This window comes from Pseudomonas defluvii (genome assembly GCF_001695625.1).
Classification (GTDB): domain Bacteria; phylum Pseudomonadota; class Gammaproteobacteria; order Pseudomonadales; family Pseudomonadaceae; genus Aquipseudomonas; species Aquipseudomonas defluvii.
Genome location: NZ_MBPN01000037.1, coordinates 1 through 45,300, shown reverse-complemented (window position 1 = coordinate 45,300; position 45,300 = coordinate 1). Strand labels below are relative to the sequence as shown.

General features: G+C 58.2%; 40 protein-coding genes. 11 read left to right on the top strand and 29 right to left on the bottom strand.

What is annotated here, in order from left to right; translation table 11 throughout:
• Nucleotides 1–76: 76 nt before the first annotated feature.
• From EKA13_RS12640 to flgB, 21 genes are all read right to left on the bottom strand, one after another.
• On the bottom strand, nucleotides 77–3,007 hold the full coding sequence (locus EKA13_RS12640) for a TIGR00180 family glycosyltransferase (protein ID WP_065759733.1): 2,931 nt from the start codon (nucleotides 3,005–3,007) through the stop codon (nucleotides 77–79).
• A gap of 49 nt (nucleotides 3,008–3,056) precedes the next feature.
• Nucleotides 3,057–3,794, bottom strand: coding sequence for a cephalosporin hydroxylase family protein (locus EKA13_RS12635; protein WP_065759732.1), 738 nt, complete (start codon nucleotides 3,792–3,794; stop codon nucleotides 3,057–3,059).
• 18 nt (nucleotides 3,795–3,812) lie between these two features.
• Nucleotides 3,813–4,880 carry a class I SAM-dependent methyltransferase gene (locus EKA13_RS12630; RefSeq protein WP_065759731.1) on the bottom strand — a complete coding sequence of 356 codons (1,068 nt, stop codon included), beginning with the start codon at nucleotides 4,878–4,880 and terminating at the stop codon, nucleotides 3,813–3,815.
• Entirely contained in the window at nucleotides 4,870–5,727 is an 858-nt protein-coding gene (locus tag EKA13_RS12625; RefSeq protein WP_065759734.1) for an NAD-dependent epimerase/dehydratase family protein, read from the bottom strand. Before EKA13_RS12625 ends, EKA13_RS12630 begins: the two co-directional genes overlap by 11 nt.
• Nucleotides 5,728–5,732: 5 nt before the next feature.
• A complete protein-coding gene (locus EKA13_RS12620) occupies nucleotides 5,733–6,959 on the bottom strand; it encodes a class I SAM-dependent methyltransferase (RefSeq protein ID WP_065759730.1) in 1,227 nt (408 codons plus the stop codon).
• On the bottom strand, nucleotides 6,956–7,516 hold the full coding sequence (locus EKA13_RS12615) for a dTDP-4-dehydrorhamnose 3,5-epimerase family protein (protein WP_065759729.1): 561 nt from the start codon (nucleotides 7,514–7,516) through the stop codon (nucleotides 6,956–6,958). Before EKA13_RS12615 ends, EKA13_RS12620 begins: the two co-directional genes overlap by 4 nt.
• Nucleotides 7,513–8,595: a CDP-glucose 4,6-dehydratase gene (rfbG, locus tag EKA13_RS12610; protein WP_065759728.1), complete on the bottom strand. Its 1,083-nt coding sequence runs from the start codon at nucleotides 8,593–8,595 to the stop codon at nucleotides 7,513–7,515. The genes EKA13_RS12615 and rfbG overlap by 4 nt, the downstream gene beginning before the upstream one ends.
• On the bottom strand, nucleotides 8,577–9,350 hold the full coding sequence (rfbF, locus tag EKA13_RS12605; RefSeq protein ID WP_065759727.1) for a glucose-1-phosphate cytidylyltransferase: 774 nt from the start codon (nucleotides 9,348–9,350) through the stop codon (nucleotides 8,577–8,579). Before rfbF ends, rfbG begins: the two co-directional genes overlap by 19 nt.
• Before the next feature lie 147 nt (nucleotides 9,351–9,497).
• A complete protein-coding gene (locus EKA13_RS12600) occupies nucleotides 9,498–13,067 on the bottom strand; it encodes a glycosyltransferase (protein ID WP_065759726.1) in 3,570 nt (1,189 codons plus the stop codon).
• 89 nt (nucleotides 13,068–13,156) lie between these two features.
• On the bottom strand, nucleotides 13,157–14,725 hold the full coding sequence (locus tag EKA13_RS12595) for a flagellar hook-associated protein 3 (RefSeq protein WP_065759725.1): 1,569 nt from the start codon (nucleotides 14,723–14,725) through the stop codon (nucleotides 13,157–13,159).
• A gap of 13 nt (nucleotides 14,726–14,738) precedes the next feature.
• Nucleotides 14,739–16,784: a flagellar hook-associated protein FlgK gene (gene flgK / locus EKA13_RS12590; RefSeq protein ID WP_065759724.1), complete on the bottom strand. Its 2,046-nt coding sequence runs from the start codon at nucleotides 16,782–16,784 to the stop codon at nucleotides 14,739–14,741.
• 10 nt (nucleotides 16,785–16,794) lie between these two features.
• Nucleotides 16,795–18,000, bottom strand: coding sequence for a flagellar assembly peptidoglycan hydrolase FlgJ (gene flgJ / locus EKA13_RS12585; protein ID WP_065759723.1), 1,206 nt, complete (start codon nucleotides 17,998–18,000; stop codon nucleotides 16,795–16,797).
• Between the two features lie 10 nt (nucleotides 18,001–18,010).
• Nucleotides 18,011–19,120 carry a flagellar basal body P-ring protein FlgI gene (locus EKA13_RS12580; RefSeq protein WP_065759722.1) on the bottom strand — a complete coding sequence of 370 codons (1,110 nt, stop codon included), beginning with the start codon at nucleotides 19,118–19,120 and terminating at the stop codon, nucleotides 18,011–18,013.
• Between the two features lie 12 nt (nucleotides 19,121–19,132).
• Nucleotides 19,133–19,828 carry a flagellar basal body L-ring protein FlgH gene (gene flgH, locus EKA13_RS12575; RefSeq protein ID WP_065759721.1) on the bottom strand — a complete coding sequence of 232 codons (696 nt, stop codon included), beginning with the start codon at nucleotides 19,826–19,828 and terminating at the stop codon, nucleotides 19,133–19,135.
• 54 nt (nucleotides 19,829–19,882) lie between these two features.
• Entirely contained in the window at nucleotides 19,883–20,668 is a 786-nt protein-coding gene (flgG, locus tag EKA13_RS12570; RefSeq protein ID WP_065759720.1) for a flagellar basal-body rod protein FlgG, read from the bottom strand.
• 45 nt (nucleotides 20,669–20,713) lie between these two features.
• Nucleotides 20,714–21,454: a flagellar basal body rod protein FlgF gene (locus tag EKA13_RS12565; protein WP_065759719.1), complete on the bottom strand. Its 741-nt coding sequence runs from the start codon at nucleotides 21,452–21,454 to the stop codon at nucleotides 20,714–20,716.
• Between the two features lie 240 nt (nucleotides 21,455–21,694).
• The gene (locus tag EKA13_RS12560) at nucleotides 21,695–21,892 is read right to left on the bottom strand and encodes a hypothetical protein (protein WP_065759718.1); all 198 of its coding nucleotides are present in this window, start codon (nucleotides 21,890–21,892) and stop codon (nucleotides 21,695–21,697) included.
• Nucleotides 21,893–21,968: 76 nt separating this feature from the next.
• Complete coding sequence (gene flgE / locus EKA13_RS12555) at nucleotides 21,969–23,282, bottom strand: flagellar hook protein FlgE (RefSeq protein ID WP_065759717.1); 1,314 nt, start codon at nucleotides 23,280–23,282, stop codon at nucleotides 21,969–21,971.
• A 30-nt stretch (nucleotides 23,283–23,312) separates the two neighbouring features.
• A complete protein-coding gene (flgD, locus tag EKA13_RS12550; protein WP_065759716.1) occupies nucleotides 23,313–24,047 on the bottom strand; it encodes a flagellar hook assembly protein FlgD in 735 nt (244 codons plus the stop codon).
• A gap of 15 nt (nucleotides 24,048–24,062) precedes the next feature.
• Nucleotides 24,063–24,506, bottom strand: coding sequence for a flagellar basal body rod protein FlgC (flgC, locus tag EKA13_RS12545; RefSeq protein WP_065759715.1), 444 nt, complete (start codon nucleotides 24,504–24,506; stop codon nucleotides 24,063–24,065).
• A gap of 3 nt (nucleotides 24,507–24,509) precedes the next feature.
• Complete coding sequence (gene flgB, locus EKA13_RS12540) at nucleotides 24,510–24,917, bottom strand: flagellar basal body rod protein FlgB (RefSeq protein ID WP_065759714.1); 408 nt, start codon at nucleotides 24,915–24,917, stop codon at nucleotides 24,510–24,512.
• Nucleotides 24,918–24,976: 59 nt separating this feature from the next.
• On the opposite strand from flgB, the gene EKA13_RS12535 reads away from it, so the two are divergent.
• The gene (locus EKA13_RS12535; protein ID WP_125862930.1) at nucleotides 24,977–25,228 is read left to right on the top strand and encodes a hypothetical protein; all 252 of its coding nucleotides are present in this window, start codon (nucleotides 24,977–24,979) and stop codon (nucleotides 25,226–25,228) included.
• Here the strand turns inward: EKA13_RS12535 and cheR are convergent.
• Both cheR and EKA13_RS12525 read right to left on the bottom strand, forming a co-directional pair.
• The gene (gene cheR / locus EKA13_RS12530; protein ID WP_065759713.1) at nucleotides 25,213–26,040 is read right to left on the bottom strand and encodes a protein-glutamate O-methyltransferase CheR; all 828 of its coding nucleotides are present in this window, start codon (nucleotides 26,038–26,040) and stop codon (nucleotides 25,213–25,215) included. The genes EKA13_RS12535 and cheR overlap by 16 nt on opposite strands.
• A gap of 50 nt (nucleotides 26,041–26,090) precedes the next feature.
• Nucleotides 26,091–27,020: a chemotaxis protein CheV gene (locus tag EKA13_RS12525; protein ID WP_065759712.1), complete on the bottom strand. Its 930-nt coding sequence runs from the start codon at nucleotides 27,018–27,020 to the stop codon at nucleotides 26,091–26,093.
• Between the two features lie 67 nt (nucleotides 27,021–27,087).
• On the opposite strand from EKA13_RS12525, the gene flgA reads away from it, so the two are divergent.
• The 4 genes from flgA to EKA13_RS12505 all read left to right on the top strand — a co-directional run bounded on the left by flgA (nucleotide 27,088) and on the right by EKA13_RS12505 (nucleotide 29,660).
• Nucleotides 27,088–27,840: a flagellar basal body P-ring formation chaperone FlgA gene (gene flgA / locus EKA13_RS12520; RefSeq protein WP_065759711.1), complete on the top strand. Its 753-nt coding sequence runs from the start codon at nucleotides 27,088–27,090 to the stop codon at nucleotides 27,838–27,840.
• A gap of 167 nt (nucleotides 27,841–28,007) precedes the next feature.
• Nucleotides 28,008–28,322: a flagellar biosynthesis anti-sigma factor FlgM gene (flgM, locus tag EKA13_RS12515; protein ID WP_065759710.1), complete on the top strand. Its 315-nt coding sequence runs from the start codon at nucleotides 28,008–28,010 to the stop codon at nucleotides 28,320–28,322.
• Nucleotides 28,323–28,368: 46 nt separating this feature from the next.
• Entirely contained in the window at nucleotides 28,369–28,836 is a 468-nt protein-coding gene (locus tag EKA13_RS12510) for a flagella synthesis protein FlgN (protein WP_065759709.1), read from the top strand.
• A 131-nt stretch (nucleotides 28,837–28,967) separates the two neighbouring features.
• Nucleotides 28,968–29,660 carry a flagellar brake protein gene (locus EKA13_RS12505; RefSeq protein WP_100250139.1) on the top strand — a complete coding sequence of 231 codons (693 nt, stop codon included), beginning with the start codon at nucleotides 28,968–28,970 and terminating at the stop codon, nucleotides 29,658–29,660.
• Nucleotides 29,661–29,749: 89 nt separating this feature from the next.
• Here EKA13_RS12505 and EKA13_RS12500 read toward each other — a convergent pair whose 3' ends face one another.
• The 3 genes from EKA13_RS12500 to bkdR form a co-directional block, all read right to left on the bottom strand.
• A complete protein-coding gene (locus EKA13_RS12500; protein WP_065759707.1) occupies nucleotides 29,750–31,081 on the bottom strand; it encodes an MFS transporter in 1,332 nt (443 codons plus the stop codon).
• A 175-nt stretch (nucleotides 31,082–31,256) separates the two neighbouring features.
• Nucleotides 31,257–32,498: a glutamine synthetase family protein gene (locus tag EKA13_RS12495; RefSeq protein ID WP_176717422.1), complete on the bottom strand. Its 1,242-nt coding sequence runs from the start codon at nucleotides 32,496–32,498 to the stop codon at nucleotides 31,257–31,259.
• Between the two features lie 267 nt (nucleotides 32,499–32,765).
• Nucleotides 32,766–33,251 carry a Bkd operon transcriptional regulator BkdR gene (bkdR, locus tag EKA13_RS12490; protein WP_065759705.1) on the bottom strand — a complete coding sequence of 162 codons (486 nt, stop codon included), beginning with the start codon at nucleotides 33,249–33,251 and terminating at the stop codon, nucleotides 32,766–32,768.
• Between the two features lie 199 nt (nucleotides 33,252–33,450).
• Between bkdR and EKA13_RS12485 the strand changes: the two genes are divergently transcribed.
• Genes EKA13_RS12485 through lpdA form a run of 4 tightly spaced genes read left to right on the top strand, consistent with a single transcriptional unit; the run spans nucleotide 33,451 to nucleotide 38,421 of the window.
• Nucleotides 33,451–34,683, top strand: coding sequence for a 3-methyl-2-oxobutanoate dehydrogenase (2-methylpropanoyl-transferring) subunit alpha (locus tag EKA13_RS12485; RefSeq protein ID WP_065759704.1), 1,233 nt, complete (start codon nucleotides 33,451–33,453; stop codon nucleotides 34,681–34,683).
• A 1-nt stretch (nucleotide 34,684) separates the two neighbouring features.
• Nucleotides 34,685–35,743 carry an alpha-ketoacid dehydrogenase subunit beta gene (locus tag EKA13_RS12480; protein WP_065759703.1) on the top strand — a complete coding sequence of 353 codons (1,059 nt, stop codon included), beginning with the start codon at nucleotides 34,685–34,687 and terminating at the stop codon, nucleotides 35,741–35,743.
• On the top strand, nucleotides 35,744–37,027 hold the full coding sequence (locus EKA13_RS12475) for a dihydrolipoamide acetyltransferase family protein (RefSeq protein WP_065759702.1): 1,284 nt from the start codon (nucleotides 35,744–35,746) through the stop codon (nucleotides 37,025–37,027).
• Between the two features lie 2 nt (nucleotides 37,028–37,029).
• Nucleotides 37,030–38,421 carry a dihydrolipoyl dehydrogenase gene (lpdA, locus tag EKA13_RS12470; protein WP_065759701.1) on the top strand — a complete coding sequence of 464 codons (1,392 nt, stop codon included), beginning with the start codon at nucleotides 37,030–37,032 and terminating at the stop codon, nucleotides 38,419–38,421.
• Between the two features lie 70 nt (nucleotides 38,422–38,491).
• Here the strand turns inward: lpdA and EKA13_RS12465 are convergent, their stop codons facing one another.
• Together EKA13_RS12465 and EKA13_RS12460 are read right to left on the bottom strand one after the other, a co-directional pair.
• Entirely contained in the window at nucleotides 38,492–39,502 is a 1,011-nt protein-coding gene (locus EKA13_RS12465; RefSeq protein ID WP_065759700.1) for a sensor domain-containing diguanylate cyclase, read from the bottom strand.
• 68 nt (nucleotides 39,503–39,570) lie between these two features.
• A complete protein-coding gene (locus EKA13_RS12460; RefSeq protein WP_065759699.1) occupies nucleotides 39,571–39,993 on the bottom strand; it encodes a potassium channel family protein in 423 nt (140 codons plus the stop codon).
• A 307-nt stretch (nucleotides 39,994–40,300) separates the two neighbouring features.
• On the opposite strand from EKA13_RS12460, the gene EKA13_RS12455 reads away from it, so the two are divergent.
• Together EKA13_RS12455 and EKA13_RS12450 are read left to right on the top strand one after the other, a co-directional pair.
• Nucleotides 40,301–41,716 carry a DUF2252 domain-containing protein gene (locus EKA13_RS12455; RefSeq protein ID WP_065759698.1) on the top strand — a complete coding sequence of 472 codons (1,416 nt, stop codon included), beginning with the start codon at nucleotides 40,301–40,303 and terminating at the stop codon, nucleotides 41,714–41,716.
• On the top strand, nucleotides 41,716–42,822 hold the full coding sequence (locus tag EKA13_RS12450; RefSeq protein ID WP_065759697.1) for a hypothetical protein: 1,107 nt from the start codon (nucleotides 41,716–41,718) through the stop codon (nucleotides 42,820–42,822). The genes EKA13_RS12455 and EKA13_RS12450 overlap by 1 nt, the downstream gene beginning before the upstream one ends.
• Before the next feature lie 50 nt (nucleotides 42,823–42,872).
• Here the strand turns inward: EKA13_RS12450 and EKA13_RS12445 are convergent, their stop codons facing one another.
• Nucleotides 42,873–45,083, bottom strand: a complete 2,211-nt coding sequence (locus EKA13_RS12445) for an LTA synthase family protein (RefSeq protein ID WP_065759696.1) — start codon at nucleotides 45,081–45,083, stop codon at nucleotides 42,873–42,875.
• Nucleotides 45,084–45,300 lie beyond the last annotated feature (217 nt).

Here is a 45,300-nt window from a genome sequence, read left to right as displayed (position 1 = left end):
ACCAATGGATTACAACAAAAAAAGCCACGAACGCCCCTGGGCGCTCGTGGCTTTTGATCAATAGCGTACTGGGCGATTAACCGACCAGCACCTCCCACTCCACAGCCGTTGGAGCACCCAGGCCAAAGGTTTTGCCCATGCGCGCATGGTTCGCGTTATAAGCCGGATCGTTTTCCAGATAACCCGGCCACTTCTCACGCAACGCCTGCAGAGCCGCTTCCTCATGCATGACCGTGCCGTGATGAATCACCTGCACCTGTGGCGTCCATACCGTCAGGTAACCCGCCTGAGCGGACTTGAGGCACAGATCGACATCGGCGTAATGCGCCATGAACGCGGCTTCATCCAGGCCTTCAAGCGCCAGATACAGTTCCTTGCGGATCATCAGGCACGCGGCGGATACGGCCGAAACGTTATGCTCGACATGCAGCCGCTGCATATAGCCAGCCGCATCCTTGCCCTCACCTGCCAGAGCCGGAGCAACCCCCGCCCCAAAGCCCAGCACCAGACCGGCCTGAGTGATCGTACCTGCCCGGTCGAACAGCTTGCCACCCACGATACCGACCTCAGGACGCTGCGCCTGGTTAAGCAGGCTTTCCAGCCAGTTGGCGTTTACCACTTCGCCATCGCTGGCCAGCAACACCAGGTACTCGCCAGCAGCTTGCTGACAGGCCAGATTGGTCATTGCCGACGGGCTGATGGTGCGCTCGCTGCGCACCACACGAATACGATCACCAGCCGCACTCAGGCTCGCCAACCACGCCAGCAACTCTGGCGACTGGCTGTTGTTGTCGGCGATGACAATCTCGTGACTACGGTAACGGGTACGCTGCAGCACACTGACCAGGCAGGTCTGCAACTGCTCCATATTGTCCTGGCAATAAAGCACTATCGACACTAACGGCCGTGTTTCATGACGGTAGTCAATCTGGTAAGTGCCAGGTTTCGCCGAACTGACCTGCGCGGCATAACCACGCTGCGCCAGTTGGCGCGCCAGGCTTGCACGCTCGTGCTCGCTGGCGTCAACATCTCGCGCCTGGCTGATCAACAGCGGCTCGGCCAAATGCGCCAGCCCAGCCAACCCGCCCTGCACGATCAAACGGAGCAACAGGTCGAATTCCAGTGCCCGGGCAAACTCAGCATCATAACCGCCCACCTCAAGCAGCAACTCGCGACGTACCAGCCAATGCCGCGCCATAAGCCCTGGCACACTCTGCAGCATGTCGAGGCTGGCGCCTGGGCGCAACACCTCCACCAAGGTTCCGTCGGCCTGACGCATGACCTCGTCCATTGCCACTGCACGGCAACCGTCGGCCTCCAGCAACTCCAGACTGGCGCGCAGCAGGCCGCCAGCGGTGAAGCGGTCGCCAGCCTCGGCAAGGATCACCCAATCGGTGCCCAGCGTAGTGATCGCCCGGTTGAGTTTGTCGACATGATCCTCAGCCGTGACCTTGACGAAGTGTACGGTCTGCTCCGGTGTCGTGTTGGCGGGCAAATCGCCCGTGGTCAGCACCACAACCTTGAAAGCCTTGCAATGGCCCGCCATCAAGCTGTCGAAGGTCGCCTGCAGCTTGAACATATCGGCATCCAGGTCCAACAGCAGAATGCCGAAAGTCGGACCACCAGCATGACGAGCCAGACGCTTATTGGCCAGACGAACCTGGACAGCTGTTGGCTTGCGCGCTTCCAGCCAGTTCAGCAAACGCCCGGATGCCATGCTATCGAGCAGCGCCTTGCGATCATAAGCAGGCACACTGCACAAACGCTCAAGCCAGCATTGAAGCGGCGCAGCTTCTTTTTCATCGCCTGTGGCACGCAGCGACTTTAGCAAACGCTCTACCACCGTACGGTTGAACGGGGTCAACGCCAGAGCTTCCCATAAGCGGCTCGTGATCGTATGCGCGGTGTCATTCGCATGAACCTGCATCAGTTCCGACTGACGCAGCAAGATCGGCTCCAGCTCCTGAAGCTGCAAGCGACCCGCCGGCATGGAATGAATCAGGAACTCAATACATGCAAGCAGATCGAACATCGTCTTGTTATAGAACGGCATCTCGACGAATTGTGTCTCGCCAAACAAACGCACAGGTTCGGCGCTCGGCTGCGACCACTCGGAGCAAACGATCATGCAAGAGTCCAATGCCCGCCTGCTTTGCAAGCCGCCGGCCATAGCATCAAAGCTAGTCAGCGCTATCTGCTTGATCTGGTCTGACGTTTTGTTGCGAAATCCCATTGGCGTCGAGGCCAGAAACTGAGCAAACGCCTCACGCTCGGCAACGGACTTTGGATCGGGGTAGGCCAATACCGTCAAGACATTGGTGTTGTGCTCGGAGCTACCGTAGTTGGCTTCGCGCACAGCATAAGGGATCGGCAGGATCCGGGCCTTGGCGCAGGCTAAAAGATAGAACGCATGACCAATTTCCTGCCATTCAAAGCTGGTATTGGCCGGTAGCACGGCATACCACTGCTGCAGCAGGTCGGTGCGTGTCACCGCATAAAAGGGCGGCAAAAACTGCCCTAGGAAGTCCAGAACACGCTCTTCGGAAAGATCAGAGTTGTAGTCTTCGCAAACCCGCTTGTCTCGGCGATAGAAATTCACCTTGGTGCCACGCGCCAGATACATCATGCCATAGCCGTGGCATAGCCCGTACTCGGTGTTTGCTTCAAGAAATGCGACAGACTCAACCAATGCATCGTGAAGGAGAAAATCGTCGTCGGCTGCAAAGGCCATGTAAGGCGTGGTGACCTGTGCTACGCCATATGCCAGCTTGTCCTGAAGCCCCTTGTAGCCGAACGCCGGCAGATGACGATAATCCACCTCAGGATAGTCCCGGAGGAGACCGTCTGCCGCCTGACGCGAGGAGTCCAACACCAGCACGTTGCCACTAAAGCCTTGGTAGTACTGCAACGTACGGCGCAAGAAAGCCGGCCGCTCATGACTGATAATGACCAGCGTAAAACGCTCTTTCAGCGCTGCGCCTTCTTGTGCAATGTGTTCAACGTGCATATCACTTTCCTGCCAGCCACTGGGGCCTGTACGCTTTAGACCAGAGAATTCAACGAACCCGACGCAGATAGCCGTCCGGCGCCACACTAATCAGCAATTTGTCGTTCATTTGCTGATCGATTTCGAAATCGCCGTTTTCCTCCAGGTAGGCCCAGACCGCAGTCTTCGGGTTATCACCTGGCCCCCAGGGACGATCAGGAAAAGCATCAGCCGGCATGTCTTCAACCACCGTGTCCATCACTACGCAGTAGCTGCCCAGCGAAACCAGTGGCGCATACAGCCGCAACTCCTCAAGCACATGCTCATGGGTATGGTTGGAGTCGAGTACCAAAATAACCTTCTTGCCCGCCGCCAACGCACGAACCTGTTCGACGACGGCCAAATCAATACTGGACCCCTCGATCATGCTGATCCGCTTGAACATCGGATGGCTTTCGATGGCCTGGCGGTTATGTGGACGAATATCCCTGTCGATACCGAGCACCTCACCGTGCCCTTGCAGTTCCAGCAGCGAGGCGTAGTAGATAATCGAGCCGCCATGGGCGATACCGCACTCGACCACCAGGTCCGGCTTGATATTCCAGATCAGCTCCTGCATTGCCATCATGTCCTGAGGCAATTGAATGATGGGACGGCCCATCCACGAGAAGTGATAACTGTACTTATGCCGGGCCGATTCATTGAAAAAGTCGCGAGCCAGAGCTTTTAGCGTTTCGTTCTGGCCCTGGGCATCGATTTCAGCCTTGCACTCAGCCTCAAAAGCCTGATGTACGTTATTGTCAGTCATGTAGGGTCTCACTGATTGTCATTGAAACGAGGCGCTGTCTACGGCGTGGTAGACATAGCGCTCATCGGTCATGCGCTTGATTTCTTCGAGGTAGTTCGAGTTCATTACAAACAGGTTTGCGCCATCAGGGAGGCTGTCCAGCGCCTCTTGCGGCGATGACACGCGCAAACCACTGAGCGGCAGGTAACGCCCCTGCTTGGCCGGATTGATGTCGACCACATGGTCCACCGCAACGCCAGCGCGCTGCAGGAACAGTGAATAGATGACCCCCTTGGATGAAGCCCCCCAGATCGCTGCGCGCTGATCGGGAGCGTCCTTGATGATCTGTACCGCCCGGTCGAGGCTTGCGGTGAAGCCCGTCGGCATTTGCAGCAGGGATGAGCCCGTACGCGGCGCGCGCAAACTGGCAAGGTCGGCAACGACATAAAGGTACTGCCCGCCAAACAGATGGCCGGCTTCGTGAACCGTGCCAAAGAGCCGTCGCAGATCGTCAAGCCGGAAGTAATTGACGTGCTCGTAGAACACGTCGAACCATGCATGGTGCTCGACAATCCAGTCAAAGCACGGTACTTCGATGTAGATTTTTCCACCCTGGTTGGCGGCGGCAATTTCACTCAGGAATGCCTGCGGATCAGCCATGTGTTCCAGAACATGGCGCAAGACAATACCCTCGGCGGACAATCCCAGCTGACGCGTGAAAGGTGCCTTGATCACATCAGGATTATCACCTTCATAGGAAGGGTCAACGCCAGTGATGGTGTAGCCCCGCTCACGCAGCATCTCCAGGAAGTAACCTTTCCCGCAACCGACTTCAATCAAGCGCTGCCCACTGAAGTGACGAGCAAGAATCTGTTCGACATCCCTCAAGTGCCGCTGAAACTGTGTCGAATGCGCCTGCTCGTTCTGGTAGTTCGCGTCGTAGACCAGCTTGTCGGCATCAAACGCCTGATTGAAGACCAGACCGCTCTGCGCATCCTGTACCAGCACGATGTCCGCGCATCCACTGGCGCGCGCCTCTTCGGCAGTCGCAAAAGTGCGGTTCTGCAAAACGGGCAAGCCTTGCGCCCGGTACAGCTCACGCGTCATGCCGCTCTCCTGTCAGGTGTCGCAAACGCTCAGTCGAACCCCAGAATGCCATTGGCTCATGACTCGAATAGGGGTAATGCCCCAAGTTCAACGTAATATCCGAATGACGCTCGCGAACTCGCTGCTCGACCAAGGCCCGAACCGACACGGGCTTGCCACTACAACAGTTGATAACACCAGAAAACTGCCTGTACTCCATGAGCTGAGCGAGGTACGCGACCGCAACATCAATTGCCAAGTAATCCCGCAATTGCTCGCCGCCCGACATCGGAAAACTCGGATCGCCAGCATCAATGGCGCGGTCCAGTGCCGCCAGCAAACTGTTTGGGTTCTGCCCGGAACCATGGAGATAAAACAGACGCGCCCACTGCAGGGTAAAAGGATGCTCACCCTGTAGCGCCTCAAGGAAGACCCGCAGCGTATTTTTGGCCACACCGTAGGGGTTGGTCGGCCGAGGCTCACACCGCTCATCAAGCGGCCCGCTCTGCATGCCATATTCAAAGCAGGTGCCAGTCACCAGCACCTGCGGCACGCCCGCCACAACGGCTTGCTTGATGAAGGCATAGTCCGCCATCAGGTTATGCTCGAAGTGGAACAGCGCTCGATAATTTGGCAAGCCGGGCCAGGCCAGGTGAACCAGGACATCTATACCTTCAACCCAGGTCGCAACAGTGGCGTGCGAGCCATGGATATCGGCCGCAATGAATTCGACATCGTCGATCCACGGCATGTCGGCAGCTTTGCTGGCATCACGCGCCAATGCCCGTACACGATGCCCTCGCGCCAACAACGCAGCCACCAGGTGGCGCCCGACAAAACCGGTAGCGCCGGTTACCAATACATTCAGCGCACTCACAGGACCTTCAACTCCGGTACTGCAATCACGAAACGAGCGCCCCATTCACGCACGTGAGCCTGTTGCTCGCTGACCTCAGCCAGAAGGTTCCAAGGCAGTACCAGCACATAGTCCGGTTGCTCATGCCGTAACTGCTCAGGCGCAACGACCGGGATCCGGCTACCCGGGAGGAACTTGCCCTGTTTATGCGGATTGGCATCAGCCACCCACGCCAACAGGTCCGGTTTCACGCCTGCATAATTGAGCAAGGTATTACCCTTCGCGGCAGCGCCGTAGCCCACCACACGCTTCCCATCGGCCTTGGCCTGAAGCAGAAAACGCAATAGTTGATGCTTGATACGCTGCGCAGCGGGCGCGAGGGTCGCGTAAAAGTCTGGAGTACACACCCCCACGGAGGCTTCGAGGTCCAGCAGGCGCTGCACCGCCGCCTGTCGCTCGCGACGCTGGCCATCGGCACGCTGGACAAACACCCGCAAAGAGCCGCCATGGGTAGCAAGCTCACTGACATCAAAGATGTCCAGCCCATTACGCTGGCACAAGGTCGCTACAGCGGTCAGCGACAAGTAGGAGTAATGCTCGTGGTACAGGGTGTCGAATTGATGCTCAGCCATCAGCGACAGCAGGTGTGGAAACTCGAAGGTCGCCACACCGGCGGGTTTGAGCAGGGCCGTGAACCCACTCAGGAAGTCGTTGATATCGGGCACATGGGCCAGGACGTTGTTAGCCGCCATCAGGTCTGCCGACCAGCCCTCGGCAACCAGTTGCAATGCCGTCTCACGGCCGAAGAATACTTCACGGATCTCCAGGCCCTTGGCCCGAGCCGCCTGCGCCGTACTGTGTGTAGGCTCTACCCCCAGACACGGAATGCCACGACGATCCACATACTGCAGCAGGTACCCATCATTGGCGGCAATTTCCACCACCCGACTGGAAGCACCCAGCCCGAAACGCTCGACCATCTGCGCAACGTAGGTCTCGGCGTGTGCCAACCAGGTACTGGAGTAGGAGCTGAAATAGGCATACTCAGCATCGAACAACTGCTCGGCACGTGTGTAGTCCTCCGTCTGGACCAGCCAGCACTGCTCGCAGACCCCAACCTTGAGCGGCACCCACTGTTCAGCCTGAGCCAATTGCTCGGCACGCAGGTACGCATTGGAGGGCGGTGCAGTGCCCAGATCGATCAAGGGCAGACTCAGAGCGCTGCCGCAACCTCGGCACTTCATACAGACACTCCAGCAAAACGATCATCAAGCCAGAGATGGCCAGCATCTCGGACAGACAGGTTTTTGACAGGCAACGGCCAGGCAATGGATAACCGCGGGTCGTGTACCGACAAGCCGCCCTCATGCTGTGGGGCATAGTCCGCACTGTGCAGGTAAAGTAACTCGGCCTCCTCACTCAACACCTGGAAACCATGTGCAAATCCGGCCGGGATCAACAGGCTGCGACCATCACCTGCGCACAGGTGCTCGGCATGCCATTGCAGAAACGTCGGCGACGCTGGGCGCAAGTCCACCACCACATCCCAGACCTCACCGCGCAGACAGGTGATGTACTTGGCTTCAGGCTGCTCGGCGTTTTGATAATGCAGACCCCGTACGCTACCGCGCCCGACGGTACGTGAGTGGTTGATCTGACGAATGTGAAACGGCTGCCCGAAGGCCTGCAAGCTGCCTTCGCAAAACAGCCGCGCAAACGCACCACGCTCGTCCTCATGGCGCCGGTGCTCGACACGGAACAGGCCACCCAGAGGCAGTGGATGAAGAGCGTACTGACTCACAGCGACTCCTGATACAGGCTGAGTTGAGTCAAGGTGACCCCACGCATGTCCGTGCCACGACGCATGGCCAGATGCCAACCCAACGTCTGTTCAAGGCACTCTTGCAGCGACCAGCGTGGCTGCCAGTTCAATAGCTTGCGCGCGCGACTGCTGTCCAAGCGCAACAACCCCGCCTCGTGCAAGTCACTCTTCTCGACCTGAACACCCGGTGCGTGTGGCCACTGACTGGCAAGTGTGGCAACCACCTCACCGACGCTGCACATGTCCGCCTCGCCTGGACCGAAGTTCCACGCGCCCGCATAATCGGGGCCTTTCTCGTACAACGCCGCGGCCAGTTGCAGGTAACCTGCCAGCGGCTCAAGGACATGCTGCCAGGGCCGTACGGCCTGAGGATACCGCAAGGTCACCGGCTCACCGCCGGACCACGCCTTGAGCACATCAGGAATCAAGCGCTCCGGCGAAAAATCTCCACCGCCCAATACATTACCGGCCCGCGCCGTCGCCAGGGCCAGCCCATGTTCAGCGTACTGCTCGACAGGGAAAAACGACGCTGCATAAGACTGCGCCAGAATCTCGCAGCAGGCTTTGCTGCTGCTGTAGGGGTCATGCCCTCCGAGGGCTTCATTCTCTCGGTACGGCCACACCCATTCTTGATTGGCGTACACCTTGTCGGTGGTCACCAGCACACAAGCGCGAACCCCGCCCACCTGACGAATTGCCTCAAGCAGATTCAGGGTACCCATCACGTTGCTTGAATAGGTTCCCAGCGGGTCGCGATAACTTTCACGCACCAAGGGTTGCGCAGCCAGATGCAAGACAATTTCGGGCTGTACATCGGCGACAAGGTCTAGCAGCACACCCAGGTCTCGAACATCGCCACGGCGGTCGTCGATCCCCTCAGCCACACGCGCCTGCACGAACAGGCTCGGCTCAGTGGCGGGGTCCAGTGCAAACCCAGTGACCCGCGCGCCCATGCTCTGCAACCACAGCGCCAACCAACTGCCCTTGAATCCGGTGTGACCGGTCACCAGAACGCGCTTGCCGCTCCAGAATGCTGAACTCAGTCCCATTGTTTCCATGGGGCCTCCCCGCTCTGCCAGAGGTGCTCCAGATGATTCTTGTCACGCAGGGTGTCCATCGGGTGCCAGAAGCCGTCATGCTGAAACGCCTGTAACTGGCCTTCATTGGCCAGACGGGTCAGTGGCTCGGCCTCCCAGGAGGTCGAGTCACCCGCGATGTACGGCAGCACCTTGGGCGACAAGACAAAAAAGCCGCCATTGATCCAGCCACCATCACCACGCGGCTTTTCGGTGAAGCCCAACACTTGATTGCCATCGCACTGCAATGCACCGTAACGACCAGGCGGCTGCACGGCCGTCACAGTTGCCGACTTGCCATGGGACAGGTGGAAATCGACCAGCGCACCGATGTTCAGGTCAGAGACACCATCGCCGTAGGTGAAGCAGAAGGCTTTTTCGTCCTCAAGGTAACGCCCGGCACGGCGCAAACGGCCACCGGTCATGGTTTCTTCGCCAGTATCCACCAGTGTCACGCGCCACGGCTCGCTGTAGTTCTGATGAACGTCCATGCGGTTGTTGCGCATGTCGAAGGTGACGTCGGAGGTGTGCAGAAAGTAGTTGGCGAAAAAATCCTTGATCGCATAACCCTTGTAGCCCAGGCAAATCACAAAGTCGTGAATGCCGTGCGCAGAATACTGCTTCATGATGTGCCAAAGAATTGGCTTGCCACCGATCTCGATCATCGGTTTGGGTTTGAGGTGCGACTCTTCGCTGATCCGCGTGCCGAGACCACCCGCCAAAATGACTGCCTTCATCGGTTTCCTCAAGTACTTCGCACAGCCTATCCAGGCCAGAGTGAAGGATTTATGGCGATATGAAGGGGTGCCTGCAGGAAGTGCGCCAAGTACGCGGAAGCTGCCAGCGGCGCGTTTGCAGCGCCGCTACAAGGAAGGTGTACAGGATCAGTCGGCCAACCAGCCCCACACCCAGTGCTGCAGGTTGTCCGCACGCAATACAAAGTCGCGCAGCACCGCTTCACGCAACTCATCGCCCATGCGATAGCTGGCGGCCGGGTCAGCCAGGTGCATACGGATCGCCTGCAACCACTCCTGGGTAGAGTTGCTGCGAACCCGTGTGCAAGGCAAGTAACCCCGGTAGGCCTCGGTATCGGTGCATACCACCGGATAACCACAGGCGCCATACTCCAGCAGACGCAGGTTGCTCTTGCAGTCGTTGAAGATGTGGAACTCCAACGGTGCCAGGGCCAGGTCCAGGTCCAGGCTGGCCAGCTTCGCCGGGTAGCTTTCCAACGAAACGACGGGATGATACTCGTGAATGTAGGGCTTGAGATTCTCTGGGCACATGCCAAAGAACACCCACTCCACATCATTGGACAGCGCACGCACCACCTCGGCAATCACTTCCAGATCGCCGCCATGACTGGTGCCGCCCCCCCAACCCACCCGAGGCTTGCTCGACACACCACGCCGACTGTTCAGGCCCAGCCACAAATGCGGCGCCAGCATGTTCGGCACCACGCGAATATCACGGTGCATACTGGACAGCGCGTTGGCTAATGCGTCCGTGGTAACCACGACCCGATCACACAAGCCAATGCCTCGGCGCAAATGCTGCTCGGTATCGCGAGGCGAGTTGCGGGCATGATCATTTTTCTTGGGCGCTTCCAGAATGTAGTCGTCAATCTCATAGATTCGGCGGGCCGAGGTGACAAGCTTGAGCTGCTCGATACAATCGACACCTTCCGAGGAGTGGCGAAGCTGGATGACCACTACATCCGGATTCATGCGTGCGATTTCAACCAAAGAAGGCACTTCAAAGCTGATTCGTCCTAGCGTACGTCCTGCGGCTTCAAGCTCACGCAGCGGCTGATTGACGCGATAATGCCCCACTGCGGTGTTGTTGACCGGTAACGCCAGGATGGAAGGCAACGTGCGTAAGACCAGAGGGTTCCAGTTATCTCGCAAGCCGGGTTCCAACGTAAACGCCGAACGGGTCAAGCTCAGGCTGGGGTTGTAGGCAGGGTCCCGGATTACACTGGGCAGCCAGCGCTGGATCAACGCTTCCTGCTCTGGCTTCCCAGCCTCGGCCCCCAAGTAGCACGGCTTGTCTTCACGCGTTTGAACGACGGTTGCATAGGGCGTTCCTACCACCAGGTAACCCGCCTGGCCGACCCGCAAACACAAATCAATGTCGGCCAGGCTCTGGGCAAACGTCGCCTCATCGAAACCACCCAGATCCTTGAAAACCTGAGTGCGTATCATCAGGCAACTTCCGCTCACCGCACTCCAGTTCTGAGCCACCTGAAGACGCTGCATGTACCCCCGCGCATCCGAAAGCTCGCCGGCAAATGCAGGCCCTGCCGCACCACCCAAGCCAAGAATGACGCCGGTATTGGCAACCTTGCCTTTCGGATCAACGAGACGCGCACCAACGACCCCCACTTCCGGTCGCTGCGCGTGATTAAGCAGCTCAGCCAGCCATTGAGCCTGACAAACCAGGTTGTCAGCTGCAAAGAACAGCAAGTACTCGCCCCGCGCCTGCTCGGCAGCAAGGTTGTTGATAGCCGCTACACCGGCACCTTGCGGTGCGTCCAGCACGCGCAAGAGGCCACCGCCCATCTGCGCCATCGCGTCGAGCCAGTCACGCATGCCAGCATTGCATTCCGGCCTACCGACAATCAGCAGCTCGTATCGGCTGTATGTGGTGCTCTCCAGCACCCCCTCAACACAGCGCTGTATGGCTGATACGTCATCACCCGCGACGATGATGAGCGAGACCAGCGGCTGTTCCGCGTGCAGGTACTCAACGCGCTTGAGCAATGGCAACGCGTCATGATGAATCCGATATTCGACCCCCAATCGGTTCAAGTGCGCAGCGAGTAGCGTACTGCTCTGCTCGATCACCGATGGCAATGACAGCCACTGGGCATAGGGGAATGCAGACTCCACCTGAATCTCGGCAATATGCTCGATTGCAAACAGGCCATTGGACTCTGCAATACGCCAGACCATGTCATGGGGCGCAAGCTCACCCAGTGACGACTCGAAACCACCCAGGGCAAGCACCTGTTGGCGCTGGAACGCCAAGGTTCGACCCACATAGGGGTAGGCGCGCATCAGGTCAAGGTTGAAGTCGGGCTTGAACACCGGGTCACAGGACTCGCCGTTCAACACAGCACCTTCATCGCTGTAGGCGCAACGCATACCGGGGGTTGCAGCAATGCGTTCGGCAAGCAGCAGCAACGCCGACTCACTCAACCGGTCACCAGCCCGCAGCAGGTAGATCCAGTCCACGCCCTCCAGCGCCGGCATCGCACTGTTGACCTGCGCCGCCCAGTTCTCCGCTAGCGGCAAGCGCACAACATGTTGCTCGACCACGCAGTTGGTATTAGACAGCACCAACACCGCAGTCGGCGCATAGAGCTGCGCGGCCAGGCTATCAAGCGTGACGTTCAGCTCAGCCTCATCCTGCTGATGGTCGACAATTACCGGAACGATTTTCGGCCGTGAAGGCCATTTGACAACTTGCTCACACACCACCCGCCGCTGAGCATCCGAGAAGCGTCGTGCTGCAAGCCATTGCTGGTAAAGCTCGGCGTAGCTATCGCAATTGCTCCCAACACGCCCTTGAATCACGGTCTGCCAATTACTCAGCACACGCACCAGGTACAGCTCTTTCCAATCGCAGCCTGGCTCATTGGCATCGGACAACTCGACATAGCGCACCCACCCACGGGCAGGCGCCCCATCTCCCAAGCGGGCGGAAAGCATTTGACGCAATCTGCTCAACTCTTTTTTTGCTGCCTGGATATTTTCCGGCTGTTTGCTCAAGCGCGCCGGGTGCAAGCGTTCAACACTGAGTACCTGTGTCAGCAGTGCCATGTTGCCTTTCCGCAACAGGCAAACAAACAACGCTTGATCCAGCAGCGTGATAAAGCCTTCACTAGCAGAAGTCAGTGCTTTTAACACCTGCCGAACATCCTGGGTTCGCATCAGGGCAGACGAAAAAATCCCCAGAAAATGGACTGCACGCCCCTCCTGAACGGCCAACAGGTCTTCGCCCTTGAACACGGAGTCAACCAAGGCAAATGGGCAATTGTCGGGATGTATGGGTAACACGAAGTCATTGGCGTCAGCCTGCAACCGATGGGCCTGCACCAGATTGACCTCAGGATGCTCAATGAGCACCTGGGCTTGTAACTCAATACACCGAGCAAACAGCCGGTCATCATCGCAGAGCACTTTGATGTACTCACCTTGCGCCTCGTCCACACAGCGCAATACGTTACGCTGGAATCCCAGACGCTGCGTGTTGCGCAAATAGCGAATCCGGGCACGCCCCTGCCCTCTAAAAGAAGCGACGATACGCTCAATCTCCGCATCACGACTGTCATCACAGACAACTATTTCAAGGTGCTCGTATGTTTGGCCTAACGCACTGCGCAAGGCGACAGAAAAGAAGCGCGCATCGAAGGCTGGGATAACGATACTGACGAGGGGGGCTTTAGTCACGGGGCACTCTCAAACAAAGGGCGCCTGCCATTACCTGGCGAGGCGCCCTAGAAGCAGGAACAGATCCCGGCCCCTCAGGGCCAGGAAACTCAGAGCTGATTGAACAGGCTCAACGACGATATCTTGCTGAATGCGAGCTGAGAGGCCTGCAGCATGGTCTGCTGCAGGTTCAGACGAATCAGCACTTCAGCCGGGTCTGCATCACGTATCGAGCTTTGCGTCTTGGTGTTGGCAATCTTCAGGCTTTCATTGGTTTCAGCCTGAACATCCAAGGCCGCACCACGCGCACCAATATCACTGATCGCTGAGGCAATCTGGTTTGAGCCGCTGGCAATGTTGCCGATAGCCGAATCCAGCGCCGCCTGGAACTGCTGCTTGACCAATGGGTCTTGATCCACTGGCAGAGCCAATGCCTTACGCAACTGACCAATAGTATCAAGGACGTTCTGGGTCTGATGAGTATCGACCTGAATGGAGAACTGATCACCTGTTGCGGGCGCACCGGCCAGGTCAAAGGTCACCCCTGCTGCCGTGGCGGTGGTACCGCTGAGCGTACCGGTCGACACAGGTTTGCTGTCGGCGGTTAGCGGCTGCGCATACAGCTCAAAGTCAGTGGCGCTGGTGAACTTCAGAATGGCGCCGCCACCCGGGAAGGCGCTGTTGTAAGCCGTTGCATCGGTGATGGAGGCATTGGTGACTTGCGCCGCAGAGCTGTTGCCTGGGCTGCGTGAGCCCGAAATAGAATCGGGCTTGGCTGCCAACGTGAAAGTGTGCCCCGCAATCGCCGCATCAGGGTTGGCGCTGTCGCCCGGCTGGAAGTTGATAGCCAGACGCATATCAACACCACGGAAGCTGATCATCTTGTTGCTGGAGGCCGGGTCGAATGTGCCGCCTTGAGTGGCTTCCAGCGTGACGTCGTTGTTGGACGCGTCGGTGATCTTGAACTGCGTACTGCTGAGGAACGTGATGGTATACGGCTCACCACTGCGGAAACGGTCGTTATAGGTCGTGCTGCCAGACACCTGACCATCGGACAACTGAACCCGGCCATCATCAACAGCAGGCGAAGTCAAATTTGTCTCACTACGGCTGGTATTGAGTGCCTGCTCGAACACGGCATAACCGCTTTCATTGGTCGCCATTGTGAGCATGTCGCCCACCTGCAAGTTCAAGGTGCCCTGGTCACCCTGATAGGTGTAGGTGCCATCTGCGTTACGCACATACGGCTGGGTATCACCACGCGAGCCGGAGAACAGGTATTTACCGTTCTCATCACGGCTGTTCATCAGCGAATAGAGCTGGTCTTCAAGCTGCCCCAACTCCTGGGCATTGGCCTTGCGATCCGCATCGGTGAAACTGGCGTTACCCGAGCTGATAGCCAGCTCATTGACCCGCTGCAAAATGGCGCTGATGCCATTGAGAACACCCTCAGAGGCGCCCAGCGAGTTACGCACGTTGGTCGTATTATCGCCGTACTGGCCCAACAGGTTGCTTTGCTGCTCCAGCTGCAACAGCCGCGCCGCGCCGACAGGGTCATCCGCGGCGGTACGTATACGCAAGTTGTCACTGGCCTGCTCGCCCGACTTCACCGCATTGGCGAAGTTGCGCTGATAGGTTGAAGTGCTGCTTTCGTAATACTGGGAAGTAGAAATACGCACGGTCTACGACTCCTTAAAGGCTGTTGATCAGCGTGGTAAAGATTTCCTGGGCAGCCTTGATGATTTGCGACGAGGCCGTGTAGTACTGCTGATACTTGATCAGGTTGCTGGCCTCTTCATCGAGCTGGACACCAGAAAGCGAATCACGGCCTGCCTTGGCCGAGGTCTGCAGGGCATTCGTCGCATTGCTGTCCATTTGCGCTTGCGCGGTCTTGCCACCCACGTTTTCAACCAGTTTGCCGTAGGCATCGGTCAGGCTGATGCCCTTGCCGTTAGCCCCGACTTCAACCGTGGCCTTGGTTTGCAGGTCAATCACCGCCTGGCCATTGCGGTTGTCGGCAGAGCCTGCACCGGTCAGCGACACGGTGTAGTTATCGCCCTCTTTCGGTGACCCGGCGACAGTCATTTCGAAATTGAAGGTTTTCTGAGTCACGCCATCCATGATCGGGTTGCCACTGGCATCGACCATCGGCACGCTCAATTGCAGCGTGTTGCTCTCGCCCGGAATAATGGTCCCGGAGGACAATTCGGTGCCTTTGGCATCGAACAGCTTGTAGGATTGCGGGTTGGTTGTTTCATCGCCAAAAACCAACTTCACCGGCGTGGAGTACTTCAGGCCGTTCTGCAGATCAATGCGCTGGGTCGAATCATAGATATCCAGCTTCGAGGTCAGTTCGGGCTGGGTGATAACCCCGGTACCCTGATTGCCGGAGCCACTGACCGCCGACAAGGGCGCCGCCAGCGCGATGCGCTTGGGATCGGTCAACACCGTGTCGAGCTTGGCTGCTGCGTTGCGGGTCGGGGTGATCTTGAAGCTGTCACCGGCGCTGGGCGCCCCGCCATTGAGGGCAAGCTTGAAGCCATCAATCTCCTGCGGGGGGGTTGCCGTGATGTCGTAAGGCCCTTGGGCATCGCCGTCCGGCAGCTTTTTGACCGTATATTGGGTCGCACTGCTGAAGGTCACCTGATAATCGGACGTGCTCAGCTTGCCGGTGTCACTGATGGTCACATCCAGATTGCCAGCGCCTGCGCTGTTGCCGGCCTGGGCAATGCTGCGCTGGCTGATCAAGGCGGCACTGTTGATATCGCCGAACAATGCCGCGCCGAACTCACCGTTCTTGTCGATGCCTTGGGCCAACTGCTGGTTGATGCTGTCGGCAACCACCAGGGCAATACGCCCCAGCTCGTTCATCGACGGATCCAGCACCTCGCTGCGGTAGCGCAGCAGGCCGCCCATTTCACCGCCGGTAATGCTGGAGGTGATGTCCATGCTGGTGCTGCCACGGTTGAGCTGAAGGCTCATCCGGGTAGGGTCGGTCTTGCTCGGTACGGTTTCCAGGGTATTGATGGTCTTGCCCAACACCAGCGGCTGACCATTGGCCAGGTAAACGTCGAAGTTACCCTCACGCTCGACCACCTGAGCACCGACCAACTCGTTGAGCTGGCGCACGGCTTCGTTACGCTGGTCGAGCAGGTCATTGGGGCTGCCTTGCACGGCTGAAACACGGGAAATCTGATCGTTGTACTGGGCAATGGTGGCCGACAGTTTGTTGACTTGCTCAGCCATCGACGCCAGGTTGCCGTTGATGTTGCTGTTCTGCTCGTTGAGCTGCGCGGAAATGGTATTGAAGCGCTTGCTCAGCGACTGGGCACTGGTCAACAGCAACTGCCGCGAGGCGTCTTCGGTCGGCTTGGCCGACGCACTCTGCAGCGCCGTGAAGAAGCTCTTCAGCGCGCCGGTGATACCGGTATCGGCATCGGACAACAGGTTGTCGATCGGTGAAACCTGATTCAGGTACGCGGATGCGTCGCTGTTCAGCGAAGTGGTGGTTCGCAGCTGGTTTTCAAGGAACGCGTTGTACACCCGACGAACATCGGACAGCGTCGTGCCAGTGCCGATGAACACATTACCGCTCTGGATTGAACTCTTGGTGCTTTGTACGTTTTGCTGGCGTGAGTAGCCGGCAACGTCGGCGTTGGCAATGTTGTTACCCGTGGTAAACAGGCCCGACTGCGAGGCTCCAAGCCCCGATACGCCGATGTTGATCAAGCTCGCCATAGTTCAAACCTTATAATTTCGTGGAAGTGTCAATCGCAGCAAAGCTCTCGTACGACTTCATTTGTTTCGCGATCTGCGAGATCTTGCTGGCGTAATCCGGATCGGTTGCATAACCGGCCTTCTGCAGCTCTCGCACAAACTGTTCTGGTTTATCGGCAGACTTGATCGCTTCTTGATAGCGCGAATTGTTTTGCAACAGGCTCACCAGGTCATGGAAGCTGTCCTGGAACGAGTCATAGGAACGGAACGCAGCGGTCTCCTTGACCATCTGCCCATTGCGAAACTCGCTGGTGATCGCTCGCGCCTGACCACCTTGCCAATTACCCGTCGCCTTGATGCCAAACAGGTTGTGACTGCTGCTGCCATCCGGCTGGCGCATGATCGACTTACCCCAACCGGTTTCCAGTGCCGCCTGCGCCACCAGGTAACGCGGGTCGATACCAATACGCGCTGCAGCTTGCTCGGCCATCGGCAGCATGGTCGTGACAAATTCATCGGACGAACCAAAGGCACGCTTGGCCGGTGCCAGAGGCGGTTGAGCCATGGCCCGACCATAAATACGCATGCTGCCTGGCGCACCGAACGATTGTGCCGGCTCCCAATCACCCTTGATGACTGCATCACCGACGGCCCCCGAGCGATTGGCCAGCGTGTTGCCCGGTGTCGCAGCCGTTGCAGTACCTGCCGACGGCACGATCCCGGCCAGCAGGCGATCCGTGAGTTTGCTGGGCAGATTCAACCGGCGCTGATTGAGCAACACCATGTCGTTACGCGAAGCCGTTTGCTCTGAGCGCACAGGCTCTGCCACGCGTGCAGCCCACAGTGCGCGCTGCTGCCCTTCCACATGCGGGAACGGGCTGCTGCCTGCGTGCGCCGCAGCCGTCGATTTCGTTTTCGACAGCTGACGCATCAGCACATCCTGCAGACCGATACCGCCGCCCTCCCGAGACAAGCTGACCGACAGTTGCTGGTCGTACATCTGCTGGTACTGCTTGGTGGTCTCAGTGTTGAGCGGGTTGTCCTTGGCCAGCACATCGTTGGCCGAACGCATGGACTTGAGCATCTCGTTGAGAAACAGCGACTCGAATTCCTGGGCCACCTTGCGCAGGTTGGCGTCACTGTCACGGTCGCCGACCTTCAACGAGTTAAGTCGATTGAGGTCGGTGTAGGCCCCGGTATCGGCGCCTGCGGAAACTCCACCCTTGGGCATATCCATAGCCAGCGCCTTAGATCACGATCAGGTCGGCCTGCAACGCGCCGGCCTGTTTCAGGGCTTCAAGAATCGCCATCAGGTCACTTGGGGCTGCGCCCACCTGATTGACCGCACGTACAATCTCATCCAGCGTGGTGCCCGGGCCGAACTTGAACATCGGCTTGGCTTCCTGGTCGGCGTTCACACGTGAACGCGGCACGACCGCTGTCTGGCCATTGGAAAATGGCCCTGGCTGGCTGACCACCGGGTCTTCGGTAATGGTGACCGTCAGGCTACCGTGGGTAACCGCTGCAGGCGATACCTTGACGTTCTGACCGATGACGATCGTACCCGTACGCGAGTTGATGATGACCTTGGCCACCGCCTGGCCTGGATCGATCTCCAGGTTTTCCAGAATCGACAGGTAATCGACCCGCTGGCTAGGGTCCATTGGCGCAGTCACCCGCACAGAACCGCCATCCAGTGCCTGTGCCACACCCGGCCCCAGCAACTCGTTGACCTTGTCGACAATGCGCTTGGCGGTGGTGAAGTCCGGACGATTGAGGTTCAGGGTCAGGCTGTTGCCTTGGTTGAAACCGCTCGGTACTGCACGTTCAACCGTAGCCCCGCCAGGAATACGACCTGCCGACGGAACGTTGACGGTAATTTTGGAACCGTCACGGCCTTCGGCATCAAAACCACCTACCACGAGATTGCCCTGAGCAATGGCATAGACGTTACCGTCAATACCCTTGAGCGGGGTCATCAACAGACTACCGCCACGCAGGCTTTTCGAGTTACCAATCGAGGAAACGGTAACGTCCACCGACTGGCCCGGCTTGGCGAACGGTGGCAGGTCGGCGTGAATCGACACCGCAGCCACGTTCTTCAACTGGACGTTACCCGACCCGGCAGGCACCTTGATGCCGAACTGCGACAGCATGTTGTTGAAGGTCTGCAGGGTGAACGGTGTCTGAGTGGTCTGGTCACCCGTACCATTGAGCCCCACCACCAGGCCATAACCAATCAACTGGTTGGTACGCACCCCGGAAATACTGGCGATGTCCTTCAGGCGTTCGGCCTGAACAGCAAACGCCGTGGACAGCAGGATCGTCGCGGCAATCAGCCGACTGAACTTGAGCATGGTTATCCGAACCTAGAAAGGCCAAAGCGGGCTGATAAAGAAGCGGTCGAGCCACCCTGGCTGACTCGCATCGGCAAACGAACCGGTACCCGAGTAGGTGATGCGGGCGTCGGCGACGCGAGTCGAAGGCACCGTGTTGTCAGTCGCGATATCGTCGGCACGGACCATGCCGGCAATACGCACCAACTCGTCACCGGTGTTCAGCGTCATCCATTTTTCGCCGCGCACAGCGATGATGCCGTTAGGCAGTACATCAGCCACGGTCACGGTAATGGAACCGGTCAAGCTGTTGCCCTGCCCGGCCTTGCTGTCACCCTTGGTGGTACGGTCACCACTGTAGCCCGCCTCAAGGGACAGGTCGCCAGAACCCAATGGATTATTGGTATTGGGCACAGTCCCGAACAGGGATGTCAGGCCGATGTCGGCCTTGCTGTTCTTGGCGATCTGCGAGTTGGCGTTCTTGCTCGCCTGGGTTTTCTCATTCAGGGTGATGGTGATGATGTCACCGACCCGGAACGCCTTGCGGTCGCTATACAGGTTCTGCTCGAAACCGGCCTGGTAGATCGAGCCGTTGTTAGCCGCTGCTGGCAATGGTGTGCGCGGCAATACCGGCGCGTAGTACGGGTCGTTGGGCTTGGGCGTCGGCGCAACGCAACCGGCCAACAACACTACCCCACCCAGGGCAAGTACGGAAAACAAACGACTCATGACTCTAACCTCACGGTGTAACAGGCGCTGTACCAGCGCCCCTGTGAACATCACTTACAGGTTCTGGGTAACGAACGACAGCATCTGGTCGGCAGTGGAAATGACCTTGGAGTTCATTTCATAGGCGCGCTGTGTGGTGATCATGTTCACCAGCTCTTCCACGGTGCTGACGTTGGAGTTTTCCAGGGTGTTCTGCAGCGTGGTACCGAAGCCGTTCAAACCTGGAGTACCCACCTGCGGCGCGCCACTGGCAGCGGTTTCCAGGAACAGGTTGTTACCCACGGCCTGCAAGCCGGCCGGGTTGATGAAGTCGGCGGTCTGGATGTTGCCGATCACCTGTGCAGCCGGGTTGCCTGCGGTGGTGATGGAGACGGTACCGTCAATGCCGACAGTGAAGGTCTGCGCATCAGGCGGCACAACAATCGCCGGCTCAAGGGCGAAGCCATTGGCGGTGACGATCTGACCATCGGAGTTCAGGTGGAACGTACCGTCACGGGTATAGGAAACAGTCCCATCAGGCTGCAGGATCTGGAAGAAACCACGGCCATTGACCGCCATGTCCAGCGGCTGCTCGGTGGTCTGCAGGCTACCGGCATTGAAGTTCTTCTGGGTGCCGACAATACGCACACCCGTACCCAGTTGCAGACCCGACGGCAGTTCGCTGTCCTGAGTGGACTGAGCGCCTGCCTGACGACGGGTTTGATAGAGCAGGTCCTGGAACTCGGCGCGGTCGCGCTTGAAGCCTGTGGTCGAAACGTTGGCCAGGTTGTTGGAAATGGTCGTCAGGTTCATGTCCTGAGCGGCCAGACCTGTTTTACTGACCCAAAGAGCCGGAAGCATGCTGTTCTCCTGAAGCGCCTGTTTTACGGCGCTACGCCTGTGTAATTAGCCGATTTGCAAAACACGCGCCATGGCTTCATCGCCTTCCTTGGCCGTGGTCATCATTTTGACGTGCAGTTCGAATTGACGGGACAGTGCCAACACCGAGGTCATTTCCTCTACCGCGTTGACGTTACTGGCCTCAAGGAAACCCGACACCAGCTGAACCGAGCCATCGGCATCGGCGGGCTGACCACTCTTGGTGTGGATCATGCCGTCCAGGCCTTTGGTCATATTCTTCAGGTCAGGGTTGACCAGCTTGATCCGGTCGACCTCAGCCATGACTCGCGGCCCCTCGCCCATGGCGCGGATACTGACGGTACCGTCCTGGCCGATCTCGACCTTTTGCTCAGGCGGCACGGCAATCGGCCCGCCATTGCCCATGATCGGCATGCCATTACCGGCCCGCAGTACGCCCAGCGCATCGATGTTCATGCTGGCGGTGCGCACGTAGGCTTCGCTGCCATCCGGCGCCTGCACTGCAATCCAGCCGTTGCCGCCGACGGCAACATCCAGGTCACGCCCGGTTTCCTGCATGGCACCCGGCGTGAAATCCGTCGCCGGACGCTCGCTCATGGCATAGGCTCGCGCCGGAAAGCTGTCGCCGAACACCGGCATCGAACGCGCCTGCTCCAGGTCACGCTGAAAACCGCTGGTGGAAATGTTGGCCAGGTTGTTGGCATGGGCCTTCTGCGCCAGCGCGTTCTGGCTGGCGCCGGTCATGGCCACGTAAAGCATCTTGTCCACAGTCATCCTCCGCTGCGCTGGCGAACATTTGCCGTTCACCGCTGCTCTGCGCTGCTAGAAGCAATTATCGAACCAAGTCCCAACAGACCATCAAAAAGACTGAATTTACGGGGCTTTCCCTCACCTCACGACCACCAGAAAGAAAACAGAAGACAAATTCTCGGCGGCATTCTGCCGGCAGCGGCAAAACCTCGCCTCATTGCCTGACGGCAACAGGAGAGTCCAGACAGCGCCACCGCATCAGTTATCGCGACAGGCACCATTGTTGTAGGGCCCGGAAAACAGCCGCCAGCCCTCACCAGGCGAGACCTGCGTGCACACCAGTCGGCCAGTAGCCTGGCTTTCCCACCAGTACCAGGCCGCCATACCGGCCCAGGACTGCGCTGCAAGCAGCAGCCCCCCCAGCAAAACGCCCACCCCCACCCATCGTTTCAACATCGTTCAGCACCTCAAAAACGACAAACCCCTTCCATGAGAAAGGGGCTTGGCTGTACATCATTGACTCATGCGCCCATCAGGTCATCTGAATGATGGTCTGCATGATGGTGCTTTGAGTCGAGATGGTCTTGGCGTTGGCCTGGTAGTTGCTCTGCGCCTTGATCAACTCGACCAACTCTTGGGTCAGGTTGACGTTGGAGGCTTCCAGCGCGTTGGAGGTGATGGCCCCCAGGGTACCGGTCTTCGGCGCATCAATGCCCGGGATACCCGACGCGAAGGTTTCTTTCCAACGTGTGCCACCCATCTGCTCCAGGCCCTGCTCGTTGGCGAAGCTGGCGATTGCCACCTGACCAATTGCACGGGACTGCTGGTTGCTGAAGCTGGCGAACATGACACCTGTCGAGTCGATGCTCAGGCTGGACAGAATGCCGGTGGCATAACCATCCTGAGATTGCGACAGGCGGGTTGTCTCGGTGTTGTACGAAGTGGTCGAGGTCATGTCGAGGCGAATACCCGTCGCATTCCCCTCGGAACCGTTCGACACCCAGGCACCCGAGGCGTCCTTGGCAGCCGGCACCCAGCCCTTGAGAACAAAGACGTTGTTGGTCACTTCAAAGCTGGTGTCTGGCGTCGGGTAACTTTCACTACCCGTCATGGCCTTGACACTGCCATCAGGATTGAACGTGATAGTGCCCGAGAGCGGATCTGTAGAGGTCGGATCTTGCGGGTTACGCCCATCGATCAAGGTGTATGCAGACCACGAGTTCTGCCCCGTCTTCACGTAGTACTGATCCATGACATGCTCATTACCCTGGCTGTCGTAGATCTTGGTGGCAAAGGTCTTGGTGTAGGTGCTGGTATCAGCCGGATCGAACGTAGCCGTAATGTCGTCCGCCGAGGAGTTCAGGTTGATACCCTGATCAATCAGGCTAGTGGACTTAGGTGCCAGGGCCGAAGTGTCGATTTTCAGGTCAGTCAGTACACCATTGACAATCTTGCCATTGGCATCAGCGGCATAACCCTGCAAACGAATGCCATCGGACGTTACGACATAGTTGTCCTTGTTGGTCTGGAAGGCGCCGGCACGGGTGTAGCTCAGCGAGCCGTTATCGCTCAGTACGAAGAAGCCCTGCCCCTGAATACCCATGTCCAGCACGTTGCCGGTATTGTTGATGTCGCCTTGACCGAACTGCTGAGATACCGCCGCCAGGCGCACACCATTACCCACGGTCTTGCTACCCACGCCCAGCTTGCTTGCCGAGTACACGTCAGAAAACTCTGCGCGCGAGGATTTGAAGCCAGTGGTCGCAACGTTGGCGATGTTGTTGCCCGTTACGTCCAGTTGTTTGTTGGCTGCATAGAGACCGCTAAGGCCGATATTGAATGACATCTTTCACTCCTTGTGCCGTGTACGCCGGCTCTATATACCGATAGTTTGGACTTTGGACAGCGCAATGGTGCCCAGGCCTGCCAGGTTGAGCATCATCTCGCCGCCAGTCTGGCTCAAGGTGACACTGCTGACCGTGGCCGGCAGGTAAGTCGTGAGGGCGGTAGCGGTACCGTCGATCTTGCTGCTGGCAGCAAAGGTGTAGGTACCCGGATCAACCACTTCACCCGCTTCATTCTTGCCATCCCAGACGAAGTCGGCCTTGCCCGCCGACTGCTCACCCAGCTCGATGGTCTTGATGGCCTTGCCGTCTTTGTCGGTGATATTGATCGACAAGTTGCTGACCGACTGCGGAACACTGACGCTACCGGTGAAGCTCTTGGTGGTATCAACCACCGACTTGTCGGTCTGGACGATAACCGAGCGCCCAACGAGCGAAGAGGCCTGCAACGCCTGAGACGATTTGAAGGTGCCGGAGATCGCCGTCACCGAATCGTTCAGCGAGGTAATGCCCTCAAGGCTGGAGAACTGCGCCAACTGCGCCACGAACTCACTGTTGTCCTGCGGATCAAGCGGGTTCTGGTGCTGCATCTGCGTCACCAGCAACTGCAGGAACGCATCCTTGCCGAGCGCCTGTCCAGAGCCAGTCTTGCTGTTGGTAGCCGCAGCAATACCGCTACTGCTGCTGGTACTGGTCGTCTTTGCTCCGGAAGCCTTCAGAACATCGTTCAGGTTCACACCGGTGGTTGTATCGTTAATGCTGGCCATTGATTTAGTCCTTTATCACTGACCCAGGGTCAGGACCTTCTGCATCATGGTTTTGGCAGTGTTCATCAGCTCAGCGTTGGTCTGGAACGAACGGCTGGCGGAAATCATATCGGCCATTTCTTCGACCACATTGACGTTCGGGTAGTAGACGTAGCCGTCCTTGTTTGCCGCAGGATGATTCGGCTCGTAGCGCGCCTCCAGATTGCTCTGGTCTTCAACCACACCCAACACCTGCACGCCCTGACCTGCAGCATCCTGATCCTGGAACAGCGACTGGCCGACACCGCTCTGCGCCTGCTGGAACGTGGTGGCAAACACCGGATGGCGTGCGCGATAGGTCTGGTCGATGCTCGACGAAACGGTCTCGGCGTTGGCAATGTTACTGGCGACGGTATTGAGCCGAGTAGTCTGAGCACTCATGCCGCTACCGGCGATATTGAATACACTGGCAAGGGACATGAATTACTCTCCGCGCAGGGCCGATACCAGCCCTTTGAATTTACTGTTGAGCAGCGTGAAGCTGGCCTGGAAACCCACCGCGTTCTCGGCGTAGCTGGATTGCTCCAGTTGCGCATCAACGGTGTTCTGGTCAACCGACGGCTGCATTGGAGTGCGGTACTTCAGCGCCTCTTCACCCATGCTCAAACCTTCAGCGTCGATATGGCGACTGTTGGTCCGCTCCAACGAAAAGGTGCCGTTTTTAGCCTTGTCGGCCTGCGCCGCCAACACCTCGGAGAAGTCCAGATCACGCGCCTTGTAGTTTGGGGTATCGGCGTTGGTGATGTTGTTGGCCAGCACTTCGGCACGCTGAGCGCGAAAGCCCAATGCCTTTTCGTGAATGCCGAGCGCTTTATCGAAACTGATGCTCATGTCGGGGAAACCTTCAAAGGTTGACCGGATTGTTCGTTGCCTGAGCTAGAGCAAGTCTCATGCCAAAAAACAAAAGCCAACAAAACCGGGCACATCAGCCCATTGCCGGCAGCGGCAATGCCAGAAAAGCGGCAAAGGATTTCCGCTTGGCGCCAGCAAAGCGGCAATATGGCAGGAGAACGCGCGCGGCAAAAACGAAAACAGGCAAGGCCGGAACCCCTGCACCGCAGGTGATACCGAACTTGCCTGTTTTTTGTCGCCGCTGGCTGGGCGTGTTGCTTGATTGGCCAGGTGCTTACTTGGCCTGGTAAATGATACCCGGGCTGCACTGAACCATCTGGTAGTGATCCGGCAGACCGTTGAGCGCCTCGGAAGCCCCCAGGAACAGGTAGCCGCCCGGCTTGAGCGTGCCATGAATACGCATCAGGATGTCTTTTTTGACCTGCGCCGAGAAGTAGATCAGCACGTTACGGCAAAACACGATATCGAACTTGCCCAGGCTTGCATAACTGTCCAGCAGGTTGAACGCACGGAACTCGACACGGCTACGAATCGGCGCCTTGATCGCCCAACGCCCCGCCCCTTTCGGGTCGAAGTAACGCTGCAGACGCTCTTGGGAAAGACCGCGCGCGATAGCCAGGCTGTCGTACTCACCAGTCTTGCAGTTGGCCAGCATGGAGCCCGACAAGTCGGTCGCAACGATCTGCGCACCCATTTTCAATTGGCCAATATTGCTACGCTCGAACTCGTCGATCGCCATTGAAATCGAGTAAGGCTCCTGCCCGGACGAACAGGCTGCCGACCAGATACGCAGACGCTGGCCAGGGTTTGCCTTGATCTGCTCAGGCAGTACTTTGTTTTTCAACACCTCGAATGGATAGGTATCACGAAACCAGAGGGTCTCGTTGGTGGTCATCGCATCCACCACCTGCTCGCGCAAACCGCTGCGCGGTTGAGTCTGAATGCGCTGCACCAGCTCCCCCAGGCTCTTGATACCTTGCTGCTCCATCAGCTTGTTGAGACGGCTGGAAACCAGGTACTGCTTATTTTCGCCGAGCAGGATGCCACAGGCTTTTTCCAGGAAGACCCGGAATTGTTCGAAATCCAAATTACCCGTAGACAATGATGCCGCCTCTTACAATCGTGTGTACTGCCAGGGAAAGCCCCTGGCCGTTAATGCGTAGCCTTGATCCGGTCGACAACCCGCTGAGCCAGGTCATCCGGCCTGAACTTGGCAAGAAAATCGTCGGCGCCCACTTTCTTCACCATGGCCTGGTTGAATACGCCAGAAAGTGAAGTATGCAGGATGATGTGCAATTTTTGCATGCGCGGGTCGCTACGAATCTCCGCCGTCAGCGTATAGCCATCCATTTCCGGCATCTCGATATCGGAAATCATCATCAGGAACTCTTCTTCCGGACGCTTGCCTTCGTCCACCAACTTGCGCAGGTAGTCGAGCGCCTGACGACCATCATTAAGCGCCACCACTTCGACACCGACCGTCTGCAGGCAACGACTGACCTGCTTTCGAGCCACCGAAGAGTCATCCACCGTCAGCACCCGCAGCATGACCGCCTTGTCCTGCACATCGGCATCGACAACACCTTCGGAAATCGCCTCGGACGTCGGCGCGACCTCAGCCAGGATCTTCTCTACGTCGATGATCTCCACCAGCTTGTTGTCGACCCGAGTGACGGCCGTCAGGTAGTGATCACGACCGGTCCCCTTGGGTGGCGGATGAATCTCTTCCCAGTTCATGTTGACGATGCGCTCGACCGAATGCACCAGGAACCCTTGGGTCTTGGTGTTGTACTCCGTGATGATCACGAAACGGTTGCTCATGTCGTCATTCTGACCGGGCAAGCCGGTCGCCATCGCCAAATCAAGAATCGGGATGGTTGCCCCACGAATATTCGCAACACCACGTACTACCGGGCTGGATTTGGGCAACAGGGTCAGGTTCGGGCATTGCAACACTTCCCGCACCTTGAACACGTTGATCCCATACAACTGCTCGCCATTAAGACGAAACAACAGCAGCTCGAGGCGATTCTGCCCCACCAGTTGAGTACGCTGGTTCACCGAATCCATTACACCAGCCATACCAGACTCCTTCACCAAAGCTTGGGGCTTCGTACCTAGTCGGCACGCGCCTTGCTTTTTTAACTGTATGAACACGAAAACGACATTTTTCCGACGCCTGCCCCACCGCCTGCCCCGCATCCTTGCCGTGCTGTGCCTACTGGCCCCTGGCGTTCGACCTCTGGCTGACAACTTTACCTTGCCTGAACAGCTTATCGGTGTCACCCAAGGCTTTCTTGAATTCTCTGTGGAAGATTACCTGGCAACCAGCCAGACCGAAGGCCGCTACGAGATCCAGGTCAACAACCTGGACCCTAGACTGCGCATGCCCGTATGCGACCAGCAGTTGAACGCCACACTGGAAAGCCCGGCTCAACCCTTGGGCCGCGTGACCGTGCGCGTGCGCTGTGATGGCAGCTCACCGTGGACGGTGTTCGTGCCCGCCCAGGTACGCCTGTTTCGCAACGTGGTCACCGCCACCCGCCCGCTCAAGCGCGAAGGTATCGTTTCAGAAGAGGACGTGGCCCTGCGCGAACGTGATGTAGGCTTGCTGAGCCAAGGTTTTCTCAGCTCACTGGACCAGGCCGTGGGGCAAAAGGTTATCCGACCAGCGGTCATCGACCAGGTGCTCACCCCCGCACACCTTGAACAGGCCGAAGTCGTACGTAAAGGTGACAATGTCGTGATTACCGCACGTAGCGGCACGCTCAGTGTACGCATGCCAGGGGAAGCCCTGAGCAAAGGCGGCCTCAGCGAGCAGATCCGGGTACGCAACCTGAACTCCAAACGCGTGGTAAAAGCCCGGGTAACCGGGCCCGGGCAGGTGGAAGTCGCCATGTAAGGAGGCCGAGGCAAGATCAACGCTGGCGATCAAACAGCGCTTTTCCTAAACTGTCCTCTGTCAGGGCCAAGGACTTGCCGCGCATGCCGCAGTGCATTTGCGCCTAAAGTTTTTTTCGGGTTGGCCGAAAACAAGGCAAGCGTCCAATACCCAGAGGTTTTTCAATCATGGTCATCGACTTCAGTCGTTTGAATAATTCCCCGTCCGTGACGGGCGGTGCGCGCACCGGCAGCAGCCAGGAAAACAGTTCAAGCGCTGCATCTGCCAGCACTGCTCCTGCCGCCAGCACCCAGAGCGGGGAAACCGTACACCTGAGCCAAGAGGCACAGCAGTTGCAGAAGATCAGCGAAAAGCTGCGCGAGCAACCCGTTGTCAACAGCGGCCGAGTGGCCGAGTTGAAGCAGGCGATTGCCGACGGCAGCTATAAGATCGACAGCAACCGTATCGCCAGCAAACTGCTTAATTTCGAAGCACAGCGCTAGCCCTCTGGCGCGCTGACTTCAGGACGCTGAATACCAAGAGCCAGCCATGCACGACATTACTCTGCTGCAACTGATCGAAGACGATATTGCTCCAGCGCAAGAACTGCTTGAGTTACTGCAAACCGAGCTGATAGCGTTGCACGGCCGCGATATGTCGCTGCTGGAGAACATCCTGGCCCGCAAGCAATCGCTGGTGGTGCTGCTTGATCAGCAGGGGCGTCGACGCAGCCAGGCCCTCGCCAACCTCGGCCTGAGCCCTGACCGCAGCGGTTTCGAGACCCTTGCCAGTCAGTCGTCGCTCGGCAAGCAGATGTTGGAAAAACTCGAAGAGTTGGCAAAGATCATGGCCCAGTGCCAGGCTGCCAACGAGATCAATGGTCGCTCCATCCAGATTCAGCAAGCGACCACGGCCAACCAGATTAGAATTCTCAATGGTGGCGAATCACCGTCACTGTATGACAGCCGCGGATCCACCTCGCCCCTCGCAAAACCTCGCACACTCAGCCAAGTGTGATTAACCTATACCAAGGTGTGAAGCATGCTGGCAGAATGCCTGCGCTTGCGTGTGTGTTTTAGTCTGGAGATTGATCAACCGTGTTGAATGAAGTAGATGCTCCGCAGCCACCCAAGGTGTTGACCACCCCAATGGAAATCGCCGCCAACCTGCGGCAGCTGCAAGAGAGCCATGATCCGCTGATCATTACTTTTCATGAACGTAGCCAGCGCTTCCAGAGCTACGTGGTAGACGTCGACCGGGAGACCAATAAACTGGCGCTGGACGAAATGATCCCGCGTGACGGCGAACGCTTTTTGCAAAATGGCGAGCCGTTTCGTGTCGAAGGCTTTCATGACGGTGTACGTATTGCCTGGGAATCCAGCACGCCGCTGACCATCCGGGAAACTGATGGCCACCGTAGCTATCACGGCGCCCTGCCGTTGGAAGTCACCTACCACCAGCGTCGCAATGCCTTCCGCGCAGCGTTGAAGCTATCGCAATTGGTGGATGTATTACTGAGCGGTGACAAACTCAAGGGGGAAGGTGCTCTCAAGGGCAAGCTTTTGGACATCTCGGCCACGGGCTGCAAACTACGCTTCGAAGGCAATGTCGAAGAGCGCCTGCAACTCGGCCAAGTGTACGAAAAGTTCAGCGCCAGCCAGTTGTTCGGCACCAGCACAACGGCTGTTGAACTGCGTCACCTGCACTTTGAAGAGCGCTTCAACACCACGTTTGCAGGCGTGCGCTTCCACAACCTGAATGGGCAAATGCAACGTAAGGTAGAAAGCTTTGTTTACCAGTTGCAGCGTGAAGCGCGTCGTTTCGATAAAGACGACTACTAAGTAGCACTTGCACAAGCCGGTGCTACCAGCAAAGGCATTGACCGGGTGCGAGCTCAGTACTCGACACCCGGATCGCGCAACACTGGCACCTACACAGGCTTTGCCGGCTCCCCTCTTCCCTCCTCCGCCTGCTGCTCCTCAGCTTCGGTGTCTTCTGCCGCTACAGGCGCCTGCATTTGATCCTGGACGTCCTGCTCAGTAACCCGTGGGTCAAGTGCCGCGGCCAAGGGCGAGCTGGCTGCTGGCATCGCTACGTGCAGCAATGGCGCGTCATCGACCTGATGCAGGTTGGTGACGGCCTGAGGCCGAATCCGCCAAACCAGTACCAGCGAGAAGAATGTAAAGAAGGCGTAGAGCATCTGATCGCCCAACTGCTGCATCAGCACGCCGGCGACCAGCGGACCGATACTGGCGCCGACGCCATAGGTCACCAACAGCATCGCGGTCAATGAAACACGCCGCTCACTCTCGACATGGTCATTGGAGAATGCCACTGCCAGTGGGTACAGGCAAAACTGCAGCAGCGACACCAGGAAACCGGCAGCAAACAGCACCACCATCGGCACACTCGGCCAAATCGCCAACGGCAACGCCGCTACCGCCAAACCGATTGCCACACCACGAATCAGCACGGCGCGGTCATAACGATCAGACAACCAGCCCAGCGGCCATTGCACGAGCAACCCGGCAAAAATACAGCACCCCATGAAGATACCAACCTGCTCGGTACTCAAGCCCTGCTTGGCCGCATACAAAGGCGCCAAACCGTAGAACGAGCCAACGATCAGGCCTGACCCCAGCACGGTACTGAGCGACTGCGGTACGCGCTTGATGAAAAAGCGCGGATCCAGCGGCGCCGGACGCAACGGCGCCGGGTGAATGCGACGGGTCAGTGCCACCGGCACCAGGCACAGGGCAAAACACATCGCCACCAGCATCAGGAGTTCCAGCCCCAGCTGCGGATGGGCCACCAGAATCAACTGACCCAGCACCAACCCCAGGTACGACGCGATCATGTAACCGCTGAATACGGCTCCCCGCTGCTTGGCATCGGCCTGCTCATTGAGCCAGCTTTCGATGACCATGTACTGGCACATCATCCCCAAACCGACGATGACCCGCAGAAGGAGCCAGGCTGGCAGCCAACTGACCAGGCCATGGCCCAGCACCGCCGCCCCCACAATACCGGCGCACGTGGCGTAGGCCCGAATATGCCCGACGCGGGCAATCAGCCGGTGACCGATCTTGCCGCCCAGGGCAAGACCGAAATAGTTCGCCGCCATCAAGGCACCGACCCACAGGCTGTCAACCTGATCGGCCGCCAGGCGCAGGGCCAGGTAGGTACTTAACAGGCCCGAACCGATCAACATCATCAGAGCGGCAAAATACAGCGCGCGGAAAGACTTCCAGATCTGTCGCATCGGCGTCCCGGTTGGCTCCTTTAGCAGGTGGAAAAACTGGCTGAAAGCATAAGTGAAAAAGCACCGACGGCGCAGCAACAACAGTAGACACAAAAACAGGTGGGAAACACCGCCGACAAATCGTCAAACATTGTTTCGCCACCTGCTATTCCCCAAGCGCCTTAAAAGGCGCCATTTACGCCTGGGCTGCCAGCACTCGGCGCTCCCACGGGGTAATTTCATCGAAGAAGCTGGTCAGCTCCAGGGTCTTGGAGGCGATATAGCCTTCGATGAACTCCTTGCCAAACAGCTCGCGAGCCAGTGCACTGCGCTTCAGGCGCTCCAGCGCTGCATGCAAGGTACACGGCAACGACAGGTTGTCCGGCACCTCAAATTCACCCTGAATCGCCGGGGCGGGCGCCAACCGTTGCTCGATACCGTGCAGGCCCGCCGCCAGGCTGGCCGCCAGTGCCAGGTAAGGGTTGGTATCTGCCCCCGGCAAACGGTTCTCGACCCGCCGAGCAGCCGGGCCGCTCGCCGGAATACGCAAGCCAGCAGCACGGTTGTCTTCGGACCAACACGCATTGTTCGGTGAGGCGTACGGATGGCATAGGCGTTGGTAGGAGTTCACATTAGGCGCGAACAGCGCCGTAAAGTCGGCCATGCATGCCTGCAAGCCGCCAATGAAATGATAGAAGGTGTCTGTCGCTTGACCCTCGGCGTCACTGAACACGTTACGCCCACTGTCGATGTCCACCAGGCTTTGGTGGATATGCATGGAGCTGCCTGGGGTTTTGGCCAGTGGCTTGGCCATGCAAACGACCGTCAGGCCATGTTTGAGTGCGACTTCCTTGAGCAGGTGCTTGAAGAGGAAGGTCTGGTCGGCCAACAGCAGCGGGTCACCGTGCAACAGGTTGATCTCGAACTGACTGACACCCATTTCATGCATGAAGGTATCGCGCGGTAGCCCAAGGGCTTCCATGCAGCGATAGACCTCATTGAAGAACGGACGCAAACCATTGTTGGAGCTGATGCTGAAGGCTGAAGCGCCATCTTCGCGTCGACCATCCAGGCCAACAGGCGGCTGGAAGGGTTGAGTCGGGTCGCTGCTCGGTGCAAAGATGAAAAACTCAAGTTCGGTCGCAACCACGGGTTTCAAGCCATGCGCCGCATAACGTGCAATCACCGCCTTGAGTTGTGCCCGGGTAGACAATCTGCAGCCTTCGCCGCTCAAGTCATCCGCATCACAAATGGCCAAGGCGCGCGGTGTATCGCTCCACGGCAAGCGATGAATCTGCTGAGGATCAGGAACAAGTGCCAGGTCACCATCATCGCTGCCGTAGAAACGGGTTGGTGGGTATCCCCCCATGATGCACTGCAACAACACCCCGCGAGCCATCTGCAAGCGCCGTCCCTCAAGGAAACCATCGGCGGTCATTACCTTCCCGCGAGGCACACCGTTCAGGTCCGGAGTGACGCATTCGATTTCATCAATGCCCGTCAATCGCTCGGCGAGTGAACGTTGGCCATTGCTCGTCATGACTTGATCCTTATTGTTTTAGCAAGCCGCGAACGGCGACGTGTACAAAATAAGCACCGGCCGTTCAAAATATCAAGCACTTAAGCGCAGCTGCCTTAAGCAATAGCGATAAAAAGCGGTATTGCCTTTGATCAAATCGACGAAGCGTCAATTATTACGCTACACCTACCCGCGCAGGGTCAGGCCGTTGGCAGGCAATGGCAAGGCGGTCTTGTAGCGCACCTGCTTGAGGGCAAAGCTGGAGCGAATGTTGGCCACGCCCGGCAGGCGCGTCAGGTAATCGAGAAAGCGCTCCAGCGCCTGGATGCTGGGCAACAACACCCGCAATAGATAGTCAGGATCGCCGGTCATCAAGTAGCACTCCATGACCTCTGGGCGCTCGGCGATCTCCTCTTCAAAGCGATGCAGCGCCTGCTCCACCTGCTTCTCCAGGCTGACGTGGATGAACACATTGACATCCAGCCCCAACACCTCGGGCGCCAGCAAGGTCACCTGCTGGCGAATCACCCCCAACTCCTCCATCGCCTTGACCCGGTTGAAGCAGGGTGTCGGAGAGAGATTCACCGAGCGGGCAAGCTCAGCGTTGGTGATACGAGCATTTTCCTGGAGGCTGTTGAGAATGCCTATATCGGTGCGATCCAGTTTACGCATGAGAAGAACTCACCTGTTTTTTATCTTTATAAAGAATATTTATCCGCAAGCTATCGTAAAGGCAATGAACATCAGAAAAATATTCTTCAGGCTCGGGAATATGATGTAGGACAAGACTGACTGCCTGGTCACAAGCCAACGTCAGTAGCGACCGCTTCAAAGCTCACAAAAACACAAGACAGAGCGAGCGTAAAAAAGCATGAACGAGTACGCCCCCCTGCGTTTGCATGTGCCCGAGCCTACAGGCCGGCCAGGCTGCCAGACCGACTTTTCCTACCTGCGCCTGAACGACGCCGGAAAGGTTCGCAAACCCCCTATCGATGTTGAAGCCGCTGACACCGCAGACCTGGCGTATAGCCTGATCCGCGTGCTCGACGACCAAGGCAACGCACTCGGCCCATGGGCCGAAGGCATTGAGCCGCAGGTCTTGCGCCAAGGCATGCGGACAATGCTCAAGACGCGTTTGTTCGACAACCGCATGGTGGTTGCCCAACGCCAGAAGAAAATGTCCTTCTATATGCAGAGCCTTGGCGAGGAAGCCATCGGCAGCGCCCAGGCCCTGGCCTTGAACCGCACCGACATGTGCTTTCCGACCTACCGTCAGCAAAGCATCCTGATGGCGCGTGATGTATCGCTGGTGGACATGATCTGCCAGCTGCTGTCCAACGAGCGCGACCCGCTCAAGGGCCGTCAACTGCCGATCATGTACTCGGTACGTGACGCCGGCTTCTTCAGCATCAGCGGCAACCTCGCGACCCAGTTCGTGCAGGCCGTAGGCTGGGCCATGGCGTCGGCCATCAAGGGCGATACCAAGATCGCATCCGCCTGGATCGGCGACGGGGCTACCGCCGAGTCGGATTTCCACACGGCCTTGACCTTTGCCCACGTCTACCGTGCACCCGTGATCCTCAACGTGGTGAACAATCAGTGGGCTATCTCGACCTTCCAGGCCATCGCCGGAGGCGAATCCACCACCTTCGCCGGCCGTGGCGTGGGTTGCGGGATTGCCTCACTGCGGGTCGACGGTAACGACTTCATTGCTGTCTACGCGGCCTCGCAATGGGCCGCAGAACGCGCGCGGCGCGGCATGGGACCGAGCCTGATCGAATGGGTGACCTACCGTGCCGGCCCACACTCGACGTCGGACGATCCCTCCAAGTACCGCCCGGCCGACGACTGGAGCCACTTCCCGCTGGGCGACCCGATCATGCGCCTGAAGCAACACCTGATTGCCATCGGCCAATGGTCCGAGAAAGAGCATCAGGAAGTCAGCGCCGAACTGGAAGCCGAGATCATCGCCGCGCAGAAAGAAGCTGAGCAGTATGGCACCCTTGCGGGCGGCCAGATGCCAAGTCCGGCGTCCATCTTCGAGGACGTCTATAAGGAAATGCCTGAGCACCTGCGTCGGCAACGCCAGGAACTGGGGATCTGACATGAACGATCACAACAACAATATCCAGTTGGAAACGGCCATGGCGACGACCACAATGACCATGATCCAGGCCCTGCGCTCGGCCATGGACATCATGCTAGAGCGCGATGACAACGTGGTGATCTACGGCCAGGACGTCGGCTACTTCGGCGGCGTGTTCCGCTGCACCGAAGGCCTGCAGAACAAGTACGGCAAATCCCGCGTCTTTGATGCGCCGATCTCCGAGAGCGGCATCGTCGGTACCGCCGTAGGCATGGGTGCCTATGGCCTGCGCCCGGTCGTGGAAATTCAGTTCGCCGACTACTTCTACCCCGCCTCCGACCAGATCGTGTCGGAAATGGCCCGCCTGCGCTACCGGTCGGCCGGCGAGTTCATCGCCCCACTGACCCTGCGCATGCCCTGTGGTGGCGGTATCTACGGCGGCCAGACCCACAGCCAGAGCCCTGAGGCGATGTTCACTCAGGTGTGTGGCCTGCGCACCGTCATGCCGTCCAACCCGTACGACGCCAAGGGCCTGTTGATCGCCTCGATCGAGAACGATGACCCGGTGATTTTCCTCGAGCCCAAGCGCCTGTACAACGGCCCGTTCGACGGCCATCACGACCGTCCGGTAACCCCGTGGTCAAAACACCCGGCCAGCGCCGTGCCGGACGGTTACTACACCGTCCCACTGGACAAGGCCGCCATCACCCGTCCAGGCAAAGCCGTTACCGTACTGACCTACGGCACCACGGTGTATGTGTCCCAGGTGGCCGCCGAAGAAGTGGGGATCGACGCCGAGGTCATCGACCTGCGCAGCCTATGGCCGCTGGACCTGGAAACTATCGTCAACTCCGTGAAGAAGACCGGTCGCTGCGTAGTCGTGCATGAAGCCACCCGCACCTGTGGTTTTGGCGCCGAACTGGTCGCCCTGATCCAGGAGCATTGCTTCCATTACCTTGAAGCGCCGATCGAACGCGTCACCGGTTGGGACACCCCCTACCCGCACGCACAGGAGTGGGCGTACTTCCCCGGCCCATCACGAGTGGGCGCGGCATTGAAACGGGTCATGGAGGTCTGAATGGGCACGCACGTCATCAAGATGCCGGACATCGGCGAAGGCATCGCACAAGTTGAGCTGGTGGAGTGGTTCGTCAAAGTCGGCGACACCATCACCGAAGATCAGGTCGTCGCTGACGTCATGACTGACAAGGCGACAGTGGAGATTCCCTCCCCTGTCAGCGGCAAGGTGCTGGCCCTTGGCGGTCAGCCCGGTGAAGTCATGGCCGTGGGCAGCGAGCTGATACGCATCGAAGTCGAGGGGGCCGGCAACCTGCAAGAAGCCACTTCGGCACCTGCTGCGGCGCCCCAGGCAACCGTGGCCCCGGCGGTGCCAGCCCCTGCCCCTGAAGCAGCAGCTACAGCTCCCAAAGCCCCGACTGCTACAGCGGCATCGTACGAACCGGCGCCGTTTGTTGCGCGTGAGGCCAACGAGCGGCCACTCGCATCACCCGCCGTACGCAAACGCGCGCTGGATGCCGGTATCGAGCTGCGCTACGTTCAGGGCAGTGGCCCTGCCGGACGTATCCTGCATGAAGACCTGGATGCGTTTTTGGCGCAGCCGACCACAACGCCCGCCTCCGTACCTGGCGGCTATGCCAAGCGCACCGACGCCGAACAAATTCCGGTGATCGGGCTGCGCCGCAAGATCGCCCAGCGCATGCAGGATGCCAAGCGTCGGGTAGCACACTTCAGCTACGTCGAGGAAATCGACGTCACAGCGCTGGAGGAACTGCGCGTCCATCTCAATGAAAAATGGGGCGACAGCCGCGGCAAACTGACTCTGCTGCCGTTCCTGGTCCGCGCCATGGTCGTGGCCTTGCGTGATTTCCCGCAAATCAATGCCCACTACGACGATGAAGCACAGGTCATTACCCGCCATGGCGCCGTGCATGTCGGCATCGCGACCCAAGGCGACAACGGCCTGATGGTGCCGGTGTTACGCCACGCAGAAGCCGGCAGCCTGTGGACCAATGCCAGCGAAATCGTTCGGCTGGCTACCGCTGCGCGCACCAACAGGGCCAGCCGTGAGGAGCTTTCCGGCTCGACCATCACCCTGACCAGCCTCGGCGCATTAGGCGGGATCGTCAGCACCCCGGTGGTCAACACCCCAGAGGTGGCCATTGTCGGTGTCAACCGCATTGTCGAACGCCCCATGGTCGTCAAAGGCCAAATCGTTGTGCGCAAAATGATGAACCTCTCCAGCTCGTTCGATCACCGGGTGGTCGACGGCATGGACGCAGCGCTCTTCATTCAGGCCATTCGTGGCCTGCTCGAACAACCCGCCAGCCTGTTTGTGGAGTGATCATGCAACAGACCCTGAACACCACACTGCTGATCATTGGTGGCGGCCCCGGCGGCTATGTGGCGGCGATTCGTGCCGGCCAGCTGGGCATCCCGACCGTACTGATCGAAGGTCAGGCACTGGGCGGAACCTGCCTGAACATCGGCTGCATTCCGTCCAAGGCGCTGATCCATGTCGCCGAGCAGTTCCACCAGACCCACGCCCACAGCCAGCACTCAGCACTGGGTATCCATGTCACACCGCCGACTCTGGACATTACGCAAAGCGTTGCCTGGAAAGACGGTATCGTCGATCGCCTGACCAGCGGGGTCGCTGCCCTGCTGAAAAAGCACGGCGTGAAGGTGATCCACGGCTGGGCGCGCATCCTTGACGGCAAAACGGTCGAGGTTGATGGCCAGGACCTGCGCGTCCAGTGCGAGCACCTGCTGCTCGCCACCGGTTCCAGCAGCGTCGAACTGCCCATGCTGCCGTTGGGCGGCCCGATTGTTTCGTCCACCGAAGCCTTGGCGCCCAGTCATCTGCCCAAGCGCCTGACTGTCGTCGGGGCCGGCTACATTGGCCTTGAGCTGGGTATTGCTTACCGCAAACTGGGCGTCGAGGTCAGCGTGGTCGAAGCCCGTGAGCGGATCCTGCCCACCTACGACAGCGAGCTCACACAGCCGGTAGCCGACTCGCTGAAAAAGCTCGGTATTACCCTGTACCTCAAGCACAGCGTCGAAGGCTTTGATGCTGCCACGCAAAGCCTTAATGTGCGCGACCCGGCCGGCGAGCCACTGTCATTGGCTACCGATCAGGTACTGGTGGCTGTTGGTCGCCGTCCACGGACTCAGGGCTTCAATCTGGAGTCCCTCGACCTGAAAATGAACGGCAGCGCCATTGCCATCGATGCACATTGCCAAACCAGCATGCGCAATGTCTGGGCGATCGGCGACCTGAGCGGTGAGCCGATGCTCGCACACCGCGCAATGGCACAAGGTGAAATGGTTGCCGAACTGATTGCAGGCAAGCAACGCCGCTTCGCGCCGGTAGCCATTGCCGCCGTGTGTTTCACCGATCCGGAGCTGGTAGTGGTCGGCAAAACGCCTGAGAACGTGCAACAGGAAGGTCTGGACTGCATCGTTGCGCAATTCCCCTTCGCAGCCAACGGTCGCGCCATGACCCTGGAATCGAAAAGTGGCTTCGTACGCGTGGTTGCGCGCCGCGACAACCACCTGATTCTTGGCTGGCAAGCGGTGGGCGTGGGCGTTTCGGAGCTGTCCACAGCCTTCGCGCAGTCACTGGAGATGGGCGCCTGCCTTGAAGATGTCGCTGGCACCATTCACGCACACCCGACCTTGGGTGAAGCCGTACAGGAAGCAGCATTGCGCGCACTGGGGCACGCTCTGCATTTGTAACCCAGCACTGCGTCACACGTGTTAACGCCCACCGCAAGGTGGGCGTTTTACGTTCCAGATACCGGCAGGCTCAACCGACCCGGTTCTTACCTGCAGCTTTGGCACTGTACAACGCTTGATCGGCGCGGTTGACCAATTGCTCTGGCAGTTCTTCATTCGCCCATTCAGCCACACCGAAACTGGCAGTCAATCGATACTCCCCCACAGCGGGAAGCTGACTCAATTGCTGCAGGATGCACTCCGCCCGCTCACGGGCAAGCGCTTGCGTGCTGTGAGGCATGACAATCATGAACTCATCGCCGCCCCAACGCGCGAGCAGGTCCTGTGAGCGCAAACAGGTCTTGATGCACTCGACCACCTGAAGGAGTACCCGGTCGCCTCGGACATGGCCATATCGGTCATTGATCAGCTTGAAGTCATCCAGATCGATGACGACCAATGAAAGCGGCTGGCGAAACCGTCGAGAGCGCTCACACTCTTGGCGCAGCACCTTTTCCAGGCGATAACGGTTGGCAACCAGCGTCAGCGCGTCGCGCTCGGCCAGAACGCGATTATCTTCGAGCTGGCGCTGCAGTTGCTCATTGACCCAGGACAACTCACGGGTTCGCGCAGCAACCAGGGCTTCCAGTGAGTGATTCTTCTGTTCGAGTTGCTGCACCAAGCGCTTGCGATCGTCGATATCGCGATGGGCGCCAAGCATCCGCGCAACCGAGCCGTCAGCGTTACGTGCGATCACATGGCCGCGGTCTTCGACCCACAGGTAGCTGCCATCCCGACGACGACAACGGTACTCAATGCGGTACTCATCGACCTGCTGGTTCAGGTAGGCCTCAAAATGCGCCATCACCCGTGGATAGTCCTCCGGGTGAATGAGACGTTCCCAGGTGAACACCGTGTTGTCCAGCGAATGGCTGGGATGGCCAAGCATCCGGTACCAACCCGGGTTGCGGTAGACATGACCGGTGTTGGCATTCCAGTCCCAGATACCATCGCTGATCAGATCCAGCAGCGTGTTCAGTTGCTCTTCAGCAAATTCGCCCGGCACTAACTTCGTGTGTGTGGATTCATGACTCACCGCCATTCCCCCTGTTTACCGCTTGATCCACTGAACTGAATAGACTAAAGCACAGTACCGACGCGGGTACAGGATCAACGGTTATGGCGCTTGATAATGTCTGCCAGTGTGGCGGTCATCATTGCCGTCGAGACACCAAACATCAGGATGCCGTTACCAGCCTCCAGTGGGCTGAGCAGGCGCCAATGTTCTGACAACACCACATCGCCATAACCGACCGTGGAAAAGGTCACACCAGAGAAATAAACCGCTGTAGAAAAGTCGGCGAACTCGCCTAGCAGCAGATACAGCACGGCCCACAGGGCCATCTGGATAAAGTTGCCAAACAGCATCAGCAACATCACCAGCGACAACAACACGATGCTGGTCACAGGGCCGATTTTGCCACTCTGCGGCCGCAGGCGCAGGTAAAGGCGTAGCGTGAGCACAACAAAAAGTGCCTGCAGAATCAGGCACAACAGCATTACCGGTAAGCCTGTCAGCATGTTGTGCAACATAGTGATGCCCCAAGAATGGCAAACCTTCTGCCCCTTGCAACTGATCCATACAACCGCATGGCACCGTGATTTTAGCTTTTCAAACAGGTTCTGCACGAACACGGTGACAGCAGGGCAACATGGAAAACAGGTGCAGTGCGCACGCACCGATGCGCATCCTACGCACCCGATCCAAGCTGCTACGCTTGAGTGAGGCGCCCCCCAAACGGCTCCACACAATGCCGCACTTACCATACAGAAAGGTTGATTCAGGGGTAACGAGCCAGGCTGACAGGTGAGTTCAAGAGTGTTGCGCACAGGAGTAAAAATGCCTTCCAACAAGAAATCATCGACCAAACGCGCAGCGAAAAAATCGGCAACCCATGTATTGGAGCCCAGCTTCCGCTCACGCAAAGAACGCCTTCACCAGGGCGAAAGCCTGCGTGAGAAAGTACCGCTGTCCAGCCATGCGGTATGGAAACCACCACGCAAACACCGCAACCCGATCGACATTCTCGAAGCCTCCAACCGCTACCGACTTGCCAGCCTGGTACCCATTCGCTATGGGCGCATGCTACGCAGCGCGTTTACTTTCCTGCGAGGTTCGGCCGGCCTGATGGCCCATGACCTGGCCATGACCCCGAGTACCGGCATCCACGTGCAGGCTTGTGGCGATTGTCATCTCTTGAATTTCGGACTGTTTGCGACGCCCGAGCGCAACCTGATTTTCGACATCAACGACTTCGACGAAACACTTCCTGCGCCATGGGAGTGGGATGTCAAACGTCTGGCGATCAGCTTTGCGGTAGCGGCACGCGATAACCAGTTCAGCGCCAAGGAAGCTGAAGCCTGCGCAGTTGAATGTATTCGTGCTTACCGCGAGCGCCTGCGCGAATGTTCAAAAATGAGCCCGCTGGAAGTCTGGTATGACCGTCTCGATGCCCAAACGATTCTTGAGATGTCACCCAACTCAAAAACCAGAAAGAATCGGGAAGAGTTGATTGCAAAAGCCAAGACCCGTGTCGGCGACTACCTCTATCCGACCATCAGCGGCGAGGTTGGTGGACGGCGACGCCTGATCGATCAACCGCCCATACTGTTTCACGTGTATGAAAAGGACTTTGATGAGAGCGTCAAAATGGCACTGGAGGATTACAGAATCTCCCTGCCCCACGAACGCCGGGTGCTTTTCGATCGTTACCGCATGGAAGATATTGCGATCAAAGCCGTTGGCATTGGCAGTGTCGGTACCTACTGTTTTGTCAGCCTGTTCTTTTCTGCGGAAAACCACCCGCTGCTCCTGCAGTTCAAGGAAGCGAGCCCTTCCGTCCTTGAACCTTATGCGGGCAAGAGCCTCTACGCAAACAACGGTCAGCGCGTGGTTACAGGACAGCGCTTGATGCAGTCTTCCAGCGATATATTTCTGGGGTGGACTCAAGGTAAAAGAGGTCGCCACTTTTTTGTTCGCCAGTTGCGGGACATGAAAATGTCGGCACCTATTGAACGCGCGACGGCAGCACAGTTGAAGATGTACGCCGAGCTGTGCGGTATGACACTGGCCCGATCACATGCCAAATCGGGCGATGCCGCAATGATCAGCGGCTATCTGGGCAAGTCGGATGAGTTCGACAAAGCCATCGGCAAATTTGCCATGGCCTATGCCAATCAAAACGCCAAAGACCATGCCGCACTGGTGGCGGCAGAAAGATCCGGGCGGATCAAAGCGCTGGTCGAGGAGGAGTAATGCCCCCCTCTCTACCGAAGATCAAGTGCTTACTGAGCCCCACCCGTATCGCAACGCTGCTCGCCGCAGCGTGCTACATCGCAGGGTGCACCACCCTGGGGCCGGCCTCGGTGCAACGTGATCGAACCGACTATGGCGGTGCACTGGCCACGACCTGGAAGGAGCAGACGCTGCTCAACATCGTCAAGCTGCGCTATGGCGATGCTCCGGTCTATCTGGATGTGTCATCTGTCATCAGTTCCAGCGCCATGGAGAGCCAGGTCAGCCTGGGTACCAATTGGTTTTCCGGATGGCCCAACGACGGAAACAGCCAGGCAATCGGTGCCTATGGCCGTTATACCGATCGCCCAACCATCAGCTACACACCCATCTCAGGGGAGAAGTTCTCCCGCTACCTGTTGCAACCCCTTTCCCCTGCCGCAGTATTTTCTCTGATCCAGGCGGGCTACCCCATTGATCGGGTATTGCAACTGACCACACGAGCGGTCAACGGTGTATATAACCGGTCGGCCTCCACCGTCCGCGCACGCGCAGCAGATCCACGCTTTTATCAGATGCTTGAAACCCTTAGGCGAATACAACGCTCAGAAGCCTTGGGGATGCGAATCAACCAGCCTGGCGACAAAGAAAATACGCTGATCATTGTCAGCCATGGCGTCCCCGACGCAGTCAGCAACGACAGTCGTGCCGTACGGGAAATCCTGAATTTGCGTCCCGATGCGACTGAGCTGGCACTGACCTTCGGCATGGTGCAACGCAACGACACCGAGGTAGCGTTACTCACCCGCTCCATGTCGGAAATATTCGTGGAGCTCGCCGCAACAGCCGAAGTACCGCCGATTCATTTGCAGGAAGGCCGGGCGAACCCGGCGCCTCCCAAGCCAGACCCGAATAGCCTGTGGGACCAGCCACTGGTACGTATCCATTCAAGTGCGACCCGCCCAGCAGATGCCTATACCGCCGTACCCTATCGCGGCTATTGGTTCTGGATCGACGACCGAGACATGCGTTCCAAATCAGAGTTCCTGTTTATCCTCGTCCTGTTCTCGTTGGCAGAGACGGGGGTAGCACCACAGGCGCCTGTCATTACCGTGCCGGCTAACTGATAGGGTTGTAATACAAGGTAAGCAAACCTGCTGCCTGTAGGTGGCAAGGTCTAGCTGGATTGAGCAATGCTCTCCTCCGAAACCTCATCCAGCGCCTCCTGCTGCGTCGTTGACTCAGTGACAACACTGAAGTCGCTCACCTCAACAGCCCCCTGCCCGTAACCCAGAAGATGGAAGGAAAATGCCTTGCGCGGTTCCGGGTTGTAGAAACTGAAATCCATCTCCAGCGGTTGATCCGGTGTAACGAGCATTTCCGCAGGCAGCGCCAGTGGCACATCCTGCTCCAACTGCTTGGCCTTGAGCAGGATGTAGGCGTTGTGCTGTGGGTCCGCAGAGCGCACAGTCAGGCGCACACGCGTATGTGACCCCTTCGGCATTTCCAGATACTGGGCACCGATCAGGTTATCTGCCCAATCATCGTCGATCTGTGCTTTAAGCGGGATGATGGCGGCACTGCCGAACTGGTAGTGCTGGTTCAATGGTGTGCGCAGCAGCGTCTGATCCAGGGCGGCAGCCCGTGCCGCGATCTGTCGTGCACGCTGGCCGCCATATTGTCCGAGTAAGGTTACCCGATCCACAATGAAGCCGGGGCTGGCGTAGTAGCGGCAGCGTTGTTGAAAATCGCACTCGGTCAACGTCCCCTGGCCATCGTGATAACGAAGCTTGCCATTGGTGAATGACATGATCTCGCGACCCGTCTCATAGTTTCGAAACAGCGAACGACCACTCAGGGCCTCCGGTACAGGCAACGCAAAATAGTCGAGTATCGAGGCACTCAGGTCGACATGCCCATAAACCCCGGTGTTCACCTTGGGCAGTTGCTCCTGTTCAGGTGCCAGCATCAGGTTGAACCCCCAGGATGAAGCCAGCCGCACCCCATCGATACCGTGGGATTCGTCCGAGGTGATAACCACCAGTGTGTCTTTCAAGATGCCTTGGCGCTCCAGGCCCGCGAGGAACTGCCCAAGCGCATCATCCAGATAACCTACGGCAGCCTGCTTGGGTGTGTCATAACGCTGTAGGTAATCCTCGGGCGCGGAGTACGGCTGGTGCGTACCAACGGTCAGCAGGGTGAGCATCCAGGGCTTCGGCTGTTTCTGTAACTGCCCAACGTAATCCAGTGCGCCCTCGAAAAACGCCTTGTCATCCTTACCCCAAGGAAAATCCAGGTACGAGGCGTTGGTAAACCAATCGAGGCCCAGCGTAGTCTCGAAACCGATGTGCGGCATGATCTTGTCTTTAGCCATGAAACGCAGACCTGCACCTTGCAGGTAGTGCGTGGCAAAACCGTGCTTGCGTAGCTGAGCAGGCAGACACGCCTGGTTACGCTCGCTCTGAGTCAGCATCTCGACTCCCTTCGGCGTACCATTGTCGAGCTTGTCGTAATCACCGCACAGCATGGCGTACAGACCCCGAATCGTCTGGTGGCTGTGCAGCACATAGTCCGGCGTGTTCATGCCGCGCTCTGACCAGCGCGTCAAATTAGGCATCAGGTTTTCCTGATAGCGGCTGTGCAACGCCTGACGATTGACCCCAACATAGGCGCCAGGAATACCTTCCAGCGCGATAATCAGCACGTTGCGTGCGCGCCCCGCGGCTGGCAGCAACCTTTCACCATTCAGATCCAACTGCGTAAGCCCTGCCATCTGGGGAGCAACCTCGGTAACGTCGCCCTCCCGCCACTCTTGCGCTCGCGTCTGAAGATCACCAGCACTGGCAGCCAAAAGCTGATGCGGCAGATTGAACAGATGCCATTGGTCTGCATCGGAGGCATGCAGGTGCTGTCCCCCCCAGTGGGTAACCAATAGCAATACTGGTGCAGCCCAGGCTTTGCCAGACCAACGAGGGGACAACGCCGAAGGTGCTGCCCATTGGGTGATGAGCCATACCGTAAGGCCGATCAACAACGCGGCAGCAAGCCAGGGTTGAGCGAAACCGCCTCCGGTGGAATTCTCCAGGAACTGAGGATCTACCAGGTAGTGCAGGTCTGTAATGTTAGGCAGCCGCCCCACTGCACTGACCAGCTCGGCAGCAGCCAGTGTCAACAGGCTCCACACCAGCAACACCGGAAGCGCCAACCACCACGGCCGCTGATGCAGCAACACAATGAGTAGACTGCCGATGGCCATGTCGGACAGGTATCCAAATACATCAGACCAACCTAACGCTGCACGCAGGCACAACGGCATGAGCAGCACCAGTCCGACCAGAGCAGTTAGACGAGCATGCGGGTGCTGTAGCCAGCGACGTATAACATTCACAAAAACCTTCCAGCCATCAAAGCGTCATAAACATGTGCTGAATGGTACCAAGCGAAAGGCAAGAAAGGGGGAGCAACTACAGGAGGCGGCATCACTGGCGACGTTTCCAGGCCACAAAGACAAAACCCCTACCTGCATGTGCAGATAGGGGTTTCGGAATTTAATCTTGACGATGACCTACTCTCACATGGGGAAACCCCACACTACCATCGGCGAT

Bases quoted from the DNA above. Each gene is read 5' to 3' on its own strand.
- EKA13_RS12640 (WP_065759733.1), bottom strand. From the start codon at position 3,007: ATGCACGTTGAACACATTGCACAAGAAGGCGCAGCGCTGAAAGAGCGT.
- EKA13_RS12635 (WP_065759732.1), bottom strand. From the start codon at position 3,794: ATGACTGACAATAACGTACATCAGGCTTTTGAGGCTGAGTGCAAGGCT.
- EKA13_RS12630 (WP_065759731.1), bottom strand. From the start codon at position 4,880: ATGACGCGTGAGCTGTACCGGGCGCAAGGCTTGCCCGTTTTGCAGAAC.
- EKA13_RS12620 (WP_065759730.1), bottom strand. From the start codon at position 6,959: ATGAAGTGCCGAGGTTGCGGCAGCGCTCTGAGTCTGCCCTTGATCGAT.
- rfbG (WP_065759728.1), bottom strand. From the start codon at position 8,595: ATGGAAACAATGGGACTGAGTTCAGCATTCTGGAGCGGCAAGCGCGTT.
- rfbF (WP_065759727.1), bottom strand. From the start codon at position 9,350: ATGAAGGCAGTCATTTTGGCGGGTGGTCTCGGCACGCGGATCAGCGAA.
- flgK (WP_065759724.1), bottom strand. From the start codon at position 16,784: ATGGCGAGCTTGATCAACATCGGCGTATCGGGGCTTGGAGCCTCGCAG.
- flgJ (WP_065759723.1), bottom strand. From the start codon at position 18,000: ATGGATATGCCCAAGGGTGGAGTTTCCGCAGGCGCCGATACCGGGGCC.
- EKA13_RS12580 (WP_065759722.1), bottom strand. From the start codon at position 19,120: ATGCTCAAGTTCAGTCGGCTGATTGCCGCGACGATCCTGCTGTCCACG.
- flgH (WP_065759721.1), bottom strand. From the start codon at position 19,828: ATGAGTCGTTTGTTTTCCGTACTTGCCCTGGGTGGGGTAGTGTTGTTG.
- flgG (WP_065759720.1), bottom strand. From the start codon at position 20,668: ATGCTTCCGGCTCTTTGGGTCAGTAAAACAGGTCTGGCCGCTCAGGAC.
- EKA13_RS12560 (WP_065759718.1), bottom strand. From the start codon at position 21,892: ATGTTGAAACGATGGGTGGGGGTGGGCGTTTTGCTGGGGGGGCTGCTG.
- flgE (WP_065759717.1), bottom strand. From the start codon at position 23,282: ATGTCATTCAATATCGGCCTTAGCGGTCTCTATGCAGCCAACAAACAA.
- flgD (WP_065759716.1), bottom strand. From the start codon at position 24,047: ATGGCCAGCATTAACGATACAACCACCGGTGTGAACCTGAACGATGTT.
- flgC (WP_065759715.1), bottom strand. From the start codon at position 24,506: ATGTCCCTTGCCAGTGTATTCAATATCGCCGGTAGCGGCATGAGTGCT.
- flgB (WP_065759714.1), bottom strand. From the start codon at position 24,917: ATGAGCATCAGTTTCGATAAAGCGCTCGGCATTCACGAAAAGGCATTG.
- EKA13_RS12535 (WP_125862930.1), top strand. From the start codon at position 24,977: ATGCCAAAAAACAAAAGCCAACAAAACCGGGCACATCAGCCCATTGCC.
- EKA13_RS12525 (WP_065759712.1), bottom strand. From the start codon at position 27,020: ATGGCTGGTGTAATGGATTCGGTGAACCAGCGTACTCAACTGGTGGGG.
- flgA (WP_065759711.1), top strand. From the start codon at position 27,088: ATGAACACGAAAACGACATTTTTCCGACGCCTGCCCCACCGCCTGCCC.
- flgM (WP_065759710.1), top strand. From the start codon at position 28,008: ATGGTCATCGACTTCAGTCGTTTGAATAATTCCCCGTCCGTGACGGGC.
- EKA13_RS12510 (WP_065759709.1), top strand. From the start codon at position 28,369: ATGCACGACATTACTCTGCTGCAACTGATCGAAGACGATATTGCTCCA.
- EKA13_RS12505 (WP_100250139.1), top strand. From the start codon at position 28,968: ATGGAAATCGCCGCCAACCTGCGGCAGCTGCAAGAGAGCCATGATCCG.
- EKA13_RS12500 (WP_065759707.1), bottom strand. From the start codon at position 31,081: ATGCGACAGATCTGGAAGTCTTTCCGCGCGCTGTATTTTGCCGCTCTG.
- EKA13_RS12495 (WP_176717422.1), bottom strand. From the start codon at position 32,498: ATGACCGCCGATGGTTTCCTTGAGGGACGGCGCTTGCAGATGGCTCGC.
- bkdR (WP_065759705.1), bottom strand. From the start codon at position 33,251: ATGCGTAAACTGGATCGCACCGATATAGGCATTCTCAACAGCCTCCAG.
- EKA13_RS12485 (WP_065759704.1), top strand. From the start codon at position 33,451: ATGAACGAGTACGCCCCCCTGCGTTTGCATGTGCCCGAGCCTACAGGC.
- EKA13_RS12480 (WP_065759703.1), top strand. From the start codon at position 34,685: ATGAACGATCACAACAACAATATCCAGTTGGAAACGGCCATGGCGACG.
- EKA13_RS12475 (WP_065759702.1), top strand. From the start codon at position 35,744: ATGGGCACGCACGTCATCAAGATGCCGGACATCGGCGAAGGCATCGCA.
- lpdA (WP_065759701.1), top strand. From the start codon at position 37,030: ATGCAACAGACCCTGAACACCACACTGCTGATCATTGGTGGCGGCCCC.
- EKA13_RS12465 (WP_065759700.1), bottom strand. From the start codon at position 39,502: ATGGCGGTGAGTCATGAATCCACACACACGAAGTTAGTGCCGGGCGAA.
- EKA13_RS12460 (WP_065759699.1), bottom strand. From the start codon at position 39,993: ATGTTGCACAACATGCTGACAGGCTTACCGGTAATGCTGTTGTGCCTG.
- EKA13_RS12455 (WP_065759698.1), top strand. From the start codon at position 40,301: ATGCCTTCCAACAAGAAATCATCGACCAAACGCGCAGCGAAAAAATCG.
- EKA13_RS12450 (WP_065759697.1), top strand. From the start codon at position 41,716: ATGCCCCCCTCTCTACCGAAGATCAAGTGCTTACTGAGCCCCACCCGT.